The sequence below is a fragment of the Paenibacillus sp. GP183 genome (assembly GCF_900104695.1).
In the GTDB taxonomy this organism is placed as follows: Bacteria; Bacillota; Bacilli; order Paenibacillales; family NBRC-103111; genus Paenibacillus_AI.
The window spans coordinates 5323056-5380726 of the sequence record NZ_FNSW01000001.1; the positions used below are offsets into that span (position 1 = coordinate 5323056).

At 46.3% G+C, this 57671-nt stretch carries 51 protein-coding genes (2 of these 51 cut by a window edge); 32 read left to right on the top strand and 19 right to left on the bottom strand.

All coding sequences use genetic code 11. The features are described from left to right. The 6 genes from BLV33_RS26155 to BLV33_RS26180 all read left to right on the top strand — a co-directional run. On the top strand, window positions 1-876 hold the 3' portion of the coding sequence (locus tag BLV33_RS26155) for a helix-turn-helix domain-containing protein (protein WP_090798407.1). It extends 1428 nt beyond the left edge of the window; only the last 876 of its 2304 coding nucleotides appear in the window; its start codon lies off the left edge, out of view; it ends in the stop codon at window positions 874-876. 435 nt (window positions 877-1311) lie between these two features. Then, a complete protein-coding gene (locus BLV33_RS26160) occupies window positions 1312-2172 on the top strand; it encodes an ABC transporter permease (protein WP_253187272.1) in 861 nt (286 codons plus the stop codon). A gap of 28 nt (window positions 2173-2200) precedes the next feature. Continuing rightward, window positions 2201-3097: a carbohydrate ABC transporter permease gene (locus BLV33_RS26165; protein ID WP_090798409.1), complete on the top strand. Its 897-nt coding sequence runs from the start codon at window positions 2201-2203 to the stop codon at window positions 3095-3097. Window positions 3098-3203: 106 nt separating this feature from the next. Continuing rightward, entirely contained in the window at window positions 3204-4901 is a 1698-nt protein-coding gene (locus BLV33_RS26170; protein WP_090798411.1) for a type 2 periplasmic-binding domain-containing protein, read from the top strand. 202 nt (window positions 4902-5103) lie between these two features. Then, window positions 5104-5781 carry a GntR family transcriptional regulator gene (locus tag BLV33_RS26175; protein WP_171909315.1) on the top strand — a complete coding sequence of 226 codons (678 nt, stop codon included), beginning with the start codon at window positions 5104-5106 and terminating at the stop codon, window positions 5779-5781. Between the two features lie 17 nt (window positions 5782-5798). Next, on the top strand, window positions 5799-6569 hold the full coding sequence (locus BLV33_RS26180; RefSeq protein ID WP_090798415.1) for an SDR family NAD(P)-dependent oxidoreductase: 771 nt from the start codon (window positions 5799-5801) through the stop codon (window positions 6567-6569). A gap of 8 nt (window positions 6570-6577) precedes the next feature. On the opposite strand, the gene fabF is transcribed toward BLV33_RS26180, so the two are convergent. Continuing rightward, window positions 6578-7816 carry a beta-ketoacyl-ACP synthase II gene (gene fabF / locus BLV33_RS26185; RefSeq protein WP_090798417.1) on the bottom strand — a complete coding sequence of 413 codons (1239 nt, stop codon included), beginning with the start codon at window positions 7814-7816 and terminating at the stop codon, window positions 6578-6580. 120 nt (window positions 7817-7936) lie between these two features. Here fabF and BLV33_RS26190 point away from each other — a divergent pair, with 120 nt between their 5' ends. Further along, window positions 7937-8776: a helix-turn-helix transcriptional regulator gene (locus tag BLV33_RS26190; protein ID WP_090798418.1), complete on the top strand. Its 840-nt coding sequence runs from the start codon at window positions 7937-7939 to the stop codon at window positions 8774-8776. A gap of 113 nt (window positions 8777-8889) precedes the next feature. Here BLV33_RS26190 and BLV33_RS26195 read toward each other — a convergent pair whose 3' ends face one another. Together BLV33_RS26195 and BLV33_RS26200 are read right to left on the bottom strand one after the other, a co-directional pair. Continuing rightward, window positions 8890-9453: a winged helix-turn-helix transcriptional regulator gene (locus BLV33_RS26195; RefSeq protein ID WP_139305829.1), complete on the bottom strand. Its 564-nt coding sequence runs from the start codon at window positions 9451-9453 to the stop codon at window positions 8890-8892. Beyond that, a complete protein-coding gene (locus BLV33_RS26200; protein WP_090798422.1) occupies window positions 9450-9806 on the bottom strand; it encodes a VOC family protein in 357 nt (118 codons plus the stop codon). The genes BLV33_RS26195 and BLV33_RS26200 overlap by 4 nt, the downstream gene beginning before the upstream one ends. Window positions 9807-9958: 152 nt before the next feature. On the opposite strand from BLV33_RS26200, the gene BLV33_RS26205 reads away from it, so the two are divergent. Both BLV33_RS26205 and BLV33_RS26210 read left to right on the top strand, forming a co-directional pair. Beyond that, window positions 9959-11578 (top strand): S53 family peptidase, encoded by a 1620-nt coding sequence (locus tag BLV33_RS26205; protein WP_090798424.1) that lies wholly within the window; start codon window positions 9959-9961, stop codon window positions 11576-11578. 41 nt (window positions 11579-11619) lie between these two features. Next, window positions 11620-12729: an iron-containing alcohol dehydrogenase family protein gene (locus BLV33_RS26210; protein ID WP_171909316.1), complete on the top strand. Its 1110-nt coding sequence runs from the start codon at window positions 11620-11622 to the stop codon at window positions 12727-12729. Window positions 12730-12781: 52 nt separating this feature from the next. On the opposite strand, the gene BLV33_RS26215 is transcribed toward BLV33_RS26210, so the two are convergent. The 7 genes from BLV33_RS26215 to BLV33_RS26245 all read right to left on the bottom strand — a co-directional run bounded on the left by BLV33_RS26215 (window position 12782) and on the right by BLV33_RS26245 (window position 21891). Further along, window positions 12782-13627 (bottom strand): carbohydrate ABC transporter permease, encoded by an 846-nt coding sequence (locus BLV33_RS26215; RefSeq protein WP_090798427.1) that lies wholly within the window; start codon window positions 13625-13627, stop codon window positions 12782-12784. A gap of 34 nt (window positions 13628-13661) precedes the next feature. Then, window positions 13662-14564: a carbohydrate ABC transporter permease gene (locus BLV33_RS26220; RefSeq protein WP_090798428.1), complete on the bottom strand. Its 903-nt coding sequence runs from the start codon at window positions 14562-14564 to the stop codon at window positions 13662-13664. Window positions 14565-14663: 99 nt separating this feature from the next. Further along, entirely contained in the window at window positions 14664-16037 is a 1374-nt protein-coding gene (locus BLV33_RS26225; RefSeq protein ID WP_090798430.1) for an ABC transporter substrate-binding protein, read from the bottom strand. Between the two features lie 136 nt (window positions 16038-16173). After that, window positions 16174-17472 (bottom strand): extracellular solute-binding protein, encoded by a 1299-nt coding sequence (locus BLV33_RS26230; protein ID WP_171909317.1) that lies wholly within the window; start codon window positions 17470-17472, stop codon window positions 16174-16176. Between the two features lie 29 nt (window positions 17473-17501). After that, on the bottom strand, window positions 17502-18479 hold the full coding sequence (locus BLV33_RS26235; RefSeq protein WP_171909318.1) for a substrate-binding domain-containing protein: 978 nt from the start codon (window positions 18477-18479) through the stop codon (window positions 17502-17504). Window positions 18480-18493: 14 nt separating this feature from the next. Continuing rightward, a complete protein-coding gene (locus tag BLV33_RS26240; RefSeq protein ID WP_090798436.1) occupies window positions 18494-20269 on the bottom strand; it encodes a cache domain-containing sensor histidine kinase in 1776 nt (591 codons plus the stop codon). Then, window positions 20266-21891 (bottom strand): response regulator, encoded by a 1626-nt coding sequence (locus BLV33_RS26245; protein WP_090798438.1) that lies wholly within the window; start codon window positions 21889-21891, stop codon window positions 20266-20268. The genes BLV33_RS26240 and BLV33_RS26245 overlap by 4 nt, the downstream gene beginning before the upstream one ends. 425 nt (window positions 21892-22316) lie before the next feature. Between BLV33_RS26245 and BLV33_RS26250 the strand changes: the two genes are divergently transcribed. From BLV33_RS26250 to BLV33_RS26290, 9 genes are all read left to right on the top strand, one after another. Next, window positions 22317-23795 (top strand): NCS1 family nucleobase:cation symporter-1, encoded by a 1479-nt coding sequence (locus BLV33_RS26250; RefSeq protein WP_090798440.1) that lies wholly within the window; start codon window positions 22317-22319, stop codon window positions 23793-23795. A gap of 22 nt (window positions 23796-23817) precedes the next feature. Then, a complete protein-coding gene (gene hydA, locus BLV33_RS26255; protein WP_090798442.1) occupies window positions 23818-25218 on the top strand; it encodes a dihydropyrimidinase in 1401 nt (466 codons plus the stop codon). Between the two features lie 17 nt (window positions 25219-25235). Beyond that, window positions 25236-26126, top strand: coding sequence for a polysaccharide deacetylase family protein (locus BLV33_RS26260; RefSeq protein ID WP_090798443.1), 891 nt, complete (start codon window positions 25236-25238; stop codon window positions 26124-26126). Window positions 26127-26192: 66 nt separating this feature from the next. Further along, the gene (locus tag BLV33_RS26265; protein ID WP_090798444.1) at window positions 26193-27554 is read left to right on the top strand and encodes an aspartate aminotransferase family protein; all 1362 of its coding nucleotides are present in this window, start codon (window positions 26193-26195) and stop codon (window positions 27552-27554) included. A gap of 91 nt (window positions 27555-27645) precedes the next feature. Beyond that, window positions 27646-28920, top strand: a complete 1275-nt coding sequence (locus BLV33_RS26270) for a M20 family metallo-hydrolase (protein ID WP_090798446.1) — start codon at window positions 27646-27648, stop codon at window positions 28918-28920. After that, window positions 28913-29794 (top strand): nitrilase-related carbon-nitrogen hydrolase, encoded by an 882-nt coding sequence (locus tag BLV33_RS26275; RefSeq protein ID WP_090798448.1) that lies wholly within the window; start codon window positions 28913-28915, stop codon window positions 29792-29794. Before BLV33_RS26270 ends, BLV33_RS26275 begins: the two co-directional genes overlap by 8 nt. Before the next feature lie 42 nt (window positions 29795-29836). Then, a complete protein-coding gene (locus BLV33_RS26280; protein WP_090798450.1) occupies window positions 29837-31195 on the top strand; it encodes an NAD(P)-dependent oxidoreductase in 1359 nt (452 codons plus the stop codon). A gap of 41 nt (window positions 31196-31236) precedes the next feature. Continuing rightward, the gene (preA, locus tag BLV33_RS26285) at window positions 31237-32535 is read left to right on the top strand and encodes an NAD-dependent dihydropyrimidine dehydrogenase subunit PreA (RefSeq protein WP_090798452.1); all 1299 of its coding nucleotides are present in this window, start codon (window positions 31237-31239) and stop codon (window positions 32533-32535) included. A gap of 33 nt (window positions 32536-32568) precedes the next feature. Continuing rightward, complete coding sequence (locus tag BLV33_RS26290; protein WP_090798454.1) at window positions 32569-32781, top strand: hypothetical protein; 213 nt, start codon at window positions 32569-32571, stop codon at window positions 32779-32781. Window positions 32782-32870: 89 nt separating this feature from the next. Here BLV33_RS26290 and BLV33_RS26295 read toward each other — a convergent pair whose 3' ends face one another. Together BLV33_RS26295 and BLV33_RS26300 are read right to left on the bottom strand one after the other, a co-directional pair. After that, window positions 32871-33782, bottom strand: coding sequence for a polysaccharide deacetylase family protein (locus BLV33_RS26295; protein WP_090798456.1), 912 nt, complete (start codon window positions 33780-33782; stop codon window positions 32871-32873). After that, the gene (locus BLV33_RS26300) at window positions 33775-35100 is read right to left on the bottom strand and encodes an MFS transporter (RefSeq protein WP_090799228.1); all 1326 of its coding nucleotides are present in this window, start codon (window positions 35098-35100) and stop codon (window positions 33775-33777) included. Before BLV33_RS26300 ends, BLV33_RS26295 begins: the two co-directional genes overlap by 8 nt. A gap of 250 nt (window positions 35101-35350) precedes the next feature. On the opposite strand from BLV33_RS26300, the gene BLV33_RS26305 reads away from it, so the two are divergent. The 5 genes from BLV33_RS26305 to BLV33_RS26325 all read left to right on the top strand — a co-directional run bounded on the left by BLV33_RS26305 (window position 35351) and on the right by BLV33_RS26325 (window position 39178). Next, window positions 35351-36817 (top strand): sensor histidine kinase, encoded by a 1467-nt coding sequence (locus BLV33_RS26305; RefSeq protein ID WP_090798458.1) that lies wholly within the window; start codon window positions 35351-35353, stop codon window positions 36815-36817. Continuing rightward, window positions 36814-37506, top strand: a complete 693-nt coding sequence (locus BLV33_RS26310; protein ID WP_090798460.1) for a response regulator transcription factor — start codon at window positions 36814-36816, stop codon at window positions 37504-37506. Before BLV33_RS26305 ends, BLV33_RS26310 begins: the two co-directional genes overlap by 4 nt. A 161-nt stretch (window positions 37507-37667) precedes the next feature. Then, complete coding sequence (locus tag BLV33_RS26315) at window positions 37668-38078, top strand: DUF6220 domain-containing protein (protein ID WP_090798462.1); 411 nt, start codon at window positions 37668-37670, stop codon at window positions 38076-38078. A gap of 22 nt (window positions 38079-38100) precedes the next feature. Further along, on the top strand, window positions 38101-38412 hold the full coding sequence (locus tag BLV33_RS26320) for a hypothetical protein (protein ID WP_090798464.1): 312 nt from the start codon (window positions 38101-38103) through the stop codon (window positions 38410-38412). Window positions 38413-38509: 97 nt separating this feature from the next. Continuing rightward, window positions 38510-39178, top strand: coding sequence for a hypothetical protein (locus BLV33_RS26325; protein ID WP_090798466.1), 669 nt, complete (start codon window positions 38510-38512; stop codon window positions 39176-39178). 536 nt (window positions 39179-39714) lie between these two features. On the opposite strand, the gene BLV33_RS26335 is transcribed toward BLV33_RS26325, so the two are convergent. Beyond that, window positions 39715-41148 (bottom strand): PAS domain-containing sensor histidine kinase, encoded by a 1434-nt coding sequence (locus BLV33_RS26335; protein WP_090798469.1) that lies wholly within the window; start codon window positions 41146-41148, stop codon window positions 39715-39717. A gap of 164 nt (window positions 41149-41312) precedes the next feature. Between BLV33_RS26335 and BLV33_RS26340 the strand changes: the two genes are divergently transcribed. Next, complete coding sequence (locus BLV33_RS26340) at window positions 41313-42086, top strand: arylamine N-acetyltransferase family protein (protein WP_090798471.1); 774 nt, start codon at window positions 41313-41315, stop codon at window positions 42084-42086. 18 nt (window positions 42087-42104) lie between these two features. Here BLV33_RS26340 and BLV33_RS26345 read toward each other — a convergent pair whose 3' ends face one another. After that, a complete protein-coding gene (locus BLV33_RS26345) occupies window positions 42105-43031 on the bottom strand; it encodes a LysR family transcriptional regulator (protein WP_090798473.1) in 927 nt (308 codons plus the stop codon). A gap of 286 nt (window positions 43032-43317) precedes the next feature. Between BLV33_RS26345 and BLV33_RS26350 the strand changes: the two genes are divergently transcribed. The 7 genes from BLV33_RS26350 (at window position 43318) to BLV33_RS26380 (ending at window position 51731) form a co-directional block, all read left to right on the top strand. Continuing rightward, on the top strand, window positions 43318-44022 hold the full coding sequence (locus BLV33_RS26350) for an isochorismatase family protein (RefSeq protein WP_090798475.1): 705 nt from the start codon (window positions 43318-43320) through the stop codon (window positions 44020-44022). Window positions 44023-44086: 64 nt separating this feature from the next. Next, complete coding sequence (locus tag BLV33_RS26355; protein WP_090798477.1) at window positions 44087-45034, top strand: ABC transporter permease; 948 nt, start codon at window positions 44087-44089, stop codon at window positions 45032-45034. Between the two features lie 30 nt (window positions 45035-45064). Continuing rightward, the gene (locus tag BLV33_RS26360; RefSeq protein WP_090798479.1) at window positions 45065-45952 is read left to right on the top strand and encodes an ABC transporter permease; all 888 of its coding nucleotides are present in this window, start codon (window positions 45065-45067) and stop codon (window positions 45950-45952) included. A gap of 35 nt (window positions 45953-45987) precedes the next feature. Then, window positions 45988-47994, top strand: a complete 2007-nt coding sequence (locus BLV33_RS30530; protein ID WP_090798481.1) for an ABC transporter ATP-binding protein — start codon at window positions 45988-45990, stop codon at window positions 47992-47994. Next, entirely contained in the window at window positions 47981-49279 is a 1299-nt protein-coding gene (locus BLV33_RS26370; protein ID WP_090798484.1) for an MFS transporter, read from the top strand. The genes BLV33_RS30530 and BLV33_RS26370 overlap by 14 nt, the downstream gene beginning before the upstream one ends. 24 nt (window positions 49280-49303) lie before the next feature. Then, window positions 49304-50029: an isochorismatase family protein gene (locus tag BLV33_RS26375; protein WP_090798486.1), complete on the top strand. Its 726-nt coding sequence runs from the start codon at window positions 49304-49306 to the stop codon at window positions 50027-50029. 97 nt (window positions 50030-50126) lie between these two features. Continuing rightward, complete coding sequence (locus BLV33_RS26380) at window positions 50127-51731, top strand: ABC transporter substrate-binding protein (RefSeq protein ID WP_090798488.1); 1605 nt, start codon at window positions 50127-50129, stop codon at window positions 51729-51731. Between the two features lie 87 nt (window positions 51732-51818). Here BLV33_RS26380 and BLV33_RS26385 read toward each other — a convergent pair whose 3' ends face one another. The 5 genes from BLV33_RS26385 to mmgD form a co-directional block, all read right to left on the bottom strand. Then, window positions 51819-52595 (bottom strand): SGNH/GDSL hydrolase family protein, encoded by a 777-nt coding sequence (locus BLV33_RS26385; protein WP_090798490.1) that lies wholly within the window; start codon window positions 52593-52595, stop codon window positions 51819-51821. Between the two features lie 140 nt (window positions 52596-52735). Next, window positions 52736-53614: a pentapeptide repeat-containing protein gene (locus BLV33_RS26390; RefSeq protein ID WP_090798492.1), complete on the bottom strand. Its 879-nt coding sequence runs from the start codon at window positions 53612-53614 to the stop codon at window positions 52736-52738. A 212-nt stretch (window positions 53615-53826) separates the two neighbouring features. Beyond that, window positions 53827-54735 (bottom strand): methylisocitrate lyase, encoded by a 909-nt coding sequence (prpB, locus tag BLV33_RS26395; protein ID WP_090798494.1) that lies wholly within the window; start codon window positions 54733-54735, stop codon window positions 53827-53829. Between the two features lie 36 nt (window positions 54736-54771). Next, window positions 54772-56220: a bifunctional 2-methylcitrate dehydratase/aconitate hydratase gene (locus tag BLV33_RS26400; RefSeq protein ID WP_090798495.1), complete on the bottom strand. Its 1449-nt coding sequence runs from the start codon at window positions 56218-56220 to the stop codon at window positions 54772-54774. A 49-nt stretch (window positions 56221-56269) separates the two neighbouring features. After that, window positions 56270-57379, bottom strand: coding sequence for a citrate synthase (gene mmgD / locus BLV33_RS26405; RefSeq protein WP_090798497.1), 1110 nt, complete (start codon window positions 57377-57379; stop codon window positions 56270-56272). 166 nt (window positions 57380-57545) lie between these two features. Here mmgD and BLV33_RS26410 point away from each other — a divergent pair, with 166 nt between their 5' ends. Continuing rightward, on the top strand, window positions 57546-57671 hold the start of the coding sequence (locus tag BLV33_RS26410) for a LysR family transcriptional regulator (RefSeq protein WP_090798499.1). The gene runs 753 nt beyond the window's last position; only the first 126 of its 879 coding nucleotides appear in the window; it begins with the start codon at window positions 57546-57548; its stop codon lies off the right edge, out of view.

A 57671-nucleotide genomic window follows, 5' to 3' on the forward strand; every position in this document is an offset into this window, starting at 1 on the left:
AAGGAAGATATCGAGCAACTCTTGGCGATGCTCGCCCAACTTGCCTTTAACGAATACCGAATTACAATTACTGCGGCAATAAGCGATCCCTTTTCCTCTTTTATGGAGGTTAGCCGATCCTACGAACAAGCCAGACAAGCTTTGGAATACGCCGTATATATGAACAGAACAGGAATCGTTTGGTTCAGCGATACGCGAATAGAGAGCAACACTTACTATTATCCAATTGATGTGGAGCTGCGAATAATCAGCACAATCAGGGCAGGAGATGCGGCTGAAGCGGAACGAATCGTCCAATCTTTAATCGAACAAAATACGGAAAATCGTGAGCTTTCCATGGAAATGAAGCACCAGCTTATCGGAGAAGTGAAAGGAACGCTGCTCAAAATACTCGACCAGAAGGCTCTAATGGAGTCCACACTGTTTGAGGAAATGAAAAATCGGATCATCGGCATCCAGGAGAGTGAAGCCTTTGAACTGATTTCACGTGAAATCAATGAGATTATTGAAGTCATGTGTAGTCTCATAACGATTAAAAAGAACGATGCGCATCTGAAAACAGTGAAGCAAATTAATGAATATATCGCAGAAATGTATGCAGATCGAGATCTGAACTTATACCGAATTGCAGAGAAAGTAGAGCGTCCGGAAAAATACATCTCCCAGTTGTATAAAGAGGTTACGGGGACGAATTTATCCGACCATTTGGAAAAAATCAGAATGGACCACGCGGCGATTCTTTTAAAGGGGAACCGGTATAATGTCGACGAAATTGCTTCGCAAGTCGGATATAACAGTTCACATTCCTTCCGGAGGGCGTTTAAGCGAGTCATGGGAATACCTCCAAGCTCGTTCAGACAATCTGTAGAGGACTGAAAATCCCTAATCGCTCAGGTGATTAGGGTTTTTTGCTTTAGGGTAATAAATGTACGTTCGTATAGGAAAAATGCCCGCTGAATTCGGGATAATTGTTCGCAAAACGACGCAAATGTACCTATGCGACAACCACATTGAACCTCTATAATCAGACTTATAGAAAGCGCTATCATAATTCCGAACTCAGGGATAGCATTTTGGAAAAAGGAATTGGCAGGAACCGTTTTCACGTATAATCAATCTTGAAGAAAGCGCTGTCAATCATCGCTCGGAACGAGAAATCAGAAAGCTTGGACATCCATACCATAACATAAGGGGGAATTTGATTTGGAAACGATAATAACCGCGAAACAAGAGCGGAGAAAGGCGAAGGGGGCATGGTCTGCTTTCGGAACAAACGCGGGCAAAAGCTTCAAAAAGCATTGGCAGCTTTACTTGCTCATTGTTCCGCCGGTCCTTTATTTTGTTATTTTCAAATATTTTCCGATGCTGAATGCCGTGCTGGCCTTCAAGGACTACAATGTTATGAAAGGAATTTGGGGCAGTCCATGGGTCGGAATGAAGTATTTCAATTTATTCTTTCATAATCCGGTGTTCAAGACATTACTGAAGAACACGCTGTTTGTGTCCTTATATTTGCTGGCCGTCGGCATTCCGATTCCGATCCTTCTTGCGCTCGCGCTGAACGAAGTAAAGAACCGCCACTTCAAGCGTACCCTCCAGATGGTGACTTATGCACCTTATTTCATTTCCACCGTGGTCATGGTTTCCATTATCATGCTCTTCCTAGCGCCGAAACTGGGCCTCGTTAATAAAATTCTCGGTATTTTCGGGATCGGTTCCCTCAATTTTATGGGCGATCCGGATATGTTCCGGTCGATCTACGTTTGGTCCGACGTGTGGCAGACCGCCGGCTATTCCGCCGTTATTTATTTGGCGGCTCTGGCCGGGATCGATCCTTCTCTCTACGAAGCGGCCAAAGTCGACGGCGCCTCACGCATCCAGAAAATGTGGAACGTGGATGTTCCGGGGATCCTTCCTGCCGCGGTCATCATTCTGATTCTGAACGTCGGCACTGTCATGGCGATCGGCTACGAAAAAGTCTATTTGCTGCAAAATCCGCTCAACACGTCAACTTCCGAGATCATTTCCACCTACGTGTACAAAATCGGATTATTGAATGCCAACTACAGCTTTGCCACAGCGGTCGGATTATTCAATTCCTGCATCAATTTGATATTGCTGGTTCTCGTCAACACGATTGCCAAACGGCTATCCAACAACAGTCTTTGGTAAAGGTATCGCACAGAAAGGAGCTACCGCAATGGCAAGCATGAAGCAAACCGTTCGCGAATCGCCCGGAGACCGGTTGTTTCTCGGATTCATTTACCTGGTCTTGACGATCGTATTGGTTGTTACGTTATATCCGCTTATTTTTATCGTGAGCTCTTCGTTCAGCAGCCCTTCCGCTGTATCGGGAGGCCGCGTATGGCTTTGGCCGGTCGAGGCGACTCTGATCGGCTACAAGTCAGCTTTTCTTAGCAGTCAGATTGTAACCGGCTTCGTGAATTCGTTATTCTATACGGTGTGCGGTACGGCAATCAGTGTCACCTTGACCACGATGATCGCTTATCCTTTATCCCGCAAAACGTTTTTCGGACGCAGCGGGCTAATGATGTTCATCGTATTTACTTTGCTGTTCTCGGGCGGACTGATTCCGACCTACATGGTGGTGAAAGCCGTCGGCTTGATCGATACGCGCTGGGCGCTGCTGCTTCCCAACGCCATCTGGGTGTGGCAGGTTATCATCGCCCGCACCTTCTTCTCCATATCGATTCCCGATGAGCTTGCGGAAGCCAGCGAGATCGACGGTTGCAGCGATATCCGTTTCGTGCTGAGCATCGTGCTCCCGCTGTCCAAGGCGATTCTCGCGGTATTGGCATTGCAGTATTCCATAGGCCAATGGAACGCTTATTTCGATGCCCTTATCTATTTGAAATCCGACAAGCTGTTTCCGCTGCAGCTGTTCCTCAGATCGATTCTAATTCTAAACGCGAATACCGGCACATTAGACTCGGGGCAAATTGCCGAGAAGCAGCAGCTGCTGAGCCTGATGAAATATTCGCTCATCGTCATATCGAGTTTGCCGGTGCTTCTCATTTATCCGTTTGTTCAGCGCTACTTCGTGCAAGGGATACTGATCGGTTCCGTTAAAGGGTAATGAACCGCAGGACCGACCAACAAGGAGAGGGGGGATGCCAATGTAGGCAGGCAAACAAAAAAATCGACCCATCATAAAATTTCTTAAAAAAGGGAGAGGTTATATTTTGAAGAAAACATGGATAACGGCAACGATCTGCGCGCTTGCCATCAGCACGGTTTTGGCGGGCTGCACCACCAACAACAGCAGTACGGGCGGTAACGCCACTGCCACTGCCACCCCAGGAAACAATGCGCAGTCGACAGCTTCTGCTTCCAAAGCGGTAACCATCAAGGTATTTGCGGACCAAGACACATCCAATAATCAGGATTTGGCTAACAGTTGGTTTTCCCTGCAACTGGAGCAAAAGTTTAATATCAAGTTCAACTGGACAACGGTTCCTTTTGACGGCGCACCGGAGAAAAGACAGATCTCGCTGGCCAGCGGAGACTACCCGGATATGTTCTTGCTTGTTCCTTATATCGATCACTTCACTCAAAGCGATTTGCTTCGCTACGGCCAGCAAGGCGTATTCCTTCCGCTGAACGATTTAATTGACAAGTACGCTCCGAACATCAAGAAAACGCTTGACAGCTATCCTGACTATAAAGCGATGAATACGGCGCCGGATGGCAAGATCTACGGTCTCGGCCAGTTTGCCGCCTGTTATCACTGCTCGTTTCCCAACAAAATGTGGGTGAACAGCACATGGATGAAGAAGCTCAACATTACAACACCGAAAACTACCGACGATTTCAAGAAAATGCTGGAGGCGTTCAAGACGAAAGACCCGAACGGCAACGGCAAGGCGGACGAAATTCCGCTCAGCGGTTCCATTGAAACGTATGGCGTGCACGTTGTTCCGTTTCTGATGAACGCCTTCATTTACGACGATGACCACACTTATTTGAACCTGAATAACGGCAAAGTGGACCTCGCAGCCACCAAGCCGGAATGGAAGGAAGGACTGAAATATATCAAGTCGCTGTACGACGGGGGGCTGATCGACCCGGGCGCCTTCACGCAAAATGCCGAAGCGTTCAAAAAGATCGGCGAGAATAAAGACGCACAAATTTTGGGCGCAGGCGCAGGCATGCATCCAGCGATCTTCGTCGATATTGCGGACGGAAACCGGTTTTCGAAGGATTACGACTCGATTCCGCCGATTACAGGACCGAACAACGTCGCTTATTCCACCTTCAGCTATGCGGGCAATGCGGGGACATCGTTTGTGCTGACGAATAAAGCGAGCAAAGAAGCGCAAATCGCCGCTATCAAGGCGATGGATTATATGTACACGTTAGACGGCCAGCTCGCGGCCCAAGGCGGCGTAGAAGGTGTGGACTGGCGCAAGCCGCAGGCTGGAGAAAAGGCGCTGGACGAATCGATGCAGCCGATTTGGTTTACGACACCGGAAAAAGCCGGCGAAAAAAAGCGCAATAACAATTGGATCTCCGTGGGACAATACCTATCTGACAATAATTTGCGAGGTTCGCAGGTGCAGTCGACCGATATTTATAGCGACAAGGGCTACGAGCGCAGATTGTTCCAAGCGACCAAAAACAATTACGACACCAAACAACCAAAACAAGTATTACCGTACTGGGCACTGTGGATCGACCCAAGCAGTGCGGATCAGGCGAGCATGCTGCAGACGAATATCACCAACTATGTCAACCAAAACGCACTTCAATTTATTACAGGCAACAAGAACCTGGATAAAGACTGGGACGCTTATGTGAAAGGCTTCGACGGTCTGGATTTGAAAGGTTATTTGACTATTATGCAAAAATCGTACGACTCTTCAACCTTCAACAAGAAGTAAAGCGACAGCAATCACATAACAACGATCTCAAGCAAGCGCCTTATCTTTTCGATAGGGCGCTTGCTCAATGTGTACGTCCAGCAACAGACTCCAAAGTTAACGCTATAGAGCCCTTCTGACTAGGGAGGGCTCTATAAGTTTCTATTTGAAAACCTTCAATCATACATGATATATTATGAGAAAAAGATGGGTGAGGGGTCAGATGGGCAGTAAGATCAGTCGTGTAAATTTAACGGAAGAAATATACCGGATTGTCAAAGAAGATATATTGTCACATAAATTAAAATCAGGCGAAAAAATTAACATCGATCAATTGGCGCGCTCTTTAGAGGTAAGCAACATCCCTATTCGCGAAGCTCTTTCCAGATTGCATTCCGAAGGGTATCTGTATGTCATTCCCTTTAAAGGGATGTTTGTTAATCTGATGACTCTCAAAGACTTGAATGAATTATTTGAGATCAGATTGCATCTCGAGCCTCTATCTGTTGAGAAGGCTGCGCTTATCATACCTGATGATAAACTCGAGAAACTGCAAGAAACGATGAAATCCCTTCAGATCAATCCAACATCACGATCGACTAACGGCTTGGTGACCATTACAGAAATGAATACGTCTTTACATGGCACCATCCTGGCATATTGCGAAAATACAAATTTGCAAAATCTAGTTAGAGGGTATATCGAACAGATTCAAAGATATTTGACTTTCATCCAATTACATTTAGATTTAGATTCCACCCATGTGGAATGGTCGGAGCATAATGCTATCTTGCAGAAATTAATGCAGCGAGATCCTAAAGGCGCTTCGGATGAGATGTCCAAGCATATTAGAAATTCGCAAATAAGGACGAATGATCGTTTTATAAAAACGGGTATTTAACTTGGAGGATAGACACTATGCAATTAGCAGGAAAAACAGCTATTATTACTGGCGCGGGTTCTGGTATAGGTGAAGCCACCGCCAAATTATTTGTCAGCCAAGGCGCGAAAGTTGTGATCGCGGACTGGAATGAAGCGGAAGCAAGCCGTGTTGCTGCCGAAATTAATTTGAAACAACCAGGCAATGAAGGCGCTATTGCTGTGACAGCGGACGTCTCATCGGAGCATCAAGTTAAGCTTTTAGTGCAGCAGGCGCTGTCAGCTTATGGTTCGATTGATATTTTATTCAACAATGCAGCTGTTGTCTTAGCTAAGGAATTGGAAGATATCAGTGAAGCAGAATGGACGCGTACACTTGATATAAACTTGAAAAGTGTCTATTTGATGATAAAGCATTGTATCCCTGAAATCCGAAAAAGTCGTGGCAGTATCGTAAATATGTCCTCATTAAACGGTTTGATAGGACAGCGGCAAAATCCGGTTTATTCAGCAACGAAAGGCGCTGTCATAGCGATGACGAAAGCGTTGGCACTTGATTACGCAAGGCATGGCGTACGTGTGAATTGCATCTGTCCGGCAGGTGTAATGACTCCTTTATTAGAAGAGTGGATAGGCCAACAGCCGAACCAGGCAGCAACTGTTCAAGCGTTAACTGACATGCATCCGCTAGGAAGATGTGCAACAACGGATGAAATTGCAAGCGCAGTTCTGTATTTGGCTGGCAGCCAATCGAATTTTGTCACGGGGATTGCTTTAACGGTTGACGGTGGAGCATCTTTAGGATATTGAGCAAAGGGTTAACGTTTATAGTTTTTTAAAACGATCACCGCATTATGCCCTCCGAAACCGAAGGAATTGGATAAGCCAATGTTTAAATTGGCTTCACGAGCAACGTTTGGCACGTGGTCCAAATTACAATCAGGATCTGACTGCTCCTGATTAATTGTCGGGGGAATGATACCTTGCTGAAGACTTTTAACTAAAGCAATTGCTTCCACAGCACTGGATGCCCCTAGCAGGTGGCCAGTCATGGACTTATTCGCTGTGACCGGAATCCGATCGGCATGTTCTCCGAAAAGCTTTTTGATTGCCAAAGTTTCCGACCTATCGCCGATCTCTGTGCTTGTAGCATGCGCACTGATAACATCCACTTCTTCTGGTCTGACACCGGCTTCATGAATCGCCATTTTCATAGCCTGATAAGCGCCAATTCCTTCTGGATGGGTAGCAACCATATGATAGGCATCAGAACTGGCTCCATATCCAATCACTTCCGCATAAATTCGGGCATTTCTGCGCAAAGCATGAGTAAGCGACTCCAGAATTAGGATGCCTGCCCCTTCAGCCATAACGAACCCATCACGCCCGGCGTCGAACGGACGACTAGCTTGGGTTGGCTGATCGTTTCGAGTAGATAAAGCCGTTGCATTGCCGAAACTCGCCAAAGATATTTCCGTAACGGCAGCTTCGGCTCCTCCTGCAAAAACGATATCACTGAGTCCTAAACGGATTAATCGAGAGGCCTCTCCAATCGCCGTATTTCCGATTGAACACGCCGTTACCGGAGACAAGGTTGGGCCTAGCGCACCGTATTTAATACTAATCGAAGCGGCCGCCATATTTGATATCATCATGGGCACTAACGTCGGGCTCACCCGTTCTGGACCACGTTCCCGAATAATCGCAGCTTGATCGAATAAGGTCTGAATGCCCCCAACACCTGAGCCTACATATATACCCATACGTTCCCGATCAATATGTTCAAGCGAAAGCCCCGAATCATCCCATGCTTGCTCAGCGGCAGCCATAGCAAACTGACAAAATCGATCCATACGTCGTGCTTCTTTTCGGCCGAATAATCCATCCGCATCAAATTCTCGAACAATTCCTGCTATTTTGGACTTATGTCTGGAGACGTCGAATGTATCAATGAGGGAAATCCCGGATTCCCCTTTTTTCAATCTATTCCAAAAGGTCTCTACATTATTGCCTAGCGGAGAAATAACACCCATCCCGGTGATAACTACTTTTTCCATGATCTGCCTCCCTTTGCAAATATCTCATAGTAGTTATCTTGTCACTATCTTTATCCTATTACAAGTTGTTGTTTATTATAGTATAATTACTACTACCATGACGATTTGCAAAGGTGAATAATGAACCATCAAACTAGACTTCAAGCATTATCCGCTTTTTTAAAGGCTCAACGAGCCAAGATTCTTCCTGATTCAGTCGGATTTACTTCGGGTAATCGCAGAAGAACACCAGGCCTGCGAAGAGAAGAAGTCGCCCAATTGGCAGGAGTCAGCCCCACATGGTATACCTGGCTCGAGCAGGGGCGAGACATCAGAGTGTCAACTTCGGTCTTGGATTGTATTGCAACTGCATTGCAGCTGACAATCGATGAACGTAAATATCTTTATGCCTTGGCACAGGAGTCAGGTTCTGGAGCAACTTTGCTGAAGGAACAATTACCTGAAATAAGCCCTTCCTTAAAAAGAATTTTGCATGAACTGCGATTTTGCCCCACCATCATAACGGATCGACGATATTATATCGTTGGCTGGAATGAAGCTGCATCCCACGTCTTTCTGGATTTTGAACAAATCCCGTCCGAACAGCGGAATATGATTCGTCTTTTGTTTACAAGGAAAGAGCTTCAACGATTGGCCGTTAATTGGGAACACTTTACCAAAGGGTTTCTTGCCATTTTTCGTGCGTATTACGGACAATATGTCGAGGATGAATGGTATGAAAGGTTTCTTGACGAGATGAAGGCAGTTCACCCTGATTTCAATATTCTATGGCAGCAAAGCGACGTCCAATCAGCTCCAGAGGTCTTGATTGAATTTCGACATTCCAAGGCGGGCAAGATGCTGTTTCATTTAACCTCCTTGCAGGTTCAGGGCAGTACCGATTTGCGCTGCAGTATTTATACTCCGGTTCCGGATTCCTCAACAGAATACAAATTAAAACAGTTAATTGAACGCAAATAATTGCACTCCAAATAACCAGCAATGATAAAAAACGGCTCTGTGCGCACCATTAGCATTAGAGCCGTTTTTGTAATGCAGGAGCGGAGCGGTGACGCATCCACTGGAAATTGATCTTATAACAGTGAAGACAAATCGACAGATAAATGATGAACTGGCTTTTTGATATGCTCAGCGAGCCGATACAAAAACGAGAGCCTAGGCTGCTCCGAGATGAGTTTGATGATTAACCCATCGCTATTCAGTTCATCCAGACGAATTGAAAGCATACGTGGCGTTACTTGCTGCAGGACAAGACGAATTTCCTGAAACCGCTCATACCCAAAATCAAGAGCAAGGAGAACCGGGATGTTCCATGCTTTGGCTGATAACCGACCGTAACCCATATCGGCTTCGGCCTGTTGGATCGTTTCGCCAGCCTCCCTGTACAATCTTCCCTTTTCTGTTAACACATATTCCGGGAACAAAGGATGGTGGCGTTCAAAAGGGGATAAATGTTTGATCAAGCCGCCTTCGATCATCCTCTTTAAATTGTCACTCAAACGAGCTGGTGTCGTTTCCAAATGCCGTTGCAATGGTGTGAATCGCCCCCCGCAATCTTCAAGCGTAAGCAATACAGGTATGATCCATTGCCCCGAAAGTTCTTGAGAAATCCGAAGTACATTCTCTCTCTTACTCAAATCAATTTTTCCGACAGCATCAGGTCATGCCCATCGGGATCCTTGAACGCCGCCAATTTGACAAGTCCTGGAATTGTTCTTATTCCGCCGTTAAACAAGACACCTTTTTGCTGAAGGGTTTGCATCGCTTGCTCAATGTTTTCAACTTCAAAGGTCGTCGACGTTGTGGAGGGGATAAGCTCTTGCGCTTCGGAAAAGCCGATAAAGCAATCTTTGGTGTTGGTGGCTAGCCTCGCCTGTCCTTTTCCAGCATCGTGATTAAGAACTTTAAAACCAAGCTTCTCAGTATAAAATTCCAAAGTAAGCTCCAAATCATGGACGTTATACCAAACCGTGAGTCCTGAATTATACATATATAAGCACCTCCTCTTGTTATCGATATTATACATAGTATATTATCGATAGTCAAATTTTAAACACGACTTATTTACCATGTCTCATGAGCCAAGTTGTGTTAAGTTTATACAATAACTTAATCTCAAATAGAGGATAAGGAGGATTTCAATTGAACAAGGAGCCTGATAAATTCGTTAAGATCCCCGGCAGTGAGCGAACCGCTCTGCCTAACGCCCGTAAAGTGCGCGATGTTGATCCCAATGAACAAATTTTGGTAACCGTGCTTGTTCGTCGTCCCTCTGTCACCCCAGACCTGCAAAATATAAACGCCCACGCAATAAATCAAAGAAGTTACATGAGCCGGGAAGCATTCAAAGTCGAACATGAAATCGATCCGGAAGACCTTAAAAAATTGAAGGAGTTTGCCCATCAATACGGATTAACCGTGAAAGAAATCAATGAGGCGGCCGGAACGGTAGTGCTGATTGGCACAACAGAAGCGTTCAGCAAGGCGTTTAGGGTTGAGCTCTCTCATTATGAGCACCCGAATTTTACTTATCGTGGACGGACTGGCCATGTACACATACCTGATAGCCTTGTCGGGATCGTCGAGGCCGTTTTAGGACTTGACAATCGACCCCAAACGCTGCCCCATTTTCGTATTTTGAAGGAATCGGAAGGCTTTGTGAGATCTAACGCGCTTAGAGTCTCATATACACCTCCACAAGTAGCCCAGCTCTATCATTTTCCCACAGTGATAGATTGCAGTCGTCAATGTATCGGAATCATCGAGTTAGGCGGCGGTTATCGTTCCGATGATCTTATGAGTTACTTCTCCTCCTTGAAGCTCTCTATTCCTAAAATTACCGATATATCTATCGATGGAGTACAAAACGCGCCCACAGGTGATCCAAACGGCCCCGATGGCGAAGTCGTGCTGGACATTGAGGTGGCTGCTTCTGTCGCGCCAAATGTGCAGATTGCGGTTTATTTTGCGCCAAATACCGATTCCGGATTTTTGAATGCCATTTCCAAAGCGATCCATGACTCGACGAATAAGCCCTCGGTTATCTCTATCAGCTGGGGAAATTCGGAAAGCCAGTGGACGCCTCAAGCCATGCAGGCCATGAACCGAGTGTTTCAAGACGCCGCTGCTCTGGGTGTGACAATCTGCTGTGCTTCGGGGGATAGAGGTTCGTCTGACGGAATAAACGATCATTTATTGCATGTCGATTTTCCTGCTTCAAGTCCTTATGTCCTCGGATGCGGCGGTACTCGTTTGGAAGGCTCGGGACAGTCAATCACGAAGGAAGTTGTATGGAATGAAGGGAAAGATAGTGGAACAGGCGGGGGAATAAGCGATGTGTTCGATCTTCCAAGCTGGCAGGCAGATGCTCATGTCCCTTCTTCGCCAAACCCGGGAGGTCGAAGGGGTCGCGGTGTGCCGGATGTTGCGGGAAATGCCGATCCGGTAACCGGCTATGAAGTATTGGCTGACGGTCAAAAATTTATAGTTGGGGGTACAAGCGCTGTGGCGCCTCTATGGGCGGGACTCCTTGCGATTCTTAACGAAAAGCTGGGACATCCTGTTGGCTTTGTGAACCCCATTCTCTATAGCCTGGCTAATCATGATAGTGCTTTTCATGACATTATCTCCGGAAACAATGACACCAATCGAGAAACAGGACTTTTTGCGGCACAACCGGGTTGGGATGCGTGTACCGGCTTAGGAAGCCCGAATGGAACAAATTTGTTGAATGCTCTAAGTAAAAATTTAAGCACCCATTAAATGAAATAATTCTCAAAATGGAGATTTGGAGGCATTTCAATATGTTTAGAGCAAAGGCATATCCAACCAATTATATTCAGGAGCCGGGGATTCTGCAGGAAACTGGTGAATGGGTCCGCAAGTTCGGAACTAAGCCGCTTATCATCGCAGGTCGCACTGCTTGGTCAAAAGCGGGGCCCCAGATTGAGGAAAGCATGAAAAAAGCCGGGTTTGATTATCAATTGGAATTCTTCTCCGGCCATTGCTCGGATGATGAATTCGATCGGCTGCTCTCCAAAGTCGATAATTTAATTGATATTGTCGTTGGCATAGGCGGAGGTCAATGTCTCGATACAGCCAAGTTCGTTGCAAATCGCTTGAACATACCTATTGTTACTGTATCGACTTTGGCGTCTACTTGCGCAGCATCAAGCGCGCTATCGGTTGTTTACACTCCTGAACATGTATTTATGCGAGTGGATGAATATGACCGCTGCCCCGTGCTTGCTTTGGTCGATCCGGATATTATTCGGGATGCACCGGTACGTTATTTGACTGCTGGCATTGGAGACACAATCGTAAAATGGTACGAGGCAATTCCCATCAACACCGGCAAGGTTCAGAATGCAAAAACGATGGCAGGACTCAAAATGGCAGAATTAGCTCGAGATTTATTGATAGAGCACAGCGAGCAAGCGATACGCGATTGTGAAAAAGGGGAAACTGGCGAATCCTTACGTTTTGTGATCGATGCCATTATTCTTGTGGCAGGATTTGTCGGGGGATTTGGCAGGCACACCTGCAGCTCATCCGGCGCACATTCCGTTCATTACGGCATGACGATTATCCCGGATATGAAAGGGGCCTATCATGGAGAGTTGGTTGCCTTCGGACTATTGTGCCAGTTCCAGATGGAAGGAAAACAAATGCAGGAAATTTTGGATATGATCCATTTTTATCGAAAAATTGGATTACCTATTAGCTTGTTTGATCTAGGAATGATGGAGATTCGCGAAGAAGAATTGCGTATAGCTGCTAAGAAAGCGTGCGCTCCAGAGGAAATGATTCATATGCTGCCTTTCCCGATTCTTGAAGAGAAGGTGTATGAAGCTATTCATGAAGCACACCGTTTGGGAGAAAACGTCAAGAAAAATAGCGCTTTTGTTTTATGATGAGTAAAGCCGACACGGTCTAAGACCGGTGTCGGCTTGTTAATTTTTGGAATTATTTCACAGCTCCGGCTGTCATGCCGCTAGCGATTTGACGTTGGAATACGATGTACACGATGAGTACCGGGACGATCGTGAACAGGAGAGCTGCGAACAGTGGACCCCATTCGGTTCTGTACTGCATCTCGGTCTGCAGAACGGCGATGCCTACAGGAAGCGTGTAATGTCCAGGGTCGGTCGTCAACGTAATACCAATGATGTACTCGTTCCAGATGTTCAAGACGTTAATGATCGCTATGGTGACAAGACCGGGTTGGGATAACGGAAGCATCACTCGGAAGAACGTGCCGAAGTGCGAGGCGCCGTCCATGACGGCCGCTTCCTCCAGCTCTTTGGGCAGGGATTTGAAGAAGCCGATTAGCACGAATATACCGAATGCAAGCACACTAGACGCATAAACCAAGACAAGGCCCAATGCCGTATTGACCAGGTGCAAGCTGTTCATAAGGAAGAACAAGGGAATGAGAGCCAGATTAAAAGGCACCATCATGGAGGCGATATAGAGCAGGTATAATGTTTTATTGCCCCTAAACTGGTAGCGCGCGAGCACATAAGCGGTCATCGCAGACATAACGAGACCGAGTACCGTACCGCCTGTTGTGATGATAAGAGAGTTAGCGAAATAGCTGCTGAAATGAAATTTATTCCATACATACGAGAAGTTTGACCAAAGCAGCGGGAACTGCGGCAGTGCCCACGGCATTTTGCTGAAAAATTGACTGTTATTCTTAAGAGCGTCCAGCAGCGTCCAAAGCAGCGGGTAAAGGACAGAAACGCTCCATATGAGCAGTATCAAATAATAAATTCCCTTTAAGATGGGATTGCGAATGCCGAACTTCATAGGACCCCTCCTCCATGTAATACTCTCTCTATTCCTAGCTGACCTCGATGGTTTCATGCCGGAGCAGCCACTGCAGGATTCCCGTCGTGATGAGCGACAGTATGAGAATGAGCACTCCGATAGCGGCACCATAACCGAAGTGGTATTGGCGGAAAGCCATTTGGTACAAATACGAACCCATAACCTGTGTGGAGTTGTCTGGACCGCCTTCAGTCATGATCCATACGATTATGAAGGAACCGTTCAGAGTGGTCATCATAATGTTCAGGATCGATACTTTCAGCTGCTCCCTCACGAGCGGAACCGTAATGCTGCGAAATTGCAACCATTGATTCGCGCCTTCCATACTCGCGGCCTCATAGTAGGACTCAGGAATGTTTTGTATGGCGGCGATTAATAAAATCATATAGAAACCGATACCTGCCCAAATCGCCGGAGGCAGAAGCATCCAGATCGTATGCTTAGGGAAGCCCAGCCACGTGATGTCGACATGACTATTCGTAAAAAGTGACAAAAAAGCGTTGAGAAAGCCGATCTGCGGATTGTAAATAAATGCCCATAAAACTCCTATGACGACAATGGAAATGACGTTCGGAATAAAGAAAATGGAACGAAAAAAGCCTGCCGCTTTGAAGCGAAATCTAGTTAGCGCTACCGCAAAAAATGTGGCAAGCAGCATAATCCCGATAATCTTGCCGATGACGAGAAAATAATCGTTGCCTATAGCTTGATAGATGATCGGATCATGAAACAGCTGTTTGAAGTTGTCCAGCCCGATAAATTTCTTGTGCTGCGACATGCCGGACCAATTAAACAAGGAATTATACAACGCCAGTATGACAGGATATACCGTAAACAAGCAAAAGAATGCGAATGTAGGGATGATAAACGCTGCGATAAACACATTGCGATTCCATCTGGCCGTACCAAAGCCCATTCCTTCTCACCGTCCTTCTTCGTAAAATCACAGAGGAAATTTAAAAAATGGCTTTAAATTTCCTCTGCGCTTCACATCACATTACTTTTGAACCTTTTTTTACTTTTGAACCTTTTTCACCACTTCGACAACCCGTTTTACCCACTCTTCCGGAGTAATCGTGCTGATCGTCAGCGCATCCGTGGCATCTTGCATCGCTTTATCTACGTCGGCATTGAGCGTAATATTCGGAATTACGACCGTGCTCGAATTCGTCAAGTATGAGGCTGCTTCTTTAACGAAGCTAGGCGCCTTGGAGGAGCTGATATCTCCCTTGATATTGGATGGAGCTCCGCTCAGCTCGGCCCATTGGGAAGCTTGCGATTTAGAGAAAATGAATTGCAGGAACGCTTTCGCGGCATCTTTATTCTTGCCATTCTTCGCAATTGCGACGGTCGATGTCGACGTATTGGCCACGACCTTGCCGCCCTTATCTTGCGTAACGGACGGAATGAAGCCGAATTCGAACGAAGCAGGTACATCCTTCGACATTTCGTTAGGCAGCCAAAGACCGTTCGGAATAAAGGCGTCTTTGTGCTGCAGGAACAGCATTTGCGAATCCGTATGATTGATTTGGATGGATGCTTTGTCGATGAAACCTTTGTCACGAAGCTGCACGATTTTATTTAACCCAGCAAGAACGGCAGGGTTTTGGAACGCTTCCAGCTTCGAATCGGCCATATCCTGTAAAATTTTGAAGTCGTTGTTGTTTGCCGAAACGATTGCAGGAAATAGGAAAGCACCGTTGATGTAATACGGATATTTTCCGGTATGAATGAATGGAGTAATACCGGCAGTTTTCAGTTTATCGCTGGCGTCAAGGAAGGAAGGGAAATCTTTGGGAGGCTCCACATTCTTTTCCTTCAGGAACGCTTTGTCATAAAACATGCCCCATGAATTCAGGACGAGAGGAATGTTGTAGATTTTACCGTCATACAGCGGAGGCTGTTGTGCCAGGAGGTCTGTAATTTTGTCCCCGTCGATATTTTTGGCGTCTTTCAACCAAGCGGTCAGATCCTCGAGCTGGCCGTCTGTCACCATCTGGCGGTCGTTCAGGTTCGGACCGTCGATGTAGACGAAGTCAGGCGGGTTTCCGCCGATCCAGCGGGGTTTGTTTTGGTCGTTAATTTTGGGACCTGCGGATTCTTTCACTTTCAAATCAGGGTTTGCCGTCTGGAAATCGGCGATAACCTTCTTCCACCACTTGTCTCCGTATCCGCCGACGAAGTACTGGATTTCGAAGTCTCCAGTCAGTTTTTTGGCAGAGGTCGATGCTGTCGCTGTGCTGGAGCTCGAAGGCGTTGCACTCGCTTGTTTCGTCGGGCTGCTAGTGGATGTGTTCGTCGTCGCAGTTCCGCCGGCACAGGCGGCAAGCGTGAGAACGAGCGAGGAGGCCATACCCACGGTCGCGATTCGTTTGGTGAATAGTTTCATTTCCTTACCCCTCCTAAATAGTTTTTGGTTAACGGCCCAGGGACGATTGTCTACCCCGAGGCTCATCTACATATTAGGGGGAAATGGCTTTAGTCTACATAGAAATTCTTCCAATAATTCTTGATTTATCTCCAATTCATTTCTGACTGCTTCTCGTTTCGGCAAATTGCTGCAATTGGTCAAGGGCTGCCTTTGGCGACAAATGGTCGTACAGCACGGCTTGTCCCATCGTACGGGAAGCATCCATCACCGCGCTCCACACCGGATTATCAATCGGGTAAAACTTGGCATTGCGCAGGTTATCCAGATTGTCTTTGATTACCGAGTCAGACGAGAGCTTGTCTCCGACCGGTTTCGTAACGGGCAGAAATCCTTCACGAAGCGTCATCTGCTCGTAATTCGCGTCATCGTACAAGAAATCGAGAAATCGGGCTATCGCTTCTTTATCCGTATGATCCGTCTTGAACGCAACGAGCACGTCCTGAACGCCGAACGATATCGGAGGCTGACCGTCCTTCACCGGAATCGGTCCTACGCCCCATTTGAGCCCTGGAAATTCCTTCGGTACGACGGATGTGAAGTAATTGCCAGAAATCATCATTCCGAGCTTGCCGTCACCAAGGATGCGTTGTTTCTCGTCGCGTGTCGTCACGGTCGGCTCCGGATCCGTCAATCCCCGATCGAACAAATCCTTCAGGTAAGTAAGCCCTTGCACATTCTCAGGAGAGTTGATCACCCACTTGCCATTCTTGATCCAGCCTCCGCCTGAGCCGAAGAAAAAGTAGGACAAGTAGGCTTGTATTTCATTATCGGATAGATCGACGCCGAATCCGTGCGCCTTGCTGCTGAGCTTGATTACAGAGGCTGCTGCTTCAAGCTCGGACCAAGTTTTGGGAGGCTTCGTCAAGCCGGCGTTATTGAACAGATCTTTGTTGTAATATAAGTTCCGAATAGAGGAGAAATAAGGGATAGCGAACTGTCGGCCCTCCAATTGATCCATATGCATAAAATTCGCGTAAAATTTGCTTTTCAGCTGATCCGAAAGAACCGTATTGAAATCGAGCAGCAGTCCGTCTTTGGCAAAATGGGCATATATATTTGTATTCAGCAGGTCGGGCGGTTGATTTTTACTGATCATAGCCGTGTAGACGCCATCGAGAATGTCCCAGTTTGCAACCTGCAGCTCGACGTGGATAAGCGGATTATTGGCCTCGAATTGTCTGATCAAGTTTTCGAGCATCGGTTTTGTTGCCGTACTGTATTCAGAAGCGACGAACTTAATCAATGCCTTCTTGCTCGGCGTCTGAGCTTGTTCCGGCATGCCCGTTTGACTGCAGGCCGTACACATCGCACAGGTTAATATCACGACGGTTAGAGTCTTCGTCCAACGGGCGCCATGTCCGGTATTGGAAGTAAACCTCAATGAAATATTCATCCTGTTCATCCTTTTCTATGGGTTTTTCGCTATTCCAGCAGTGGAAATAATAGCTTTTGATTTTCCGGTGAGCTCATATTTTGCTTCGTAATGACTGTGGATTTGAGACTGATCTGTCCGCCGGTTTTTTGGCCATTGATTAGCTTTATCGCGGCTTGGACCGCCAGATACCCCAGGTGGAAAGGCTTCTGCACGATGGTAGCGCTCAAGATTCCTTCTTCCAGCAGCTGAATTTCATATATGGAGTTCTCGAAGCCGACCAGTTTGATGCGGTCGGGTTTATTCAATTCCTTTATGGCTTTGGCTGCTCCTAGTGTGGCTGATTCACTGAGGGCGATGAAGCCGTTCAAATCCGTATGGGCAATTAGAAGCGACATGGCAAGCTTATAAGCCGTCTCTTCAGAGCCGCTTGAGTAAAAAGTGCCGTAATTCATGCTGGTGTCCGATGAAAGCACCTTGAGAACCCCTGCCTCTCTTTGGGCAGATACTCCGCTTTCTTGCTTGTCGCCGATAATGGCAAATTTGGGTTGGCCGCTGAGCATATCACTGAGCGTATGGCCCGCTTGAAAGCCCGCATCAGCTTGGTCGAGCGAGATTAGAGGCTGTGTACCGCCGTCCATGTGGCTGTCTGCCAACACAAGCCTAATTCCTGCTTTTCGTATCTTTTGCATCACTGGGGCAAGGCGAACAGCATCCGTAGGCGCGAGCACAATGGCTTGCGGCTTTTCAGAAATCGCGATCTCCAGCAGCTGAATTTGCTTGCTCGTGTCCGTTTCGGATGAAGGACCGCGCAAATCCAGCTTGAGCTCGCTCTGTTTCGCTGCCGCTTTGGCCCCTGCGCTTACCGTTTGCCAGAAGTCAGAGTGAATGTCGCTTGACTTTAACATCACAATAACAGTTTTCTCCTTGCTTGATTGGTTATGGAAGTTACGGTACGCAGAGTATGCCAACAGAGCGGTCGCAAGGACAGCAATCAGCGCAGCCGTCCATAACAGTTTCTTATTCATCAGTGTCACTTCTTTCATCTTTTTGGAACGACAATGGTGACGCGTGTGCCTACTTCCAGCTCGCTTTCGAAATGGACACCATATTCCTGACCGAAGAAAAGCTGAATCCGTTCGTTGACATTAAGCACACCTACGCCGCCTCTTGCTTCACGTTCCTGATGCTTCAAGATACTTTGCAGCTTTTCAGCGGTCATCCCGAGTCCGTTGTCGACTATCTCAAATACGAGGTTGTCGCCTTCTTCCCTTGCAGATATGACAATTAAACCTATTTCAGGCTTGTTCTTAATTCCGTGGTAGATGGCGTTTTCAACGAACGGCTGAAGCAAAAGCTTGAGCGTCTTCACCTGCATAAGCTCTTCCGGCACTTCGATGCGATAATCCAGCTGCTCCTGATACCTCATTTTTTGAATAAGCAGATAATTATCGATATGATCGATTTCCACCTGTAGCGGTACAAGCTCATTTTCCTTTGTGATGCTTGCCCGAAACAGCTTTGCCAGCGCAGAAGTCATCGTGACGACCTCTTCATGCTGCTTTTGCTCAGCCATCCAAATGATGGAATCGAGCGTGTTGTAAAGGAAGTGCGGATTGATTTGTGCCTGCAGCAGGCGCAGCTCCGTCGTGCGCTTCGTTTTCTCCGTTTCGATAATTTGCTGCAGCAGCTTCTTGATCTGTCCGATCATGAGGTTGAACGTGCGGCTCAGTTGACCGATTTCGTCCCGTTGGTTGATTTCGGCAAGGACGTCGAAGTTGCCGCTCTCCACATGCTTCATGTTGCCCTGCAGTTTTTTGATAGGGCGGGAGAGGCTTCGAGCGATCAGGAAGGAGATGACCAGGGTGACGGCTAGTCCAATAATACCGGTAAGCAGGAACGAATTTTGCATCGTGCTGGGATCGGCGATAAGCTCGTCCGTATAAGCGACTCCAACGATTTTCCAGCCGAAATTAGTGTTGTTGATCGTATAGATTCGTTTCCCGTTCTCATCATCCGCGATAAAGCTGCCATTGCCCGCGCTTGTCACACGGTCGATCAGTTCGCTGCGCAGGTGGCCGTAAATGAGCTCCTGCTGCGGGTGATAGACGATGTCGCCATTCTGGTCTACGATGAATACGTAGCCGCGTTTGCCCAGATTGATTTTGCTGCAAATTTCATTGATGACGCTCATGTTTAAGTCGACAAGCAGAATGCCTTCGCCGCGAATACCGTCGGTGCTTTTCAGCTCACGGCTTAGGGAGACCACCCAGCGATATTCATTCTGGATAATATTTTGCACGTGGGGCCTCGAGATGACGGATTTGCCTCCTTCACTCTTCGCTTTCAAGTACCAGGACTGCTCCTCAGGCTTTGTGTAAGGGTTCAGACTCGTGATGCGGCGGTCGGAAACAAACCTGCCGTTATAGCCGAACACCATTATGGATGCGATGTCCTTGCGAGTGTACTGAATCGACTGAAATAAGTCGGAAATACGCTTCTGGTAAGGACGCAGCTCTTCTTCACTGAGAAACGTATTCCTGGAAATGTAATATTTGACGTCTTTATTCGTAAGGGCGAACATGGAGATATTTTCCATCGTATCGACATAGGATTGAATATTCTCGTTCACCTGATTGATAACTTCTCCGACGTACACTTTTGAATTTCTGACAACTGCGTCCTCAGACAATCGATAGCTGATCAGGCTAGTTGATGCGATCGCTAGCAGAATAAGAAGGGAGAAGGCAGTGGAAATATTCGATTGAATGCTCTTGAGAGGAAACAGGGGAAAAGAGGGCTGTCCACGGCTTCTCATGTTGCGATCTCCTTCGTTTGTTTCTCTCTGTATTCTCTTGGCGTTACCCCCGTCACTTTCTTGAACAAGAGACTGAAATAGTTCGGGTCGGCGTATCCAACCTTGGAGGCGATTTCGTAAAACTTGAGTGACGAGTGCTGCAGAAGCGACTTGGCATGCTCAGTACGAACTCTTGTCAAAAACTCCACGAACGTCTCCCCGGTGTACTGCTTGAAGACGAGACTAAAGTAGCTTTTGCTCATCAAAACATGACGGCACAGATCCTGTAAAGACAGCTTCTCGTTGCAGTAATGCCGATGTATATAATCGATTGCCTGAATCATTAATGTATTAGTTACTTGCTGCCGAATTTCCGAAACTGCTGTCATGGCCGCCTGTACGATGTTCTGAAGCCATACTTTAATTTCATCCAATGTCTTGTATTTATATAAATCGGTCAGCACTATTCTCTGGTCGGTACCGAACAGTTCTTGACTGACACCCAGCTCTTGTATCGTATTGAGCAATGAAACAACGACCTTCAAAATCTGCAAATAGCACGAATCTATAGACAAACTGGATCGTTTCAGATCGGCTATGATTTGCTCGATCAATAACTTCGCTTCCTGTTTCGAGCCGATCTTGACCAATGATGCAAGCTGGCGGTCCCAGTCTGCGCTGTAAGTCAGCACATTGGCATCCTGACCTTCGACATCGGAAATGCTGATGACGCGATTTTTACCGAGAAGAAACCGGTAATCGAGAGCGGATAGGGCGCTCTGATAGGAGTGCGGTAGCATACCTGGGGAATCGTACACGCGTCCGATACCGACGGTAACTGTATATTTAAGAAACTTCTCAATATATTGACGAGCCTCCTCGACAATCCGAAAAACTTGATCGTACAGCGCTTCCTCGCCCAGATCACCGGATATGACCGCAACCATCCTCTCCTCTCGAGTGCGGAATATAAACCCGGATTCCCTCACGACGATCTCCTCGAGCAAATTGAATCCGGCGAAGCGAAGCAGCTCCGTGTCGGGTTCGATGGATTCCATTTCCCGCTCGCCGAAATCGTCAATGTCGAAGATGAGCGTTAGAAAACGCGGGCCAAGCGGAGGGAGATTGAAATAGGCAAGGCGCTCTGTCATTTCTCTTTGCGATATCCCGGTTACGACCATACGCTCCAAAAAACGTTCCCGCAGTAGCGGTAAGCTCTGGTTCAACTGATTGTAAAGAAGGTTGAAATCCTCGCGGAGCTGCTGTTCCTCGTCCATCGTTTGTTTTATTTTATTAAGGATCTGACGCGTATCACTAGCTGTAAACGGCTTCAGGATGAAGTCCTCAACCTTGAGCCGAAGGGCACGCTGCGCGTAGTCAAAATCGTCATGGCCTGTCAGTATAACCGTCTTGATAAACGGATAATTAGCTGCCACCTGTTCACACAGCTCAAGACCGTCCATCAAAGGCATGCAGATGTCGGAAAGAATGAGATCCGGTTTGACCTTATCGATCTCATCGAGCGCTTCGCGCCCGTTTTTGTAATCGCCGACGAGCTTGAAGCCGTGTTCCTCCCATTGAATCGTTCTCTTTAACCCTTCACGGACGACTTTCTCGTCATCCACTATAATCAGCTTATACATCCAGTACACCTCACTTGTTGTTTATAGTGAATGCTCATAAATAAAATGTCAATGATATTTGCTAGTTGAAAATAGATTTGTTGAGGCTGTTAATACGGCCTTTTTCAATTGTCTATACGATGATCTCCATCTTTTTCAAATTGATTATTCATAAAATTCCTTGCGACGTTATATATTATTTCATAAATTGTTACTAAACACATGGAATACTTGCAAATATTTTTAGCTTACTGGGTTGAATTCCAGCTTTTTGCGTGTATATAATGGATTTAACAATTAAAAACCCAATTTTTCAAGGAGTGATGATAATTATATGTTAAATAAAATAACATAAAATTGGAATCTGCGAAATTTTGGTAAATGCTGCTTTTCAATGTGGGTACAAAAGTCAGAAAATTAAAAAATTTGGAAAGGTGGGAATGGCAATGAACCATTCAGTTGAGTTGAACAATGTTGCCGTTGAAGTTGATGAGACGCTTTACAATGAGGACCTGGCTCCCGTAAAAAAAGAGAAGCGTGACTGGAACTGGATAAATTACACAACGGTATGGATGGGCATGGTTCATAACATCGTCGCATATGAAACGGCGGGCAGCTTGCTCAGTTTGGGAATGAGTGTTTGGCAAGCTTTGGCAACCGTGGTAGTAGCCAACGTCGTTCTTATTTTGGCCATGTGGTTGAACAGCACTGCTGGTGCGAAATACGGTTTGCCATTCCCTGTATTGATAAGGGCCGCTTTCGGCTTAAGAGGCGCCCACATTCCCGTTTTAATTCGGGCATTCGTAGCCATTTTCTGGTTTGCTGTGCAAACCTACGCCGGCTGCAAGGCGGTAGGGGCTGTTTTAGGGCTCTTGATCCCCGGCTGGAATTCGTTAGAGGCATACAGCTTCATTGGTTTCCACCTGAATGATGCCATTTCCTTTGCTCTTTTTTGGGTCTTGCATGTTTATGTGGTCTCCCACGGGATGAAAAGGGTCAAATTTTTTGAGCTATGGGCAGGTCCGCTGGTCATTGTCTTGGGATTGGCGCTCGTGATTTGGGCCATCTATACAGCCAAAGGACTAGGGCCGCTTTTCTCCGAACCCTCAAAGCTTACAAGCAGTGAGTTCTGGGGCATCTTCTTTTTGTCAGTTACAGGACTGGTCGGTATTTGGTCAACATTGGTGCTAAATATTCCTGACTTCACTCGCTACGCCCGAAGCCAACGGGATCAAGTATTGGGGCAAGCTATCGGATTGCCCGGTACTGCTATCATTTTTGCCCTCATGAGCATTATTATTACGTCGGGTACGATTATCGCTTTCGGCAAGCCGATCTGGGATCCGGTGGAGCTGCTGAAGCAGTTCAACAATCCGATCGTATTGATATTAGGCGCATTTTCTTTACTTGTAGCCACTTTATCAGTCAACGTAGCCGCAAATGTTGTATCTCCTGCCTATGACCTCATCAATCTGATGCCAAAAAAATTAAATTTTGTAAAGGCCAGTGTCATTTCGATGGTGGTTGCCGTATTCTTCGCACCTTGGCTCTGGTTTGACAATGCCGGAACAATTTTTAACGCATTTGGAACCATTGGTGGAACATTAGGACCTGTCGCCGGCATAATGATTGCCGATTTTTATCTGGTTCGGAAGCGTGAGTATGATATAAAAAGCTTTTATACAAGATCAGGAGCTTACAATTATAAAAATGGCTGGAATCCTCAAGGCTATATGGCATTTGCCCTAGGTTTAATCGCGTCCTTCATCGGTTTAATCATTCCTGCGCTCCATTCACTGTATACTTATTCATGGTTTCTTGGAGTAGTTGTCGGATTCATATCATATGCTCTTCTTATGCGCCCCGTGGCACCTGCAACCTCGCAAACTATGGCGCCTTCGTTAACCGAAGCGGGCGAAATCTAAGAATGAGAGGAGTAAAAAAAGCATGTCAAAAAAATGGATTAAAAATGGTATCATAGTGACCTCCTCGGATACGTATCAAGCAGATCTTTTAATAGATGGAGGGGAAATTATCGGCATTGGCAAGATGCCGGACATAGACAATGCTGAAGTGATTGATGCGTCCGGTCTCTATGTTTTCCCTGGGGCGGTTGATGAACACACACATATGTCCATGCCTTTCAACGGAACCGAGAGCATGCCTTGGGAATCTGAGACTGTCGCTGCTGCCGTAGGCGGTACAACCACCATCGTCGATTTTGCGCTGCAAGCGAGAGGAAGCTCACTTACGGATACGATCCGTAAATGGCAAACGAGAGCTGAGGGAAATACAGCGATCGATTACAATCTGCATGTCGCCATTACTGATTTAACGAATGATATCATGGAGGAAATCTCAACGGCCGTCAAGCTGGGCGTATCTACGTTTAAGCTGTTTATGGCCTATAAAGGCGAATTAATGGTCGATGACAGTACGATGTTTCGGATGCTCCAAAAAGCAAAAGAAGTCGGGGCTCTTGTGATGGTGCATGCCGAAAATGGAGATATCATATCTCTTCTTCAACAGCAACTGCTGTCCGAAGGTAAAACGGAACCGTACTATCATGCCGTCAGCCGGCCGATAGACATCGAAACGGAAGCGACACACCGGGCAATTAAGCTTGCCAAAGCAGCTGGCAGCCCTATCTTTATCGTACATGTATCGAGCGGGGAACCTGCAGAAGAGATTCGCAGAGCTCGTGCATCCGGTCAACCGGTGTTTGCTGAAACTTGCCCCCAGTACCTGTTTTTGGATGAATCGTATTTGGCGCTGCCGGACTTTGAAGGAGCCAAGTATGTTTGTTCGCCTCCGCTTAGGGAAAAATCTCAGCATGAGCAATTATGGAATGCCATCACGGATGGCACGCTGCAGGCAATCGGCACGGACCATTGCTCATTTGATTTCAAAAACCAAAAATATTTGGGCCGCAATGATTTTTCAAAAATTCCTAATGGAGGCAACGGTATAGAACATTGGATACCGTTGTTATATACCTACGGGGTAAAGGCCGGTAAAATTTCGTTAAATCGATTCATCGAGCTCATCTCTGCGAATCCTGCCAAATTCATGGGGTTGTATCCCAGAAAGGGAACAATCGCCGTAGGAAGCGATGCCGACCTTGTATTATTTGACCCGAAGGTTGAGCAAACCATTACAGCGTCCAGCCAACTGCAAGGAAGCGACTACAATTTTTATGAAGGATGGCAAGTGCAAGGAGCAGCACGACATGTGTTACTCAGAGGCGAAGTCATTGTGAAGAATGGAACATACGTCGGAAGTCGTACGCAAGGGCAATTTATTCATGCCAAGCCCTTCGGGGCCGCATTCCAGAAGGTCGGCGAATAGATGGAGGTCTTTCCTATATGACGAAAAAGAAAGAAATTATAGTTGCTTATGGCGTTGATGTGGATGCGGTAGCGGGATGGCTTGGATCTTATGGAGGAGAAGATTCCCCGGATGATATAACTCGGGGACTTTTCGCAGGGGAAATTGGAACGCCTCGTTTGCTCAAGCTTTTTGAAAAGTACAATTTAAAAACGACCTGGTTTATCCCTGGCCATTCCATTGAAACTTTTCCCGAGCAAACTAAGATGGTCGTTGAAGGTGGTCATGAAATTGGCATTCACGGCTACTCTCATGAAAATCCCATTGCTATGACCTCGCAGCAAGAAGAAACGGTTCTAATAAAGTGTATTGATTTGATCGAAAAAGTTTCTGGGAGACGTCCAACAGGTTATGTTGCCCCATGGTGGGAGTTTTCGAATATAACCAATGAGCTGCTCTTAAAATATGGGATAAAATACGATCATAGTCTAATGCACAACGATTTCCATCCTTACTATGTCCGCGTCGGCGATAGTTGGACGAATATTGACTATGAACAGTCTGCTGAAGCTTGGATGAAGCCTTTGGTTAGAGGAAAAGAGACACATCTTATTGAGATTCCTGCCAACTGGTATACGGATGATCTCCCGCCCATGATGTTTATTAAAAAATCCCCGAATAGTCATGGCTTCGTGAATCCGCGCGATATTGAACAAATGTGGAAGGATCAGTTTGATTGGGTTTATCGTGAATATGATTATGCGGTGTTTACGATAACCATTCATCCGGATGTCAGCGGCAGGCCGCAAGTGCTTCTCATGCATGAACGCTTGATAGAGTATATCAATAGTCACGAGGGTGTTCGTTGGGCAACTTTTGATGAGATCGCCGATGATTTTGCCCATAGAAGTCCCTTTCAGCCCGAATAATGAAAAAGCAGTTGAATAAATATAAAATATAGCGCAATCACTGAGAAGATGTTCCGGAAAGAGGTAATGTCCTTGGAAAACACGGAGACTAAGACAGTGAAGGAAGAATTGTTGGAAAAAGACCGTAAATATGTCTGGCATCATATGTCCCCGCATAATGACAATCCAACCATATTTGTCTCTGGTGAAGGCAGCTGGATTACGGATGTGGACGGCAAGAGGTATTTGGATGGGATGTCAGGCCTATGGTGTGTAAATGTAGGCCACGGCCGTACGGAAATAGCCGAGAAGGCTTACGAGCAGATGAAGACGCTAGCCTATTCGCTCCCGACACAATCGAACGAACCAGCTATCAGGCTTGCGGAGAAAATCAACGAATGGCTGGACGGCGAGTATCGTATATTTTTCTCCAATTCCGGTTCGGAAGCGAATGAAGTCGCTTTTAAAATCGTCAGGCAGTATTATCACCAGAAAGGTGAATCGACGCGTTATAAGTTCATTTCCAGGCATCGGGCTTATCATGGAAATTCGATGGGGGCACTTGGAGCAACCGGACAAGCAAGCCGAAAGGTAAAATATGAACCGCTGGGTACTGGTTTCGTACATGTACCTCCTCCTTATTGTTACCGCTGTCCCTTTGGGCAAACACTAGGAAGCTGTGCGTTTGAATGCGCCCAAATATATGAGGAGGTCATCAATTGGGAAGGTGCGGAATCGGTTGCGGGTGTCATTCTTGAGCCGGTGATTACCGGTGGAGGCATGATTGTTCCGCCGCCTGAATATCTCTCGATGGTTCGCGACATTTGCGATAAGTACGGAGTCATGCTGATCGTCGATGAAGTGATATGCGGAGCCGGGAGATCCGGACAACGGTTCGGCCATCAAAATTTCGGCGTCAAGCCAGATGTTGTGACAATGGCCAAAGGCTTGACCAGCGCTTATTCGCCGCTATCGGCGACTGCGGTTCGTGCAGAAATGTATGAAAGCTTCAAGGAGAAGGAAGCCACCTCCCATTTCCGGCACATCAACACATTCGCCGGCAATCCGGTATCCTGTGCAGTGGGACTGGAGAATATGAACATTTTGGAGCGTGAGGATTTGGTTCAGCGTTCCGCTTCACTGGGTGAAGGGCTGCGTAAACGGTTTGAGGTTCTATCCGAACATCCGAACATTGGAGAAATTCGTTATTTTGGCTCGGCTTGCGGGATTGAGATGGTAGAAGATAGAGCGACAAAGGTGCCTGCAGCAGCAGAAAAAGTGTTGAGAATCATTCAGCTCTGCAAGCAAAAAGGACTCATAATCGGAAGGAATGGGGATACGGTTCCCGGCTTCGCCAATGTTTTGACGTTAGCGCCTCCTTTTGTCACGACAGACAGTGAGCTTGATTTTATTGCCGAAGTGCTTGGGCAAGCCTTTGCCGAGTTGTAAACAAATCTTGATGACCAAAGCCTGTGACCGTTCCGGGGCCATGGGCCTTTTTTGTTTTCTCAATACATTAAGCGAAAAGGAGCTGACAGATATGAATTCGTTATCTGTTTCTATCAATAGCACACGTTTACAAGAACGCATTCAGACGCTTTCACAGATCGGGCGCATCGGCGAAACGGGTGTTTGCCGCCTTGCGCTCTCCAAGGAAGATTATGAAGGTGTGATGCTGGTCAAATCGTGGATGGAAGAGATTGGTCTTAAGGCTAAATTGGATGATTTCGGCAATTTAATCGGACGATGGGAAGGAAGCCATCCGGAGGCGCCGGTCCTTATGCTCGGTTCCCACATTGATTCTCAGCCTTACGGCGGCAGATTTGACGGTGCTATTGGCGTTCTTGGAGCAATCGAAGCGGTTCAAACCTTGATGGAACAGAAGATAACTCCAGCAATACCCATAGAAGTTATTGCTTTCTGTGATGAGGAGGGAAGCCGATTTAACAAAGGCTTATTCGGTTCAAGAGGCATAATCGGGAAGCTGGAGGAGGGGGAGCTGGAGCGTGCTGATAAAAACGGTATTACCCGCAGGCAAGCACTATTGGATTTCGGATGCGATCCGGAGCGATTCGAAAGCTCTCGCTATCCAGAAGGCGGTATAGCCGCTTACCTTGAACTGCATATTGAGCAAGGTCCCGTTCTTGAAGCAAAAGGTTCGCCAATCGGCATTGTTACCGGCATCTCGGGGCCTTTATGGCTGACTGTAGAAATGACGGGAGTTGCGGGTCATACGGGGTCTGTTCCGATGAATATGCGCCAGGATGCGCTCGTCGGAGCCGCCAAAGTCATCATCGCGCTGAACGAATTAGCCCGAAGCGAGCCGGGCGCTCCCACTGTCGGAACTGTTGGTTCATTGTCGGTTTTCCCTGATTCAATCAACATCATTCCGGAGAAAGTCAGCTTCACGGTTGATCTGCGCGATATCGATTTGAACCGTCGCCATCGTCTGGAGAAGCGGCTAATGAAGGCTTTGGCGGACACATCTGAAGAACATGGCCTCAGCTATACGGTTAGAGAAGATACAAACAGTGAGCCGCGCTACTGCGCCGATTGGATAAAAGAGATTATGAGAGACAAGGCCTCTTCTTTGGGAATACCCGTTCCGGAGCTGATGAGCGGTCCTTTTCACGATGCGCTCGTGATGTCTTACGTGTGCGATTACGGGATGATTTTCGTTCGAAGCCGGGACGGCATCAGTCACAATCCCAAAGAATACTCATCTATAGAGGATATTTCACTAGGAACTGATCTTTTATATCAAACCGTTAGTCAGCTCTTATCCGAAACGCAATGGGAGGGAGCCCATGAGTAACGTTAGCATTGGCTTGATCCAGGCCAAACACGAAGTACATGGCGATGAACCCATTGAGGTGCATAAACAGGCCGCTATAGAAAAGCATCTCAGGCTCGTTCGGGAAGCAGCGAGTAAAGGGGCGCAAATTATCGGCTTGCAGGAAATTTTTTACGGGCCTTATTTCTGCACCGAGCAGAAGACTAAATGGTATGACGCTGCAGAAGAAATTCCTAACGGTCCTACGACCCAGCTGTTTCAGGAGCTCGCTCGCGAGCTCGGTATCGTCATCATCTTGCCTATTTATGAAAAAGAAGGCATCGCCTCATATTACAATACGGCAGCTGTGATCGATGCCGATGGAAGCTATCTCGGGAAATACCGGAAGCATCATATTCCCCAGGTGGCGGCAGGTAATGAAGGCTGTGGATTTTGGGAGAAGTATTATTTCAAACCGGGAAATATGGGGTATCCAGTATTTGACACGGCGTTTGCCAAGGTTGGGGTATACATTTGCTACGATCGGCATTTTCCTGAAGGTGCAAGAGTGCTCGGTCTGGGCGGGGCGGAAATTGTTTTCAATCCGTCGGCGACGGTAGCGGGTACTTCGGAATATTTGTGGAAGCTGGAGCAGCCGGGGCATGCCGTCGCCAACGGATATTATGTTGCTGCGATCAACCGCGTCGGGGTCGAGGCGCCTTGGAATATGGGCGAGTTTTACGGCCAATCGTACCTGGTCAATCCGCGGGGTTCGATTGTGGCGATCGGGAGCCGTGACCAAGATGAAGTCATCCTAGGCAGTATGGATAGTAAGCTCATCCGCGAGGTCCGCGACATCTGGCAGTTTTATCGTGACCGACGGCCTGAGACGTATAAACAGCTCACTGGCTTGTAGTCGTCGATTTGGCAGGATCAACTACAAACGAGGAGGATGAAGATGAGCAGCTCATTTATATCCATCGAAGAAATGAAACGAAATTTTGCTGAAATCAAGCCTGGTCTGAGACCGAAAGAAGCGCAGGAAGAGTCGAATCGCTGCTTATATTGCTACGATGCGCCTTGTATCACTGCTTGTCCTACAGGAATCAACATTCCCTCGTTTATCAAAAGTATTGCCACCGATAATATCAAGGGAGCTGCAAGAACGATCATGGATGCCAATCCGATGGGCGCGAGCTGTTCGCGCGTTTGTCCAACGGTTGAGCTTTGTGAAGGAGCTTGCGTGCTGAACCATGTTTCGAAACCGATCATGATCGGTGATTTGCAGCGGTATGCTACGGATTGGGCAATCCGCAACGAGCAGCTGCTCTTTAAAGCCGGCGCCAGAAACGGCAAAACAGTTGCGGTTATCGGCGGGGGACCAGCAGGTCTATCGGCGGCGCGTGAGCTCGCCAGATTCGGCTTTGAGGTTACAATCTTTGATGCAAAGCCGCTAGCCGGAGGGTTGAATACGTTTGGAATCGTATCGTTCCGACTGCCACAGGAGGTCGCACTTTGGGAAGTGGAACAGGTCAGAAAGCTTGGCGTCGATATTCGTACGGGCGTGAAGATCGGAGAGGATATCTCCGCGCAAGAACTGCTGGAGAAACACGATGCCGTCGTGCTGGCTGTCGGAATGTCCCGCGTGCCAATGCTCGGGATTGAGGGAGAAGAGCTTAACGGAGTTTATGATGCGATTGATCTCGTTGAGTCGACGAAAACCGGCATGACCGGCGAACTGGCCGGAAAACGGGTCGCCATAATCGGGGCAGGGAACACGGCGATAGATGCCGCAACCTGTTCAGTAAGACTTGGCTCGCAAAATGTGAAAATGCTTTACCGGAGAACTCGGGACGAAATGACCGCATATGACTTTGAATACGAGTTTGCCAAGCAGGATGGGGTCGAATTCCGCTGGCTTACCGCGCCGAGACGGATTATCGGCAATGCTGAAGGCCGTGTCATCGGCCTGGAATGCGTACGCATGAGACTTGAGGAATCGACGGCCGGGCGTCCAAAGCCGGTTGCCATTGAAGGCTCCGAGTATACGTTGGAGGTGGAGGCTGTCGTTAAAGCGATCGGGCAAACGCGTCATTTGGATCTGATCGATTCGCTGCAGATTGAGCACCACAGAGGTGTAGTCAAGATAGATTCAGAAACGTTCCAAACCTCGAATCCACAAATTTATGCTGCTGGAGACGTAATATTCGGTGATGGACAAGGTGAAGCGATGGTCGTTTCGGCGGCCCAGCAGGGCAAGCTTGCGGCCTATGCCATCTACAAACAATTGGTTCAGGCAATAAGTGAAACGGCATAAAGATCTATGTTTGATATTATCTAAGTGCAGGGGGAATCCTTATGGCTGACTTGCGCATTAATTTAGCTGGCATCACTGCTCCGAACCCTTTTTGGCTTGCATCAGCACCTCCCACTAATACAGGATATCAAGTACAGCGTGCCTTTGAGGCCGGTTGGGGAGGAGCCGTTTGGAAAACGCTCGGCGACCCGATTATCAATACGTCTTCCCGTTTTGCTGCCATTCATTTTAACGGCCAGCGTGTGGCTGGATTTAACAATATTGAGCTGATCACGGATCGGCCGCTTGAGGTCAATCTGAAAGAAATCTATGAAACCAAAAAACTGTTCCCTCACCATGCCTTGGTTATTTCCCTTATGGTTGAACCCAAACGGGAAAAATGGCATGAAATTGTAAAGAAAGTGGAAGCTGTCGGCGTAGACGGGCTGGAGCTGAATTTCGGCTGTCCGCATGGCATGGCTGAGCGTGGGATGGGCTCGGCCTCCGGTCAGCAGCCGGATTTGGTGGAAGCCCAGACGATGTGGGCCAAAGAGGTAGCGACCACACCGGTCATTGTCAAATTAACGCCTAACATCACGGACATTACCGCAACGGCCAGAGCTGCTGTCAGAGGCGGAGCAGACGCGATTTCGCTGATTAATACGATCAATTCGTTGGCCGGTGTCGATATAGACACTTGGAACACAATCCCGCATGTAGCCGGAAAAGGGGCGCACGGCGGTTACTGCGGTCCTGCCGTGAAACCGATTGCGCTGAACATGGTTGCCGAATGTGCCAGAGATCCGCTTGTGGGCGTTCCAATTTCCGGGATCGGCGGAATATCCAACTGGAAGGATGCTGTCGAGTTTATGTTGATGGGCTCGGCTGGCGTGCAAATTTGTACGGCGGCGATGCACCATGGCTTTCGAATCGTTGAAGAAATGATCTCCGGTTTGAATGATTATCTTGACGAAAAAGGCATAGCGAGTGTGAATGAACTGGTTGGCCGCTCCGTGGAACGATACACCAATTGGGGAGATTTGGATCTGAACTATAAAGTCGTGGCCCGTATCAATACCGATACCTGCATTAACTGCAACAAATGCCATATTGCCTGCGAGGATACGGCGCACCAATGCATAGAGCAGAAAACCGATGCGAACGGAAGGTCTTATCTTGAGGTAAGGGAAGAGGATTGTGTCGGCTGCAACCTCTGTTCGATCGTCTGTCCGGTAGATGGCGTGATCGACATGGTGGAGCTGCCTTCCACGGAAATGCCGCTAACCTGGAACCAGCGACAGCAGGCTCTGGCTAAGCTAGGAGTTAGCACGAATTCCAGCTCGAAAGAGGCTGTGTCATGATGGCCAAGCTCATGGAGAAGGGAGCAGATATGCATGTCTTTTTATAGTGATGTGCTGGAAGAAAAGAACAAACTCGATCACTGTTTGCAACAAGGCTTCGTCATCCATGCAGTAAGAGAAGACTTAAGCGGGGCATGGTTAGAGCTTAAGACTTCCGATGATACTCAAGTCACCCTGCACATCCTTACAGCGGAGGCACGGATTCATCTTTCGAACCAACTGCTGAAGCAAATGCGAAATGCTTAAATCAAGTGTTAGATGGTCGTCTCACAACAGGAATGTTAAAGTTGTTAAGTAAAATTCACATCAAGAAACCAAAAATAGCAAGTTGTCACTCACTTTGGGAAGATCAGTTTGAATAACGCCATGGCAGACTTCCATCTCGATCTTCTTAAATGCTGTTGAACATAACGATAATCGGTCAATGTTACCTTGGCATCGCGAAGCGCGTAGGTAAAATCCTCATCCAGCATCAGCTTGTATTCCCAAACCCTTTTCTCCCAGGAAGGAATTAATCTTTGCATCGTTTCATCCTCCATGCCTGGATGGATATAAGTCTCGGTTACACCCTCCGGAAGATCGTAAATCTTTTCTATCAGCGATAGTTTGAAGCTGCGGTACGTTTCGCCCTCTTCGATGTAATAAGGATGAGACAGCAGATAGTCGGGTATGCCGACTCCGAGTATATCCGCGAGCACCACTACTTTCTCGAGAGCTTCTTTCGCATTAGTAAGAGACTCGAGAAACTTATCCTTATATATGTAGCGGAAAAGCCGAAACGGCAGTCCCCTCATCGAGCACTGCCAAAGTACGAAGGGAAGGTAACTGCGTCCCGTTGCGATTCCATAAAGACTGCCCATATGATTATCAACATGGGTAAGGTGGAGACCGGCTTGTTTCGCAGCTTGAAACTGGGCCAGTATTTCCGATTTTACCGATCTGGGATCAGCTTTCTTCTCGAAATCGAGGACGGTCATATGCATATATCCGCTCTCATCATGAAGTGACGAATGTCCGGTCAAGCTCTTCCAACGAAAGCCGGCAAATTCACTGGTTAGGGTGAGATGAAGGCCAATGTTCACGATTCCTTTACGCCGCACCCAAGCGGTAGCTTCTTGAAAAGCAGGGGCAGGCGGCATGATCGTTGCTGAAGATACCTTGCCTTCTTCAAGCAAATGCATGATAGCCTTGTTAGCCGCGTGGCTTTGCCCAAAGTCATCGCAATTCATGATCAGATATTTATCCATGATGTTCCACTCCGGAATCGCTCATCATATCGTTGGTTACATGATTTTCATTCGAAACCTTCTTGAGAAAGAGCGAGATGAGGAAGGAAATCAGCAGCAGGCAGAATGGCACCGCACTGATCAAGTATTTGAAGGTGGCTTCCGGATTAGAGCCCGGATGTTCTCCGCTGACATAGCCAAATATCATGCCGACAATCCAGAAAGCCAGAGCGGAGATAAGTCCGCTGGACCGTGTGATAAATCCGGCGACGGCTGTGTATATACCTTCCCTTCTGCGCCCTGTTTTCTGAGCATCGAGATCAATGATTTGCCCGCTCAGCACTGCAGGTGTAACGAGGAAACCTGATAAGCCGAAACCGGCCATGACTCCTGCCGCGATGCCGCTGCCAAGTCCCTGGGCAAACCATAAGGGTACAACCGACAGGCTGTAGACAGCCAGTGCAAGACGCCAACTTGTAACACCGCCGAGTTTTCGTACGATCAAATACCAAACCGCAACAAGCGGAATCACCGATACGAAAATGGATGCAAGCAGGAGTGAAACCTGGGTCTCCGGAATCTTCAACACGTATTTGGCATAGAACGGTATCATGGAGCTTAGCAAACCATTCACAGTTTGAGCAAAAGAGTTGGCAATGTTAAAAATCCAGAATTGCTTGTTCTTTAGCGTTTCCCGGAATGCCTCTATAATCCCAAGCGGTACTTCCTGCTGTGCTTCTTCCTTTTCCTTTACATGGGCCATACATATCCACATAAATACGGCAAAGACCAGCGCATAAATAAGCGCCATATTTCGGTATCCGTAAGCGGCAAATATGATCGGAGTCAGTGCAGAGCCAATGAGAATCGCCACAATTTGAAAACCTTGTTGGACCGCTGACGCCTTGGCGCGGATTCTGTCCCCCCTGAATAACTCCGGAAATAGTGCTCCGTAATTCACCCATAGAACAGTAGTTACAGTCTCAAAAAGAATTAGCGCAGTAAGAAACCAAATGAAGAGATTATTGCCTTCCATGCCCTCAGGCACGGCAAACACCATAATAAACGTCAAGATAAACAGCGGCATTGCGGCATAGATCCAAGGCTTGCGCCTTCCCCATCGTGTCCTTGTATTATCGGACAAATAACCGAAGATGGGCTGGTCTACAGCATCCCAAATCAAATAAATGGTCCGGGCAAGAGTGGCGAGACCGACTCCAAGTCCTAGCTTTTCCACATAATAATAGCTGTAGAACGCACTGAACGCCTGCACGGGTATCATCATGGCCAGCATCCCGAGTGCATAGGTTAGCGGGGAATTCAGAAGCTTTTTTGTCATTTGATCTTCTTCCTCCACACAGCATTTCTTCCCGCAACCACATGTTTTGTGCGATTATTGAAAGCGCTGTCAAATTATAAAAAACGCAGTTAATTAATGTATATATTTGTTAGTCCAACATCAGTATACATTGAATTGAAAAAATGCCCCACAACAAATATTATTTGTGCATTGTTTATACTTTTTTTAGAATTGATTTAGAGATGTTTTAGACATAATGGTTATGATGAAATTTAGAAGGAGATTTGCCATGTCCATCAAAATGAGATTACTGCTTTCCTATATTGCCATGACCATCATTCCAGTCGTCTTATTCGCTCTGATCGCCGCAACGCTGGCTTCTGTGTTTTTTAAAAATGCGGGAACCGGCAGCGTGAATGGAATGCCGGCTATTTGGGATTCTACCAACCAACGCAATGAACTTATTGCCGGTGTCAAATTTATGGCACGAACGGATCCCGACCGTTTCACTGACAGCGGTTTTTTGAAAAATACGGATGAGGAATTGAACCTACTGCAAGCAGGACTCGTTGTCATGCGAAGTGAAAGGATGAGCTTCGTTTCACCTTTTGTGGACAGCCCGGATCTTAATAAACAGCTTCAAGGGTTACCAACAGGATCGGATTCATATCCTTGGGGCAAAAAAGTGGGCGGCCGTTTTACGGTTGCAAAGTACGATATCTCGTTCAGCGATCACAGTGCCGGAACAGTCTATGTGCTCTCCGATATGAATCTGATGATCGATAACGCAAAAAAGTTTTTTCCACTGCTTGTGCTGTGCCTGCTTGTTGTGACTGGGCTAACCAATGGAATCTTGACCTTCTTGGTTTCCCGCAGCATCATTAAACCTTTGTACAGATTGAAACACGCTGCCGAACAAATTAAAGAGGGAAATCTGGATCATGAAGTAAATTTGATACGAAAAGATGAAATTGGAAAGTTGAGCGGGGCATTTGAAGAAATGAGGGTCCGTTTGAAGGAATCGATCCAGCTTCAATTGCAGTACGAAGAAAACCGCAAAGAACTGATCTCCAACATTTCTCACGACCTGAAAACGCCGATTACCGGGATTAAAGCTTGCGTCGAAGGCATTCAAGACGGCATCGCGGATACCGGTCCAAAGCAGGAAAAATATATGAGTATGATCGCAAAAAAAACGGAAGAAATGGATCGTTTAATCGACGAATTGTTTCTGTTTTCCAAGCTTGATTTGAATCGGTTGCCTTTTAACCTTGAACCGATGGATCTTGAGGCATATTTGCGCGATTTTGTCGAAGAATTGCGCCTCGATCCGCGTATGGCGGGGGTTTCGGTTGCGTTCTCCTTTTTCGGAGACCGACCGGTTAGCGTCACAGCCGACCGTGAAAAGCTGGGCAGAGTGATCATGAACATTATCGAAAATAGTTTAAAATATATGAACAAAGCGACAAAAGAAATCAGGATTGATTTATTTGACGGAAACAATGAAGCGACTGTAGAAATACAAGACAACGGATCAGGCATCGAAGACGCGGCACTGCCGCATATTTTTAACCGCTTTTATCGGGCGGATCCGTCGAGAAACAAGGCTTTGGGGGGCAGTGGACTAGGACTTGCCATTGTCAAACAAATCATAGAAGGGCAAGGTGGGAATGTGTGGGCAGAGAGCACATTGGGGGAAGGCACCAGTATTTATTTTACACTTAGAAAGACAAAACATGGCGGTGAGCTGTTATGAAGCGAATTTTGATCATCGAGGACGAGGAAGTCATTGTGGAAGTGGAAAAAGATTATTTGGAAGCAAGCGGCTTGGCGGTAGAGGTCGCGATAAGCGGTGACATCGGCCTCAAGAAAGCACTTGAAGAGGACTATGATCTGATCATTCTCGATCTCATGCTGCCGAAAACGGACGGGTTCGAAATATGCAGGCAAGTCCGTCTGTTGAAAAACGTTCCGATCCTGATGGTTTCCGCCAAAAAGGAAGACATCGACAAAATACGGGGTCTTGGACTCGGTGCGGACGATTATATGACCAAGCCGTTTAGCGTGGGGGAGCTGGTCGCCAGGGTCAAAGCGCACCTCGCCCGTTACGACCGATTAATGACAGATAATCGGATAAGGCAAAAAGATGAGATCCGAATACGCGGCATTCACATTGACAAAATATCCCGGAAGGTGTCCGTGAATGAAATAGAAGTATCGTTTACTTCCAAGGAGTATGACCTGCTGTTGTTTCTAGCCGTCCATCCGAACCGGGTGTTCAGCAAAGATGAATTGTTCGAGAAAATCTGGGGGTTGGATTCTTTAGGCGACAACGCCACTGTGACCGTTTTTATAAGCAAGCTGAGGGAAAAAATAGAAGCCGATCCCTCCAAGCCGCAATATATTGAAACGATTTGGGGCGTTGGGTACCGCTTAAATTTTTAGATGCATCGTACAAAATAATGAAAAAGTCTGAAGCGACCTGTTCACTCACCCGTGAAGGTCGTTTTATTTATTTAGTGATTCTTTTATACTTTTTTTAGATTTCGTTTAGAGACCATTTAGACATACCCCCTATCATGAATAAGGGGAGGAGGTGACAAAAGATGGAAAACGAAGTTAAAGCAGGTGAGGAAGTAAAAGCATCAGGACGTATTCGATCAGTAAGATTGGTTTACGGGCTGTTGGCAGCGGGTTACTTCGTGTGTGTGATTCTCCAAGTGTTTTTCGCCGGATTGGGTGTATTTGTGAACGCCGATTATTTACAATTGCATCGTGCATTCGCGAATTATTTCGAGTTAGCCTCCGTCCTTATGTTCCTGTTATCGTTTCTCGGGCGCATCCGGGGAGGATTGCGATGGTTAACTCTAGGCTTGTTTGCGCTCACTTCATTACAGCACTTGACTCTCCAATTCCCCGGGTTTCTTCCGGCGATTCACACGATTGATGCCTTGCTCTTGTTTGGGATATCGATGCATTTAATGAAACGTTCCTGGTCATGGCTTTTGTTCAGGTAAAATGCGAAATGGGAGGGGGGTTATGCAATTTATCTGGTGGGGGATCAATGTTTTTCTCGGTTGTTTGTTCGGCCTGGAAGCATTTTACCATAGATACTTGCATGATTCCTCGAAGCATAATTGTCTGCATTTCGGTGCACTGATTGTATTCCTTACTTTCAGTTTAATCAGTCTTGTCATTTTACTGTATGAGTCGCTTCCTGCGACAATTGGAGATGTTATGGATCCGATTTTTCTTTTGGCCCCTGTGCTATGTACATTTGGATTACTGCTGCAGTACTTTGGATATGCGCTATTGCTAAAGAAATTATATCTATCCTCGCACGACAAATAGATTTAGCATCGTTGTTTTCATGATATAATTGGGTATCAGTTGTCACCTGGACTTATTCATCATAGTTGAAGGGGCCAATTGGAAAGGAGGTATAACCATGAAAAGAAAAGTTGTTTTTGTTATTTTTCTTGTGATAATGGGTACTTCACTAATTTTGAATATAGGTTATTCCTATAACATTCATAATCTCAATGGAACTAACATGCGAATACACTCAAGTCTGGAACAAGATGTGAAACGATTATCCGAAAAGTTAGCTAGTACCAGCCTGATCATTGAAAATTTGAAATCTGAAAACGATAAATTAACAGCTAATTATAAGTACATTACGGGTAATTTACATACAATGCAAGTTGAGGACGAAGCGAACATTTATAAAATACGCAAAATAATTGATAATTTACCAGGGGTATCAAAAAAATTAGCTTTTATTAAAGAGTTAAGAAATGAAAAAGGTGTGTATTATTTAGTCTTTGATTATGTGAATTGGTTTCATGGAGATGATGCCAAAAAAGCAGCTCAGGAAGATAATAATCCTAATGCCGCTTCCTTAAGTAACAATTTTTATATTAGAAATGAAATTATTGAAAATGACAAAGTAGTCCTAAGAAATGACGCAATGATATATGAATTGAATGGGGCTTTGCTGAAATACATAGCATTCAATGATTTTGTTTCAGAAAAAACTAACCTTGTTGACCGGCTATTTAATATTGTTATTGTTACTGACAAGATTACATTGCTAGAGGAGCAATATAGGCCATAACTGATGAAGGAGCTGCCTCGGCAGCTCCTTTTGACATTTGAAACTGGCTGAGATTTCATGTCCGATGAGGTGTTTCCTCAACTGGCCGCATATTGTGGTAATATGGAAGTATTCAACCAATTGATATATGGAGAGATGTTAAGATGAATTCTTCAGCAGCATTATCTCTTTATTATTTACGGGATGCAGCGGCAAAGGAAGATCTCCAGATGTTTTTTTAATTCCTAAGGATTTCAAAGGCTGGATTCAAATCGTATATAATGGGGGCGATGATGATTATGGGGAAATATCGAGCAGCTCATTATGAATCTCATCATGTTTCTTTTTTCCAAGCATAGACGCCTTGTCTTTACTTCATTTAATCAATCGGAATATTATGATGCGGTAAATAAATTAAAAAGTCACGGAGTTTCCTATCGCAGCCGAATAACAAGCTACGATAGGAGCTTCAACAGAAATGATAACGACCAATACGACATCTATGTCAAAAAGGACGAGGAATATCTCGCGGAGAAAGCTATAAACAGCCGGCCTGGTTAGATGGGGAAGGCCATCTCAATTTTCGTCCCAATATTAACTTTACTAGTTACATGTAGAGTTCCATTATGGCTTTCAATAATTTTTTTGCTCACCATAAACCCTAATCCTGTACCTGTTTCCTTTGTAGAAAAAAAAGGCTGCCCTAGCTTTGCCAATTGCTCCTCTGATAATCCACAGCCCTGATCCTCGATAGTAATGCTTATAAAGCTCTTTTGATTTCTAGCAACATTCACTAGGATTTCTCCACCGTTTTGCATGGATTCAATTGAGTTTTGAATAAAATTAATGAAAACTTGTTTTAGTTGATTCTCGTCGCAATGGATAAGCACTTCGTCTTCACAAAATTTCGTATGTATGATCACATTCTTCAATAGGGCTTGAGATTCGAGTAAGGCGATAACGTGTTCTAAAGTGTTGCAAACATCTTTTTTTTGATAATTTATCACTTGTGGTTTTGCAAGTATCAATAACTCATTAACTATGAGTTCTATTCGATTTATTTCAGAATTTAGTATTTCAAAATAATGCAAGTTTTCTGCCATTTGACGTTCCAATAGTTTTAGAAAACCCTTAACGGCTGTTAATGGATTGCGAATCTCATGTGCGATACCGGCAGCTAATTGACCGACTATTGAAAGTTTTTCTGAATTGATAATAGTTTGCTGCGTATGAATTCTTTCTTCTTCAACTTTCATTCTTTCCGTTATATCTCTGGCAATGTTTAATATTTTTTCAATTTCCCCTTGTTCATTTCGGACTACTTTTACAGCGTTTTCAAACCAAACATAATCCCCATTTTTATGACGTATACGACAGGTAAGCGTGTTGACATCAGACTTTTGAAAAATATCAGGATTTGCGACTTTTAAAAAATCATCAGGGTGCAGAAAGTCCACAGCCAATTTCCCAACAACTTCTTCAGCTTCATATCCAAGGATAGACTTTAAGCTGGGTGATACATACTGATAAATAAAGTCTGGAGACAAATAAATAAGTATGTCCTGTTCACTTTCGGATATGAGTTCGCTTAATTTTTGAAGATGGCGAAGTTGTACCGTCGTTTTTTTTCGTACCGTAATATCCTCGGTTTGGGAGAGAAAATAAAGAGGTTTTCCATGCTCGTCGCGAATCAAAGAAGAACTGATAGATACCCATACTATGTTTCCATTTTGATGATAATGTCGTTTTTCAAAAGTGTAACTATCAATTTTACCCTCTAAAGCTTCGCGTATCATTTCAAAATCCAATTCTAAATCTTCCTCAATCGTAATAGCTTGAAAGTTCGAAGATAAAAGCTCTTGCTCTGAATATCCAAACATATCGCATAAAGCAGGATTGACCTTTAACCAGCGACCATCAGGGGCAACTAATGCCATGCCAATAGGCGTATGATTAAAAGCGTGAACAAATAAGGATTCGTTTTGATTCATGATGATAAGTTCCTTTCCTTACCGCAGCAAATATGATAGTCTAATGACCTGAAATGGGAGGAGAGTTCAACTAGTAGCTAATATGTATTCTATAATTTACAAATCGACTTTGTACAGGGATAAATTTACATTATTACAGTACTTAAAAGGATGGTGTGTTCAGCATGCTCAGTAATAATAGTCAAATTCAGAACTATTTGGAGCGCATTGGATTTAAAGGAACGCTCGACGGCAGTGTAAAAACGCTGTCCGACCTGCAGGAGTGTCATCTGCATACGGTTCCGTACGAAAATTTGGATATCCTGGACCATATACCTTTATCGTTGGATCCGCAGGATGTATATCAAAAGGTTATCATGCGTCGGCGTGGAGGATATTGCTTCGAGCTGAACGCTTTATTCGGCTGGCTGCTGCGGGAGCTTGGTTATCCGGTCACTGACTTGTTCGCCCGATTTTGGCGAGACGAACCGAATACTCCGCCGAAACGACGTCATCATGTCCTGAAGGTAGAAGCAGAAGGCGCGGCATACTTGTGCGATGTCGGCGTGGGCGGTATCTTACCCCGCAGATCGATTATTTTAATAGAAGGTATTGATCAGCGGCAAGGCGAGGAGTGCTACCGTCTCGAGCGCGATCCGTATTACGGCTGGGTGCTTTGCGAGCAGAAGAACGGTGAATGGAACAAAATTTACTCCTTCACGGAGGAGCCTCAGTTGCCGAAGGACTTCATCTTTGCGAGCTTCTGGTGTGAGAACGCGCCTGATTCGATCTTTACCCAAAACCCAATGGTCGCCATACGAACACCGGAGGGACGCAATACGATCGCAGGCCGAGAATTTCGCATCTTTAGTTCCGCGGGGGTAAGGACCTTTACCCCGCAGAATCAAGATGAGTATAAAGCAGCCTTGCTTGAGAATTTTGGTATTAATCTAGATTAATACCTTCTTGCATTAAAATTAATTTATCGTACCTGCGGATACTGATTTTTGAAATTCGAATTTATTGTTGATTCCTTCTTCAAAATGCTTAATGAACAAATAATCCAAGCTGTTTAATTCTTTGTTGAGACAAGCGACAAAGATCTGGGTGGAAGGAAAAGGGTTGTGTTCAATTTCTAATTGGACCAGCTCTTTTTGTTCAACTTCTCTTCTCATTGATAAATTCCCAACGAGGCAAACTCCCATATTTCTTTTTACAAAGTGCTTCATTAATTGCAAATTGTTCGTTTCATATTTGGCCTGATAGGTCAAATTGAATTGGCTTAACGTTAAATCGAAAATTTTTCGATACTGCGAAACACTGGTGAACGTAATAAGCGGTTCTTTTGAAATTTCATCCAAAGAGACACACCCCCTATTTGCAAAGTGATGCTCGGGGGATACGAATAGCTTGGTCTGCTCACTATGTACGGGGCGGTAGACAATCTCGCTGTCATTACTTGCATAACGGGTGATACATAGTTGGAAAATCTGGTTTTTCATCATGCGTATAAGCTCTTTTGTGGGATAACAGTAAACCTTTATGGATATATTCGGATATTCCGCAGTAAATGAGTCCATAATTTCCGGAAGCGCATGGGCAAATGAATTATTACAGCCAATCGACAAGGACCCTGTAGCCCCCTGTCCAATCCTCTCCACAGCCTCCTTGCCTTTTTGCAAAGCGCCGAGAATTCTTTGGGCATGAGGCAGAAAGGCTTTTCCTTCTTCTGTGAGCTTTATACTTCTCTTTCCGCGAATCAGTAAAGACTTCCCTAAGTCCTTCTCCAACTGGCTGATCCGATGGGAAATCGTCGGCTGAGGCAAATACAACAGTTCTGCAGCTTTAGTGTAACTCCCTATTTGATAGACGGAAAGAAAGGTACTGATTTGTACTAAATTCATTATGCATCACTCCAAAGTTTTTATTATGTCAAGTAACATAACGTAACAAATTCATTATAACATGTGAAACTAGAGATTTGTCACAGGATTTTCGGATTCTCACAGTAAATGTATTCGCTATCATTAGTTTTTTCAATAAAACCATTCATATTCGGTTATTTACATGTCATTAATTTTTCAATATGATGTTAACAAATATAAGGTAACGTTATTTTGTGTTAGATAATATTACACATGTAAAAAGTAGAAGTTCTGCCAATTTGCCAAATCGAGGGGAGATTGTGAAATGAAATACGATTTTGAAGATCATTGTTGGAAAGAACTCGTTAGTGAAGAGCTGCTGGAAATTTATAAACCGTATCGACGGGAAACCTATGTAGGCAAAAAACCAGCCGTGCTGGTGGTCGACCTGTATAACCTTGCCTACGAGGGAGGCCCTAAGCCGGTTATTGAATTGCAAAAAGAGTTTCCAAGTTCCTGTGGAATTCATGCCTGGGAAGCCATTGAGCCAACGAAAAAATTACTCGAGGCTGCAAGATCGAACGGTTACCCTGTCATTTATTTGACGGGAGACCAAAGAACAAGGGAAAAGGGATCGTTTTCCTCAACAAACCGTAAATCGACTTCTGTAAAAAGTGAAAACTCCTATGAAATATTTCCTGATTTCAAACCGGAACCGGAAAATTTGATCATTTATAAAACAAGGGCAAGCGGTTTTTACGGTACCCCGTTGTCAGCTTATTTAACGATGATGGGCGTCGACAGCTTGATCGTTTGCGGGGAATCCACGAGCGGCTGCGTACGCGCCAGCGTGGTCGATGCATACTCCCACGGCCTCCATTCCGTTGTTGTGGAGGAATGCTGTTTTGACCGCAGTCCTTTATCCCACAAAGTCAGTCTGTTTGATCTTCACCATAAATACGCCGATGTGATGCACATTGATGAGGTGCTCGAACATCTCGCGAATCGTAATCTGCTGAAAACAGTATGACAAATCTCTTTGAATCGCATAAATGGATTGGATTGGTATAAAACGGTTTGGGTGGTGAAATAAGATGCTCAGCTATTCCATAAAAAGAACTTTGCAGCTGTTTGTGACGATGCTAGGCGTAGTTTCATTGGTGTTTTTCTCCATTCGTTTGATTCCGGGCGACCCGTCAGCGGCTATGGCAGGGGACAACCTTTCCGGAGAGGCTTTGGAGATATTTCGGCAAAAGCTGGGGCTTAACGCTCCGCTTTGGATGCAATATCTCGATTATCTCAAAAGTCTTATAAGATTTGATTTGGGAAATACGCTCACGACTTCCCTCCCAATTACAGGGCTGCTATTGAAAGCTCTTCCGATCACATTCACTCTAGCTGTATTCACTCTTTTAGTTTCCATCTTGATCGCCATACCTCTTGGAACGGTCGCCGCTTTCCACGCGAATAAAGGAAGGAGGGCGATGGATAATGCCCTCACCTCGGCTTCGATGGTTGGTGAATTGATGCCTTCTTTCATGTCTTCGCTGCTTCTGATGCTGCTGCTGTCCCTTACTTTGCATTTGCTGCCGGCGAGCGGCGCAATTCAATTTGATAATCCCTTCATGTTGATGAAGAGGCTGGCGCTGCCTGTTATCGTTCTTTCCCTTACCCAAATATCCACGCTGGCGAGGATTACCCGTACTTCGGTGCTTGAGGTGTTGAACGAGGATTATGTGAGGACGGCGCGTTCGATGGGCCTGTCGGAAATTGTTGTGGTATTCAGGCATGCATTAAAAAATTCCATGCTGCCGATTATCACTGTCATTGGTCTAAGCTTCGCAAACCTGTTAAATGGAGCGGTTATTGTGGAATACATCTTCTCCATACCGGGAAATGGAACTTTGCTGATCAGCGGAATTAACAGCCGGGATTATCCGCTTGTACAAAATGGTATTTTATTCTACTCCTTTATTTTCATTTTGGTGAATTATATGACGGATTTGATTTACAAAAGAGTCGATCCGAGAGTGCAGACCTAACCTATTTGGACAAAAGGAGGGATATTTGAAATGAACCAAAAAGCCGTTGGAACGCCGTTCAGCCCGGTGGCAAAACCAGCAAGAGTGCACATACCGTATCTGCGGTTTATTTATGCAAATAAAAGTATTTTATATGCTGTGGTCATCCTCGTTCCTTTTGTGCTTGCAACGATATTTGCTTCTTGGCTTCCCTTGCAGCCACCTTTGGAATCGAACGTGCGCGCGAGCTTGCAAGCGCCATCGCTGGAACATCCATTCGGGTCAGATAAACTGGGCAGAGACGTGCTCAGCAGAACTCTGGCGGGAAGTAAAGTTTCTCTGACTGTGGGCTTTGCCGTTGCGGTCATTTCACTTATTTTTGGTCTTGTTTTGGGAACAATCTCGGGTTTTTACGGAAAGTATGTGGACCGAATTATAATGGGGATCGTCGATATTTTCCTTGCTTTCCCATCGCTTTTGCTGGCTATCATGCTGGTGGCCATTCTCGGAGCCGGAATTGGTCCCGTGATCATCGCAATTACTGTGGCGGACGTACCCAGATTCATTCGCTTGCAGCGTTCAATCGTGCTCAGCTTAAAATCGCGAACCTATATTGAAGCTGCCAAGACTATGAAAGCCTCTCAGGGATGGCTTATGGCCAAACACATCATCCCGAATACGATTGCACCGCTGCTCGTAGCCGCCAGCATTGCCGCTGCCAACGCGATATTGCTCGAAGCCAGTTTGAGCTTTATAGGGCTTGGAATCAAGCTTCCGGAGCCGTCTCTCGGAAATATTATTAAGGAAGGGCAGCAGTACCTGCAGCAAGCTTGGTGGATTTCGGCGCTGCCGGGGCTCGCTATTTTTCTCATTGCAATTTCCCTTCATTTTTTATCCGACGGCATTCGCCAAAAGCTGGATCCAAAAGCAAGGAAATAAACGTAACCCCACTTGTAATGTCATGAGGAGGGCACATGATAGATATGGAAGCTGTTCAAAAGAAACCGGTCTTGCAAGTTCGTGATTTGAATACTCATTTTTTTACGGATTCGGGTACGGTGAAGGCGGTAAACGGCGTTTCTTTTGATCTTCTGCGCGGAGAACGTTTGGCCATTGTCGGCGAAAGCGGTTCGGGCAAAAGCGCGATGGCTATGTCCCTGATCCAATTGCTGGCTTTTCCCGGCAAAGTGGTTTCAGGCAGCACCAAGCTGGAAGGCAGGGAGCTCATCGGGCTGGGAGAACGGGAATTAAATAAGCTCCGTGGGAGCGCAATCGGCACCATTTTTCAAGATCCAATGTCGTCGCTCGACCCGGTCATGAAGATCGAAGACCAGATGGTAAAGCCGATTCGGATGCATTTGAAATTAAACGCTAAAGATGCGCGCAGCTTGGCCGTTAATCTTTTGGCGCGCGTCGGCATTCCTGATGCGGATAAACGAATATCCGCTTATCCGTTTGAACTCAGCGGAGGCATGAGGCAGCGTGTCATGATTGCGATGGCGCTATCCTGCAACCCGAAGCTGATCATTGCCGACGAACCGACGACCGCTCTGGATGTAACCATTCAGGCACAAATTGTCCAATTGTTAAAAGAATTGGCGGAAACGACAGGCACCACTATGATGTTCATTACTCATGATTTGGGGCTGGTTGCCCGCTTCGCGCAAAAGGTGGCGGTCATGTATGCCGGAAAGATCATTGAATTCGGAACGGTTCATGAAATTTTCAGCCAGCCGAAGCATCCGTATACGCAAAGCTTGCTCAAGGCGATACCAAGCGTCGCCGGGGAAAAGAAGAACCGGCTTTTGCAAATTCAAGGTTTCCCGCCCGATATGAAATTGCCGGTTACCGGTTGTTCTTATAAAGATCGATGCCCGGCTGCTATCGACCGCTGTTATCTGGAATCGCCTGATCTTACCTTGCGGGGCGGCAATCAATCGGCTGCTTGCTGGCTGGAAAATGGGTTAATGAGTGAAGGGGAAGACAAAATCGTTGAACTTTTGAGCTACAAATACGTCAAGTCCATGGATTCAGAAAAGACGAAGGAAGTATATGCAAGCGACACTGTTTTGAAAATCCAGGATTTGAACAAGCATTTTACGAAAAAATCGTTGGTCCCGTGGAAGAAAAGTACGGTCATCCGCGCCGTCAATGGCATTAATATGACCCTGAAGAGAGGCGAAACGATCGGCATTGTTGGGGAAAGCGGCTGCGGCAAAAGCACAACTGCCAGGATGCTGCTGGATTTGGATAAGCCTACTTCAGGGAGCATCCACATGGATGGAAATATCCAGATCGTTTTCCAAGATCCCTATTCTTCATTCAACCCGAAAATGAAAATCAGTGATATTATCGGAGAACCGCTTAATGTGCAAAAGATCGGCACTAAAGAGGAACGCAAACAGAAAGTGCGGGATTTGATTCAGAAGGTCGGGCTTGAAACGTCATATTTGGACCGTTATCCCAGTCAGTTAAGCGGCGGACAGCGCCAGCGCATAGGGATTGCAAGATCGCTCGCATTGAATCCAACCGTCATTGTTGCGGACGAACCGACATCGGCGCTGGACGTCTCCGTCAGGGCGCAAATCATTAATCTGCTGTGCGATTTAAAAGAAGAGATGGGGCTTAGTTTTATCTTTATTTCCCATGATCTGTCAACCGTTCGCTATATTTCCGATACGATTGCGGTTATGTATTTGGGTGAAATCGTAGAAAGCGGCCCTGCTGAAGAAATATTCAATAACCCCGCCCATCCTTATACGAAGGCTCTGCTTAGCGCCGTTCCCGTGCCGGACCCAAGGGTGGAAGAAAGCAGGAATATTGAATTGCTTCAAGGGGAATTGCCTAGCTTGGCGAACCCGCCAACAGGCTGCGCGTTTAGTTCCCGCTGCCCTCAAGTAACGGAAAGATGCATGCAAGAAAAACCAAAACTCGAAGATTACCGAGTGAGCAGAAAGGTCTCCTGCCATGTTGTCTCCTGAGTTTTACAGGAAATTCGGCATTTATGGCGGAGGCTTTTTTTATACCATTACCGGCATGGCGCAGCCCTTTTTCTCACTCTATGCGCAGGAAGCCGGCGCCTCTACAGCAGCGATCGGGTTCTTGGTTACGATGCGTGCGATTCTGCCTATCTTTATCGCGATGCCGATAGGGCAGCTGATCGATTCGATCGGCCCCATGCGAATGTTGAAATACGGAAGCGTCTCACTTATTTTATCGCTGTTTGCCAATATAATTGCCAATAGTTTATGGATGATGGCGATATCACAAGTATTTATGGGCATTTGCGTCCTTATCATGTCGTCATGCTTCCAGGTGCTGGTTTCCGAAGGTCGAAAAAAGGAGCGTAACGGCAGCATCAATAAATATTCGATGTGGATGTCTGCTGGCGGGATGCTGGGACCGTTAATCGGCGGGGGCGTAACCTCTTTATTCGTTAACAAAATGTTCGGTTATAAATTTACTTTCGGCGCAGCTTGTATAGCCTCAATCCTGTTTTTTATATTATTGCTTGTGATTGCCAAAGGCTATAAGCATGCTGAAGCTGAAAAATCTGTGAAACCTAAAGATCTGCTGAAGGCGAAAGGCATCCTCGACAGTTACGTCAGCGGTTGGCATCTAATGAAATTTCGCTCTGTCCAGTTCGGATTGGTCGCTACTTTCCTGATCATGTACATTCAATCGCTGTATATGAGCTTCATGCCGATTTATTTGGATGGACTTGGATACTCAACATTGCTTATTTCAGCCATCATTTCAATACGTGGTTTAGCCAGTATGCTGTCCAGATACGGTTTAGGGTGGTTAATGCGCCTGGCGTCTATGGAGCGGATATTGATAATAGCCGGCATTATTGCCTCCATTGGCGTTGTGCTGACGCCGCTCGCCGGTTTGCACATGGCGTGGATTATTATTTTGGTTATGGTCATTGGAGGCGCGGTTGGGATCAATCAGCCGGTGAGCATCATGATTATGGTCGATGACGACCAGGGGCCTAATCGCGGCAAACTGATGGGCATGCGCCTGATCATGAATCGAATATCGCAAATTTTGAGCCCGGCGATATTCGGAGTCTTGGGTCAAACACTCGGGTTAACGATTGCATTTTACGTGGGCGGAGGGTTTCTGGTTGCAGCCATGCTTGGATTTTCGTTGTTTACCTCGTTGAAATGGAAGTCGCAAACACCAGGCATCGAACCACCCGAGGAGGAACCGAAGGAGCCCTTCTCTATGCCGCAGCCAAAGTCGAATGAAAGAGCTTTATAACAAAAAACAGGGAGGAATTTGGAAATGGATATGACAAAAGAGTGGGAACGATTTTTTACGGAGCAAGACAAGGAGCATTATAAATTATGGGGCAAAAAAGAACCTTTCGGGTTCGGAAAAAGCCCGGCGCTTCTGCTCATCGACATCTACTATGGAGTTCTCGGATTGAAGAGAGAGCCGCTGATGGAGCAGATCAAGTATCTTCCAGGCGGCATGGGACTCGAGGGCTGGGAAGCTGTGGACCGCGCGGCAGAGCTGCTGGCCGCAGCCCGGGCGAACAATATTCCGGTCATCCATGTCACGAAACTGGATACGGACGGCGTCATCGGTTGGGGAGGCAAAATAGGCAGAAGGCCGACGAACATTCCGGAGGAGCTTCGCAGAAAAATGAGTGATATTGTCGAAGAAGTTGCGCCCCAGCCCGGAGAGGTGGTACTTCGCAAAGCGGCTCCGAGCGCGTTTAATGGAACTGTGCTCGCATATCAGCTTCGCTCCATGGGTATCGATACGCTGATTGCCTGCGGCGAATCGACGAGCGGATGCGTACGGTCAACTGTAGTTGACGGCGCAACGAACCGCTATCATATGGGTGTCGTGGCTGAAGCTTGTTTTGACCGTACCCAGATGTCCCACTACGTGAACCTGTTCGACTTGCATCAAAAATACGCCGATGTCATTGACCGCTTTGAAGCAACAACCTATTTTGCAGAAATCGCCTCCGAAAGGAAGAAGGAGCACGCAACAATATAATATATACGGCATGGCAATTCCGCTTCAGAAAACCAAACAATGCTCAACGGATTTGTTGGACTAAAAAACTTATAAATAGAAGAAGAGGGATCATGCTATGATAAAAGGATTCAGAGTTGCCCGCCTGTTGGCACTGCTTCTATCTGTTGCTTTCATTTTCGCGGCTTGCTCCAACAACGGCAATTCCAAACAAGATGCTTCTGCAGCCAGTCCAGCAAATTCCGGGGGTACGGCGAAGGCTGCGGACAAAGTGCTGAAAGTCCGTACTTACGACGATTTTGCCGGATACGATCCTGCCTCCATTTTCCGAACGGAAAACGAAAATATCGCTTTCAATATTTATAGCGGTTTGGTGTCGTATGATTCAAAGACAGGTGCAATCGTTCCCGATCTCGCGGATAAATGGGAATCGAGCGACAATAAAACATGGACGTTCCATTTGCGTAAAGGGGTCAAGTGGCAAAAAGGATATGGCGAGCTGACGGCTGCCGATGTCATATACTCATACCAACGTATCATTGATCCGAAAACAGCATCACCATACGCAAACGACTTCGGCAACATTGCATCGGTCGAAGCCCCCGATAATTATACAGTCGTGTATAAGCTGAAGACAGTGGACGGCAATTTTCCTCATATCGTCGCCAACTATCACCAGGGACAAATTGTTAAAAAGGAAGCCGTAGAAAAGTTTGGAGACCAATACAAATGGAATCCTGTCGGCACTGGTCCCTTTGAATTGGAAAGCTTAAAGCCGAATCAAGAAATCGTGCTTGCGCGCCATGCCGACTATTTCAAAGGACCTGCGCCGCTAAGCAAAATCATTTTCACCATCATCAAGGATGATGACACAGCCGGTATTGCGCTGCAGAACGGTGAAGTCGATTTGGCCATGCGAATTGATCGTACGGAAACGGTTCAAAGACTGCAAAAGGCCGGTTTTCTTATGAATACCCGTCAAGACAGGGCTGTTAATGTCATGGTATTCAACACGTCCGTCAAGCCTCTCGATAACGTTAAGGTAAGACAGGCTTATGCGTACGCAATCGATTGGCCAACAATTATCAAGACAACTTATCCGCTGTTGGAATCGCCGACCATTAACTTGCTGCCCAAGTGGATGGATGTATATACAGCCGATGTTCCAAAGTATGATTTCAATCCGGAAAAAGCGAAGCAGCTGCTTGCTGAAGCGGGCTTGCCGAACGGCTTTACCATCCATCAGCTTACGACATCGTCATCAGGCATAACCGAAGATCTGCAGTTGGTCCAAGAGTATCTGAAAAAAGTGGGCATCACCCTGCAATTTGAACTTGTGGATTCGCCAACGTATAACAAGCGGAGAAATAGCGGCGAATTTGAAATATCTTCAAGACTGCTGCCTGCAATCAATCCAGATACAATTCTTTTCAGCTACCTGCACCCATCTAACATAGTGCCCAAAGGTCTTAACGGAGCAAGGTACAATAATCCGGATCTGACAGCCAAATTGGAAGCGGCACGTTCCGAAGTAAATCCTGACAAAAGAAAGCAGTTATACGCGGAAGTGCAGAAAATTGCCTTGACGGATATGCCTTACTTGCCGTATTATTCCGCACACACCATTTGGCCGAGTTATGATTATGTCACCAATGTAAATGTTAACCCGATTTCACAGGTTAATTATTACGAGGTCGACATGAAACCGAAAAAAGGGAAATGATGAACAAAGAAGCCCCCATTTGGGGGACTCAGGCTGTCGAGAAAGTCCAAAGGACTTTTTCGGCAGTTTTTTTCTATGTTTTGTATTTCAGTGTGCAGCTTTTTCTTTGTCTTTGTCTTTTTCATTTTTTGTATCTAAAGTTTCTAAAGCTTGTAAGCCCAGTTTTGCAAGTACATAATGACCATCGATAGTTGGATGAACATCGTATGGGATCACCAAGATGTTTTGTTTTCCGGCAAAAGCTGAGAACGCATCAGCGACGACAATGCTTGGATCGCTGTCATACGATTTGATGATCATATTTGGTAAAGCGAGCAATGCGCCTGCCTGCAGATCTAAGCCATAAAACGGATTGTAGATATTATAGAGAATAATTGGCGCTTTGGTAACCGAGCGAATTTCGCTGATAATGGCTGTCAAGTTCATGCCGTATTGTTGTGTAATTAGACCAATCACCTGCATATCTGCCAAAGTGGGTGTATAACCGGGAATGCTGATCAGTTTTTCAATGATCGGCTTAGTCCCCTGAAGAAAGTCATTGCTTCCTATTTCCAGCGTAATGACGTTTGCATGAGCAAGTGCATCGCGGTAGCCTTTCGTTTTCAATAAGGCCAGCAAATCCCCAGATTTAGCTCCCCCGACGGCTAGATTGCTCACTTGGTAGTCATCCTCGCTATTTGCAATCAAAGACGGGAATGCTTGGTCAGAAGGTCTATCATTTGTGGGAGATAAATTCCAGCCGAAGGTAATGGAATCACCTAGTGCCACTAAAGATTTTTGGCTTTTTGCAAAGACCGCCTGAGAAAATAACATAGACAAAAGCAAACCAACCAAAAGTACACTCAACAACTTTTTTGATTTCATATCTTCCTCCTAATTGAGATTAATAGATTTCCCTTTTGGGACGCGCCATTTGATCTTAACATTTTATCGTGGAAGAATATGTCATTATCCGATGTCGATCTATGCCTTTCTAGTCCTATTTTTAACATATGATAGAACGCTTATGTTCCGGAGGTGGACCAGTGCGTTGGTCGAGAGAGCGACGTCGGCAGCTTGGTGTCAGCATCGCCCTTCGCCGCGTTAAGCTGGGCTTGGGTGAGAAAGATGCTCCCGGTGAGGTCGGCACCGCTGAGGTCAGTGTCCCGGAAATCAGCCCCTATGAGGTCAGCCAATCTCAGATCGGCACCGCTGAGGTCAGCGGCAATAAGGTAGGCGCCTCTCAAGTTGGCGCATCTTAGGTCGGCTCCTCTGAGATTGGCCCCGATGAGATCGACTCCTCGGCCAAAGGTCCTCTGACGTCTCGGAGGGTTCTTCAGCTTGCGGCGGGCTTCGGCTCGCACAAGCTCGCTGGTCCGTAGGTGCAGAGCATTGACATCTGCTCGGTGTGCTGCCACGTCCAGTTCCATGAGTGAGTCGGGACTGAGGCGAGTGAGCCGTTCCGTCTCATCGAGCGCCAAGCTGAGCTCACCGTGGACCGGATGGGCCGATGGCAGCGTCATCGCTTCGGTCAAATACCAGAGCAGCTCATGAAGCTGCCTCATAATTGGGAACACCTCGAACATTTGCTTCGCAGTTCCTGGGAATTGCCGCCAGTCGTGTCCGCCGAAGGTGACTTGGGCAACCTTTTGCCCCGCGCCGAAGCAGTCATAAACCGTGCAGCCTCGAAAGCCCAGTTGCCTAAGGCTATTGTGAACGCCGCAGCGGAAGTCTGATTGCAGGTTGTGGCAGGACTGGCCAGCGCCTTTGTCGATCGCGAAGTCTGCCGAAGCTGCGAACGGCAGCGCGACACAGCATAGGCCGAAGCAGTTCTCGCAGTCAGCTCGCAAACTAAGGCGACTCTTGTCGGGGTATGCTTCTGAATTTTCGTGATTCTCAGACATGTGTGGACTCCTTCCGCATCAAATCAATAAAAGCGATCAGTGTTTTTTGAACTGATCGCTTTTTATTTTACCACATAAGAAAGTTAATAATTTCGGATCCCCATTGCAAAAGCAATAGAAACTGCTAAAAATTCTAATCGTCAAGCTCCTACGTTCTACAGCAAAAAAAGGATCACCTGTTCTTGTAACAGGGGGTCCTTTAAATTTACACTCTATTTGTTTGTGGGAAGTATAGTTTTTGCAATTTTACTATCCAATGCTTCGTAATCGTAATAACGAATGGTTTCATACAGTTCTTTGCGGGTTTGCATGTCTTCCAGAGAGTTGACTTGTGTTCCTGTTTGGCTGATTTCCGCAAAAACCCGCTCGTAGGCTTTTGCGGCAACGCGCAGCGAAGTAACGGGATAAATCACCATGCTGAAGCCCCAGGATTCGAACTGTTCAGCCGTATAATAAGGCGTTCGGCCGAACTCTGTCATATTGGCGAGCATCGGACATTGGACAGCATCGGTGAATTGTTTGAATTCCTCTTCATTTTCAAGTGCTTCCGGGAAAATGCCATCGGCACCTGCGGCCAGATATTGCTTGGCTCTTTTGATCGCCGCATCGATTCCCTCAACACTTTTTGCATCGGTGCGTGCAACTACAAACAGGGTCGGACTGATTTCCTTGATCGTACTTATTTTTTGTGCCATTTCTTCTGCGGATACAAGGTTTTTTCCATTCAGATGACCGCACTTTTTCGGCAATTCCTGGTCTTCAATCTGCACGGCTGCTACCTTGGCCTCAACCATTTCTTTTGCCGTTCTGGCAACGTTCAAGACTCCTCCGTAACCCGTGTCGATATCTACAAGCACAGGCAGGCAAGATGACCGAACAAGCTCACGGGCACGCTCAGCCACTTCATTGGAGTAAATCAATCCCAAATCAGGCAATCCGCGGCTTGCGGTATAAGCTGCACCCGACAAATATAAGGCTTTGAAATCGAATTGCTTGGCAACTCTTGCAGCCATCCCATCATGTGCTCCGGGGATTTTCACAATGGATCCGGACGTTACAAGCCTCCGAAACTCGGCAGCCAACTGTTTTTGATCAGGTTCTTCTTCTATTAACCAGGTCATAGTTACCTCCATTTAACACTGCAGATGCACTCTTTTTTAGATGACAAACAATTTTAAGTAATCCGATACCGGCATTTCAACGAGACGATCATAATCGTGGGAAATGTCCAGAATGTCAGCCGTCTTTTTTCTTGGGAATCTGGTCAGTAAATTGCTTTCGAACTTCTCCCATACTTTCGGCAAGCCATCATTGCGCCGTCTTCGATGACCGATCGGGTATTCGCAAATGATCTTATTCGACTTTGTCCCGTCCTTGAATTCTACTTGAATCGCGTTGGCAATGGAGCGCTTGTCAGGATCAAGGTAGTCTTTGCTGTATTGCTCATCCTCGATGACGACCATCTTGTCGCGTATGGCATCGATTCTGGGGTCCGCAGCCACATCATCCTCATAGTGCTCAGCTTGCAGATTTCCGAAAATCAGGCCTATGGCGACCATGTATTGGAGGCAATGATCCCTGTCGGCAGGATTGTGAAGCTGCCCTTTCTTGTCAATGATCCGAATGGCGGATTGATGAGTCGTCAATGTGATTTGTTGGATGTCATCCAGCCGATATTTGACAAGCTCATGTAAGTCAAATGCGCATTCGACCGCCGTTTGAGCGTGAAACTCAGCTGGAAATGATATTTTAAAGAGAATGTTTTCCATCACATAGGAGCCAAACGGACGCCCAAGCTCCAATTTCTTGCCTTTGAACAGCACAGCCTCAACGCCCCACATGTTTGCCGACAAAGCCGATCTATAGCCCATTTCGCCATTTAACGCCATCAGTGCCAGCTTTACAGCTCGACTTGTCGCGTCTCCGGCAGCCCATGACTTGCGCGAGCCTGCATTAGGGGCTTGACGGTAGGTTCTCAAGCTTGCACCGTCTATCCATGCATTAGAGACAGCATTCTGCACTTCCTCTTTCCTGCCACCTAATATCGCTGTCACAACAGCTGTTGAGGCGACCTTTACCAAATGAACATGATCAAGTCCAACCTGGTTCAAACTGTTTTTAAGTGCCAAAACACCCTGGATTTCATGAGCTTTTATCGCAGCAGTTAGAACGTCGATCATTTTCAAGGGGGCTTTGCCCTCCGATATTCGGACGCGGCTTAAATAGTCGGCTGCAGCCAGAATACCGCCCAGGTTATCCGAAGGATGTCCCCACTCGGCGGCAAGCCAGGTATCATTAAAGTCCAACCAGCGGATCATCGTTCCAATATTAAATGCCGCCTGCACAGGATCAAGCTCGTAGCTTGTACCTGGCACCCGAGCTCCACCAGGAAGCGTTGCACCCGGAACGATTGGACCTAGTAGCTTGGTGCATTCCGGAAAACGAAGCGCCAGAAGACCTGTTCCCAATGAGTCGATCAGAACATGTTGGGCAATGCGATACGCCTCTTCACTATCAAGCTTATAATCCAGCACATAATCCGCAATCTCGACAATCAGCGGGTCAAATTCTTGTTTATTCGTGACTGAGTGATGCACAGAGCTCATTTTAACTTTCCTTTCTCTTCATAAATGTGGATGGGATCATTTCCAATTGTTAAGGATGCAGATCACGCGGTCCCGTATAAATAACCCGAGGTCTGAACAGACGATTGTTCTCATGCTGCTCCATAACATGTGCGGCAATGCCAACTATACGAGCTGCAAAGAAGACAGGAGTAAACAAATCGATGGGAATTCCGAGTAAATAATAAACGGGTGCGGCGTAGTAGTCCAGATTCGGAAAAAGCATTTTCTCACGCTTCATCAACTCTTCGCCAATCACACAAATATTGTATAATTCAATTCGGTCTTTTTCTTTTGCCAGCTTAGCCAACGCCTCTTTCATAAGCAGCGCACGGGGATCCATCTTTTTCATATAAACACGATGCCCAAAACCCATGATCCGTTCTTTCTTGGCTAGTTTATTCATCATGTGCTGCTCGATTTTACTTGCATCTCCTGCTTCAAGGAGCATCTTCATAACTGCTTCATTGGCACCCCCGTGCAGAGTCCCCTTAAGGGAAGCGACTGCACCAGTTAACGCGCCATACATATCGGATTGCGTCGAAGCGATAACGCGTGCTGCAAATGTAGAGTTAGGCATTTCATGCTCGCTGTAGGCGATTAATGACTGGTCAAACACTTCCTCTTCCATTTTGGCAGGAACTTTTCCCGTAATCATATAAAGAAAATTCGCGCTGTACGAAAGATCATGGCTTGGTTGCACCACGGGCTCATCCCTTAGAACGTGATAACCATTCGCAACAATTTGCGGCACTTTGGCGAGAAGACGAATCGCTTTTCGATAATTTGCGTCATGGGAACGATCTTCTAGATCATCATCAAAACTCGCAAGAGCGGAAATACCTGTCCGGAGAACATCCATCATATTTGCCTGTTTGGGGAGTAATTGTAAAATCGATAGAATCTCTTGAGGGAAGACATACTCCGACCTCAATGCTTCTTCCAAGGTCTTGCGTTCCTTTGTCGTCGGTAGATTTCCGGCCAGCAAGAGCCAAATAATATCCAGATATGAGACCTTATTTGCAAGCTCAATCAATTCATAGCCGCGCACAACGATTTCTTCATGCTCGACATCAAGGAAAGATAAGTTCGTTTCACTGGCGATAACGTTTTCAAGACCGGGGACATAACGAGGGTCCATCGTTTTACTCCTCCTTTTTCATACATATTATTAAGTATATCTCCAATAACTTTGGGCGTCTAATACCCATGATGAACTTGGTGATAGGTTTGAAGTATGACAGGTAGAGCAAAACATACTATACTCATATTGATTGAATCTATGTGTTGTTTGGGGTGATGGGACTATGGAATTACGACATTTGCGATACTTTATTACGGTTGCAGAGGAACTTCATTTTGGCAGGGCCGCTTCACGTCTGAATATTTCACAGCCTCCATTAAGCCAACAAATTCGTCAGTTGGAGGTTGAA

Excerpts from the sequence above, each read along its gene's own strand:
- BLV33_RS26165 (WP_090798409.1), top strand. The coding sequence starts at position 2,201 with ATGGCAAGCATGAAGCAAACCGTTCGCGAATCGCCCGGAGACCGGTTG.
- BLV33_RS26175 (WP_171909315.1), top strand. The coding sequence starts at position 5,104 with ATGGGCAGTAAGATCAGTCGTGTAAATTTAACGGAAGAAATATACCGG.
- BLV33_RS26180 (WP_090798415.1), top strand. The coding sequence starts at position 5,799 with ATGCAATTAGCAGGAAAAACAGCTATTATTACTGGCGCGGGTTCTGGT.
- fabF (WP_090798417.1), bottom strand. The coding sequence starts at position 7,816 with ATGGAAAAAGTAGTTATCACCGGGATGGGTGTTATTTCTCCGCTAGGC.
- BLV33_RS26190 (WP_090798418.1), top strand. The coding sequence starts at position 7,937 with ATGAACCATCAAACTAGACTTCAAGCATTATCCGCTTTTTTAAAGGCT.
- BLV33_RS26200 (WP_090798422.1), bottom strand. The coding sequence starts at position 9,806 with ATGTATAATTCAGGACTCACGGTTTGGTATAACGTCCATGATTTGGAG.
- BLV33_RS26210 (WP_171909316.1), top strand. The coding sequence starts at position 11,620 with ATGTTTAGAGCAAAGGCATATCCAACCAATTATATTCAGGAGCCGGGG.
- BLV33_RS26215 (WP_090798427.1), bottom strand. The coding sequence starts at position 13,627 with ATGAAGTTCGGCATTCGCAATCCCATCTTAAAGGGAATTTATTATTTG.
- BLV33_RS26220 (WP_090798428.1), bottom strand. The coding sequence starts at position 14,564 with ATGGGCTTTGGTACGGCCAGATGGAATCGCAATGTGTTTATCGCAGCG.
- BLV33_RS26225 (WP_090798430.1), bottom strand. The coding sequence starts at position 16,037 with ATGAAACTATTCACCAAACGAATCGCGACCGTGGGTATGGCCTCCTCG.
- BLV33_RS26230 (WP_171909317.1), bottom strand. The coding sequence starts at position 17,472 with ATGAATATTTCATTGAGGTTTACTTCCAATACCGGACATGGCGCCCGT.
- BLV33_RS26235 (WP_171909318.1), bottom strand. The coding sequence starts at position 18,479 with ATGAATAAGAAACTGTTATGGACGGCTGCGCTGATTGCTGTCCTTGCG.
- BLV33_RS26240 (WP_090798436.1), bottom strand. The coding sequence starts at position 20,269 with ATGAGAAGCCGTGGACAGCCCTCTTTTCCCCTGTTTCCTCTCAAGAGC.
- BLV33_RS26245 (WP_090798438.1), bottom strand. The coding sequence starts at position 21,891 with ATGTATAAGCTGATTATAGTGGATGACGAGAAAGTCGTCCGTGAAGGG.
- BLV33_RS26250 (WP_090798440.1), top strand. The coding sequence starts at position 22,317 with ATGAACCATTCAGTTGAGTTGAACAATGTTGCCGTTGAAGTTGATGAG.
- hydA (WP_090798442.1), top strand. The coding sequence starts at position 23,818 with ATGTCAAAAAAATGGATTAAAAATGGTATCATAGTGACCTCCTCGGAT.
- BLV33_RS26260 (WP_090798443.1), top strand. The coding sequence starts at position 25,236 with ATGACGAAAAAGAAAGAAATTATAGTTGCTTATGGCGTTGATGTGGAT.
- BLV33_RS26265 (WP_090798444.1), top strand. The coding sequence starts at position 26,193 with ATGTCCTTGGAAAACACGGAGACTAAGACAGTGAAGGAAGAATTGTTG.
- BLV33_RS26270 (WP_090798446.1), top strand. The coding sequence starts at position 27,646 with ATGAATTCGTTATCTGTTTCTATCAATAGCACACGTTTACAAGAACGC.
- BLV33_RS26275 (WP_090798448.1), top strand. The coding sequence starts at position 28,913 with ATGAGTAACGTTAGCATTGGCTTGATCCAGGCCAAACACGAAGTACAT.
- BLV33_RS26280 (WP_090798450.1), top strand. The coding sequence starts at position 29,837 with ATGAGCAGCTCATTTATATCCATCGAAGAAATGAAACGAAATTTTGCT.
- preA (WP_090798452.1), top strand. The coding sequence starts at position 31,237 with ATGGCTGACTTGCGCATTAATTTAGCTGGCATCACTGCTCCGAACCCT.
- BLV33_RS26290 (WP_090798454.1), top strand. The coding sequence starts at position 32,569 with ATGTCTTTTTATAGTGATGTGCTGGAAGAAAAGAACAAACTCGATCAC.
- BLV33_RS26295 (WP_090798456.1), bottom strand. The coding sequence starts at position 33,782 with ATGGATAAATATCTGATCATGAATTGCGATGACTTTGGGCAAAGCCAC.
- BLV33_RS26300 (WP_090799228.1), bottom strand. The coding sequence starts at position 35,100 with ATGACAAAAAAGCTTCTGAATTCCCCGCTAACCTATGCACTCGGGATG.
- BLV33_RS26305 (WP_090798458.1), top strand. The coding sequence starts at position 35,351 with ATGTCCATCAAAATGAGATTACTGCTTTCCTATATTGCCATGACCATC.
- BLV33_RS26310 (WP_090798460.1), top strand. The coding sequence starts at position 36,814 with ATGAAGCGAATTTTGATCATCGAGGACGAGGAAGTCATTGTGGAAGTG.
- BLV33_RS26315 (WP_090798462.1), top strand. The coding sequence starts at position 37,668 with ATGGAAAACGAAGTTAAAGCAGGTGAGGAAGTAAAAGCATCAGGACGT.
- BLV33_RS26320 (WP_090798464.1), top strand. The coding sequence starts at position 38,101 with ATGCAATTTATCTGGTGGGGGATCAATGTTTTTCTCGGTTGTTTGTTC.
- BLV33_RS26325 (WP_090798466.1), top strand. The coding sequence starts at position 38,510 with ATGAAAAGAAAAGTTGTTTTTGTTATTTTTCTTGTGATAATGGGTACT.
- BLV33_RS26335 (WP_090798469.1), bottom strand. The coding sequence starts at position 41,148 with ATGAATCAAAACGAATCCTTATTTGTTCACGCTTTTAATCATACGCCT.
- BLV33_RS26340 (WP_090798471.1), top strand. The coding sequence starts at position 41,313 with ATGCTCAGTAATAATAGTCAAATTCAGAACTATTTGGAGCGCATTGGA.
- BLV33_RS26345 (WP_090798473.1), bottom strand. The coding sequence starts at position 43,031 with ATGAATTTAGTACAAATCAGTACCTTTCTTTCCGTCTATCAAATAGGG.
- BLV33_RS26350 (WP_090798475.1), top strand. The coding sequence starts at position 43,318 with ATGAAATACGATTTTGAAGATCATTGTTGGAAAGAACTCGTTAGTGAA.
- BLV33_RS26355 (WP_090798477.1), top strand. The coding sequence starts at position 44,087 with ATGCTCAGCTATTCCATAAAAAGAACTTTGCAGCTGTTTGTGACGATG.
- BLV33_RS26360 (WP_090798479.1), top strand. The coding sequence starts at position 45,065 with ATGAACCAAAAAGCCGTTGGAACGCCGTTCAGCCCGGTGGCAAAACCA.
- BLV33_RS30530 (WP_090798481.1), top strand. The coding sequence starts at position 45,988 with ATGATAGATATGGAAGCTGTTCAAAAGAAACCGGTCTTGCAAGTTCGT.
- BLV33_RS26370 (WP_090798484.1), top strand. The coding sequence starts at position 47,981 with ATGTTGTCTCCTGAGTTTTACAGGAAATTCGGCATTTATGGCGGAGGC.
- BLV33_RS26375 (WP_090798486.1), top strand. The coding sequence starts at position 49,304 with ATGGATATGACAAAAGAGTGGGAACGATTTTTTACGGAGCAAGACAAG.
- BLV33_RS26380 (WP_090798488.1), top strand. The coding sequence starts at position 50,127 with ATGATAAAAGGATTCAGAGTTGCCCGCCTGTTGGCACTGCTTCTATCT.
- BLV33_RS26385 (WP_090798490.1), bottom strand. The coding sequence starts at position 52,595 with ATGAAATCAAAAAAGTTGTTGAGTGTACTTTTGGTTGGTTTGCTTTTG.
- BLV33_RS26390 (WP_090798492.1), bottom strand. The coding sequence starts at position 53,614 with ATGTCTGAGAATCACGAAAATTCAGAAGCATACCCCGACAAGAGTCGC.
- prpB (WP_090798494.1), bottom strand. The coding sequence starts at position 54,735 with ATGACCTGGTTAATAGAAGAAGAACCTGATCAAAAACAGTTGGCTGCC.
- BLV33_RS26400 (WP_090798495.1), bottom strand. The coding sequence starts at position 56,220 with ATGAGCTCTGTGCATCACTCAGTCACGAATAAACAAGAATTTGACCCG.
- mmgD (WP_090798497.1), bottom strand. The coding sequence starts at position 57,379 with ATGGACCCTCGTTATGTCCCCGGTCTTGAAAACGTTATCGCCAGTGAA.